General features: G+C 71.5%; 46 protein-coding genes and 1 pseudogene. 24 read left to right on the top strand and 23 right to left on the bottom strand.

All coding sequences use genetic code 11. The features are described 5' to 3' along the window. Nucleotides 1-52 precede the first annotated feature (52 nt). The 8 genes from ACNAW0_RS22300 to ACNAW0_RS22335 form a co-directional block, all read right to left on the bottom strand. The gene (locus tag ACNAW0_RS22300; RefSeq protein ID WP_416289897.1) at nt 53-421 is read right to left on the bottom strand and encodes a VOC family protein; all 369 of its coding nucleotides are present in this window, start codon (nt 419-421) and stop codon (nt 53-55) included. 36 nt (nt 422-457) lie between these two features. Continuing rightward, on the bottom strand, nt 458-1,462 hold the full coding sequence (locus ACNAW0_RS22305) for a methionine synthase (protein ID WP_416289898.1): 1,005 nt from the start codon (nt 1,460-1,462) through the stop codon (nt 458-460). 9 nt (nt 1,463-1,471) lie between these two features. Beyond that, the gene (gene mnmA / locus ACNAW0_RS22310; RefSeq protein WP_416289899.1) at nt 1,472-2,557 is read right to left on the bottom strand and encodes a tRNA 2-thiouridine(34) synthase MnmA; all 1,086 of its coding nucleotides are present in this window, start codon (nt 2,555-2,557) and stop codon (nt 1,472-1,474) included. 37 nt (nt 2,558-2,594) lie between these two features. Then, nucleotides 2,595-3,770: a cysteine desulfurase family protein gene (locus ACNAW0_RS22315; RefSeq protein ID WP_416289900.1), complete on the bottom strand. Its 1,176-nt coding sequence runs from the start codon at nt 3,768-3,770 to the stop codon at nt 2,595-2,597. Nucleotides 3,771-3,981: 211 nt separating this feature from the next. Beyond that, a complete protein-coding gene (locus ACNAW0_RS22320) occupies nt 3,982-4,941 on the bottom strand; it encodes an electron transfer flavoprotein subunit alpha/FixB family protein (RefSeq protein ID WP_416289901.1) in 960 nt (319 codons plus the stop codon). 11 nt (nt 4,942-4,952) lie between these two features. Next, on the bottom strand, nt 4,953-5,732 hold the full coding sequence (locus tag ACNAW0_RS22325; RefSeq protein ID WP_416289902.1) for an electron transfer flavoprotein subunit beta/FixA family protein: 780 nt from the start codon (nt 5,730-5,732) through the stop codon (nt 4,953-4,955). Nucleotides 5,733-5,908: 176 nt separating this feature from the next. Continuing rightward, nucleotides 5,909-6,313, bottom strand: coding sequence for a hypothetical protein (locus ACNAW0_RS22330; protein WP_416289903.1), 405 nt, complete (start codon nt 6,311-6,313; stop codon nt 5,909-5,911). 2 nt (nt 6,314-6,315) lie between these two features. Next, the gene (locus ACNAW0_RS22335; protein WP_416289904.1) at nt 6,316-7,113 is read right to left on the bottom strand and encodes a GNAT family N-acetyltransferase; all 798 of its coding nucleotides are present in this window, start codon (nt 7,111-7,113) and stop codon (nt 6,316-6,318) included. A gap of 41 nt (nt 7,114-7,154) precedes the next feature. Here ACNAW0_RS22335 and ACNAW0_RS22340 point away from each other — a divergent pair, with 41 nt between their 5' ends. From ACNAW0_RS22340 to ACNAW0_RS22350, 3 genes are read left to right on the top strand one after another with little or no spacing between them, the layout of a single operon-like run. After that, nucleotides 7,155-7,541: a YidH family protein gene (locus tag ACNAW0_RS22340; RefSeq protein ID WP_416289905.1), complete on the top strand. Its 387-nt coding sequence runs from the start codon at nt 7,155-7,157 to the stop codon at nt 7,539-7,541. Further along, complete coding sequence (locus tag ACNAW0_RS22345) at nt 7,538-7,837, top strand: DUF202 domain-containing protein (protein ID WP_416289906.1); 300 nt, start codon at nt 7,538-7,540, stop codon at nt 7,835-7,837. The genes ACNAW0_RS22340 and ACNAW0_RS22345 overlap by 4 nt, the downstream gene beginning before the upstream one ends. A 27-nt stretch (nt 7,838-7,864) precedes the next feature. Next, nucleotides 7,865-8,272 (top strand): PLD nuclease N-terminal domain-containing protein, encoded by a 408-nt coding sequence (locus ACNAW0_RS22350; RefSeq protein ID WP_416289907.1) that lies wholly within the window; start codon nt 7,865-7,867, stop codon nt 8,270-8,272. A gap of 3 nt (nt 8,273-8,275) precedes the next feature. On the opposite strand, the gene ACNAW0_RS22355 is transcribed toward ACNAW0_RS22350, so the two are convergent. Together ACNAW0_RS22355 and ACNAW0_RS22360 are read right to left on the bottom strand one after the other, a co-directional pair. Continuing rightward, the gene (locus tag ACNAW0_RS22355) at nt 8,276-9,898 is read right to left on the bottom strand and encodes an acetolactate synthase (protein WP_416289908.1); all 1,623 of its coding nucleotides are present in this window, start codon (nt 9,896-9,898) and stop codon (nt 8,276-8,278) included. 109 nt (nt 9,899-10,007) lie between these two features. Further along, nucleotides 10,008-10,781 carry an enoyl-CoA hydratase/isomerase family protein gene (locus ACNAW0_RS22360; RefSeq protein WP_416289909.1) on the bottom strand — a complete coding sequence of 258 codons (774 nt, stop codon included), beginning with the start codon at nt 10,779-10,781 and terminating at the stop codon, nt 10,008-10,010. 98 nt (nt 10,782-10,879) lie between these two features. On the opposite strand from ACNAW0_RS22360, the gene ACNAW0_RS22365 reads away from it, so the two are divergent. Beyond that, a complete protein-coding gene (locus ACNAW0_RS22365) occupies nt 10,880-11,398 on the top strand; it encodes a DUF6232 family protein (protein ID WP_416289910.1) in 519 nt (172 codons plus the stop codon). On the opposite strand, the gene ACNAW0_RS22370 is transcribed toward ACNAW0_RS22365, so the two are convergent. After that, nucleotides 11,344-11,775 (bottom strand): nuclear transport factor 2 family protein, encoded by a 432-nt coding sequence (locus ACNAW0_RS22370; RefSeq protein ID WP_416289911.1) that lies wholly within the window; start codon nt 11,773-11,775, stop codon nt 11,344-11,346. The two genes, ACNAW0_RS22365 and ACNAW0_RS22370, sit on opposite strands and share 55 nt — an antisense overlap. 346 nt (nt 11,776-12,121) lie before the next feature. Between ACNAW0_RS22370 and ACNAW0_RS22375 the strand changes: the two genes are divergently transcribed. Further along, a complete protein-coding gene (locus ACNAW0_RS22375; RefSeq protein ID WP_416289912.1) occupies nt 12,122-12,604 on the top strand; it encodes a DUF6232 family protein in 483 nt (160 codons plus the stop codon). Between the two features lie 39 nt (nt 12,605-12,643). Here ACNAW0_RS22375 and ACNAW0_RS22380 read toward each other — a convergent pair whose 3' ends face one another. Continuing rightward, nucleotides 12,644-13,495, bottom strand: a complete 852-nt coding sequence (locus ACNAW0_RS22380; protein WP_416289943.1) for an ABC transporter ATP-binding protein — start codon at nt 13,493-13,495, stop codon at nt 12,644-12,646. 78 nt (nt 13,496-13,573) lie between these two features. Between ACNAW0_RS22380 and ACNAW0_RS22385 the strand changes: the two genes are divergently transcribed. Both ACNAW0_RS22385 and ACNAW0_RS22390 read left to right on the top strand, forming a co-directional pair. Next, entirely contained in the window at nt 13,574-14,584 is a 1,011-nt protein-coding gene (locus ACNAW0_RS22385; RefSeq protein ID WP_416289944.1) for an ABC transporter ATP-binding protein, read from the top strand. Next, on the top strand, nt 14,581-15,591 hold the full coding sequence (locus ACNAW0_RS22390; protein WP_416289913.1) for an ABC transporter permease subunit: 1,011 nt from the start codon (nt 14,581-14,583) through the stop codon (nt 15,589-15,591). The genes ACNAW0_RS22385 and ACNAW0_RS22390 overlap by 4 nt, the downstream gene beginning before the upstream one ends. A gap of 114 nt (nt 15,592-15,705) precedes the next feature. Here the strand turns inward: ACNAW0_RS22390 and ACNAW0_RS22395 are convergent, their stop codons facing one another. After that, nucleotides 15,706-16,881: an ROK family transcriptional regulator gene (locus tag ACNAW0_RS22395; RefSeq protein WP_416289914.1), complete on the bottom strand. Its 1,176-nt coding sequence runs from the start codon at nt 16,879-16,881 to the stop codon at nt 15,706-15,708. A 126-nt stretch (nt 16,882-17,007) separates the two neighbouring features. On the opposite strand from ACNAW0_RS22395, the gene ACNAW0_RS22400 reads away from it, so the two are divergent. Further along, entirely contained in the window at nt 17,008-18,456 is a 1,449-nt protein-coding gene (locus ACNAW0_RS22400) for a glycoside hydrolase family 3 protein (RefSeq protein WP_416289915.1), read from the top strand. A gap of 141 nt (nt 18,457-18,597) precedes the next feature. Here the strand turns inward: ACNAW0_RS22400 and ACNAW0_RS22405 are convergent, their stop codons facing one another. The 3 genes from ACNAW0_RS22405 to ACNAW0_RS22415 are packed head-to-tail and all read right to left on the bottom strand — an operon-like array spanning nt 18,598 to nt 21,600. Next, nucleotides 18,598-20,016, bottom strand: a complete 1,419-nt coding sequence (locus ACNAW0_RS22405; protein WP_416289916.1) for an RNA-guided endonuclease TnpB family protein — start codon at nt 20,014-20,016, stop codon at nt 18,598-18,600. Continuing rightward, on the bottom strand, nt 20,013-20,711 hold the full coding sequence (locus ACNAW0_RS22410) for an IS607 family transposase (RefSeq protein ID WP_416289917.1): 699 nt from the start codon (nt 20,709-20,711) through the stop codon (nt 20,013-20,015). Before ACNAW0_RS22410 ends, ACNAW0_RS22405 begins: the two co-directional genes overlap by 4 nt. Then, nucleotides 20,701-21,600: an IS982 family transposase gene (locus ACNAW0_RS22415; RefSeq protein WP_416289918.1), complete on the bottom strand. Its 900-nt coding sequence runs from the start codon at nt 21,598-21,600 to the stop codon at nt 20,701-20,703. Before ACNAW0_RS22415 ends, ACNAW0_RS22410 begins: the two co-directional genes overlap by 11 nt. 195 nt (nt 21,601-21,795) lie before the next feature. Here ACNAW0_RS22415 and ACNAW0_RS22420 point away from each other — a divergent pair, with 195 nt between their 5' ends. From ACNAW0_RS22420 to ACNAW0_RS22430, 3 genes are read left to right on the top strand one after another with little or no spacing between them, the layout of a single operon-like run. Continuing rightward, on the top strand, nt 21,796-22,344 hold the full coding sequence (locus tag ACNAW0_RS22420) for a hypothetical protein (protein ID WP_416289919.1): 549 nt from the start codon (nt 21,796-21,798) through the stop codon (nt 22,342-22,344). After that, nucleotides 22,341-22,841 (top strand): thiol-disulfide oxidoreductase DCC family protein, encoded by a 501-nt coding sequence (locus tag ACNAW0_RS22425; RefSeq protein WP_416289920.1) that lies wholly within the window; start codon nt 22,341-22,343, stop codon nt 22,839-22,841. The genes ACNAW0_RS22420 and ACNAW0_RS22425 overlap by 4 nt, the downstream gene beginning before the upstream one ends. After that, nucleotides 22,774-23,481 carry a TetR family transcriptional regulator gene (locus ACNAW0_RS22430; protein ID WP_416289921.1) on the top strand — a complete coding sequence of 236 codons (708 nt, stop codon included), beginning with the start codon at nt 22,774-22,776 and terminating at the stop codon, nt 23,479-23,481. Before ACNAW0_RS22425 ends, ACNAW0_RS22430 begins: the two co-directional genes overlap by 68 nt. Nucleotides 23,482-23,666: 185 nt before the next feature. Here ACNAW0_RS22430 and ACNAW0_RS22435 read toward each other — a convergent pair whose 3' ends face one another. Further along, a complete protein-coding gene (locus ACNAW0_RS22435) occupies nt 23,667-24,332 on the bottom strand; it encodes a GNAT family N-acetyltransferase (RefSeq protein ID WP_416289922.1) in 666 nt (221 codons plus the stop codon). Between the two features lie 199 nt (nt 24,333-24,531). On the opposite strand from ACNAW0_RS22435, the gene ACNAW0_RS22440 reads away from it, so the two are divergent. Both ACNAW0_RS22440 and ACNAW0_RS22445 read left to right on the top strand, forming a co-directional pair. Then, entirely contained in the window at nt 24,532-24,717 is a 186-nt protein-coding gene (locus tag ACNAW0_RS22440) for a DNA repair protein (RefSeq protein WP_416289923.1), read from the top strand. Between the two features lie 130 nt (nt 24,718-24,847). Beyond that, a complete protein-coding gene (locus ACNAW0_RS22445; protein WP_416289924.1) occupies nt 24,848-25,366 on the top strand; it encodes a hypothetical protein in 519 nt (172 codons plus the stop codon). 168 nt (nt 25,367-25,534) lie between these two features. Here the strand turns inward: ACNAW0_RS22445 and ACNAW0_RS22450 are convergent, their stop codons facing one another. Genes ACNAW0_RS22450 through ACNAW0_RS22460 form a run of 3 tightly spaced genes read right to left on the bottom strand, consistent with a single transcriptional unit; the run spans nt 25,535 to nt 27,366 of the window. Beyond that, nucleotides 25,535-26,263 (bottom strand): Clp protease N-terminal domain-containing protein, encoded by a 729-nt coding sequence (locus tag ACNAW0_RS22450; RefSeq protein WP_416289925.1) that lies wholly within the window; start codon nt 26,261-26,263, stop codon nt 25,535-25,537. Nucleotides 26,264-26,323: 60 nt separating this feature from the next. Then, nucleotides 26,324-27,001, bottom strand: a complete 678-nt coding sequence (locus tag ACNAW0_RS22455) for a hypothetical protein (RefSeq protein WP_416289926.1) — start codon at nt 26,999-27,001, stop codon at nt 26,324-26,326. Beyond that, nucleotides 26,998-27,366 carry a hypothetical protein gene (locus ACNAW0_RS22460; RefSeq protein ID WP_416289927.1) on the bottom strand — a complete coding sequence of 123 codons (369 nt, stop codon included), beginning with the start codon at nt 27,364-27,366 and terminating at the stop codon, nt 26,998-27,000. Before ACNAW0_RS22460 ends, ACNAW0_RS22455 begins: the two co-directional genes overlap by 4 nt. 158 nt (nt 27,367-27,524) lie before the next feature. Here ACNAW0_RS22460 and ACNAW0_RS22465 point away from each other — a divergent pair, with 158 nt between their 5' ends. The 6 genes from ACNAW0_RS22465 to ACNAW0_RS22490 all read left to right on the top strand — a co-directional run bounded on the left by ACNAW0_RS22465 (nt 27,525) and on the right by ACNAW0_RS22490 (nt 34,727). Then, on the top strand, nt 27,525-29,507 hold the full coding sequence (locus ACNAW0_RS22465; RefSeq protein WP_416289928.1) for a sensor histidine kinase: 1,983 nt from the start codon (nt 27,525-27,527) through the stop codon (nt 29,505-29,507). After that, a complete protein-coding gene (locus tag ACNAW0_RS22470) occupies nt 29,495-30,145 on the top strand; it encodes a LuxR C-terminal-related transcriptional regulator (protein WP_416289929.1) in 651 nt (216 codons plus the stop codon). The genes ACNAW0_RS22465 and ACNAW0_RS22470 overlap by 13 nt, the downstream gene beginning before the upstream one ends. A gap of 236 nt (nt 30,146-30,381) precedes the next feature. Then, nucleotides 30,382-31,338, top strand: coding sequence for a DMT family transporter (locus ACNAW0_RS22475; protein ID WP_416289930.1), 957 nt, complete (start codon nt 30,382-30,384; stop codon nt 31,336-31,338). A gap of 248 nt (nt 31,339-31,586) precedes the next feature. After that, the gene (locus ACNAW0_RS22480) at nt 31,587-32,690 is read left to right on the top strand and encodes a hypothetical protein (protein WP_416289931.1); all 1,104 of its coding nucleotides are present in this window, start codon (nt 31,587-31,589) and stop codon (nt 32,688-32,690) included. A gap of 58 nt (nt 32,691-32,748) precedes the next feature. Continuing rightward, a complete protein-coding gene (locus ACNAW0_RS22485; RefSeq protein WP_416289933.1) occupies nt 32,749-33,573 on the top strand; it encodes a class I SAM-dependent methyltransferase in 825 nt (274 codons plus the stop codon). Then, the gene (locus ACNAW0_RS22490) at nt 33,570-34,727 is read left to right on the top strand and encodes a hypothetical protein (protein ID WP_416289934.1); all 1,158 of its coding nucleotides are present in this window, start codon (nt 33,570-33,572) and stop codon (nt 34,725-34,727) included. Before ACNAW0_RS22485 ends, ACNAW0_RS22490 begins: the two co-directional genes overlap by 4 nt. Here ACNAW0_RS22490 and ACNAW0_RS22495 read toward each other — a convergent pair. Next, nucleotides 34,712-34,870 (bottom strand): annotated as a pseudogene (locus ACNAW0_RS22495) (IS5/IS1182 family transposase); the annotation flags it as partial. The gene ACNAW0_RS22490 and the pseudogene ACNAW0_RS22495 sit on opposite strands and share 16 nt — an antisense overlap. Nucleotides 34,871-34,907: 37 nt before the next feature. Next, entirely contained in the window at nt 34,908-36,134 is a 1,227-nt protein-coding gene (locus tag ACNAW0_RS22500) for an MFS transporter (RefSeq protein ID WP_416289935.1), read from the bottom strand. 73 nt (nt 36,135-36,207) lie between these two features. Between ACNAW0_RS22500 and ACNAW0_RS22505 the strand changes: the two genes are divergently transcribed. The 4 genes from ACNAW0_RS22505 to ACNAW0_RS22520 all read left to right on the top strand — a co-directional run bounded on the left by ACNAW0_RS22505 (nt 36,208) and on the right by ACNAW0_RS22520 (nt 40,219). After that, nucleotides 36,208-37,080, top strand: a complete 873-nt coding sequence (locus ACNAW0_RS22505) for a LysR family transcriptional regulator (RefSeq protein WP_416289936.1) — start codon at nt 36,208-36,210, stop codon at nt 37,078-37,080. Between the two features lie 128 nt (nt 37,081-37,208). Next, complete coding sequence (locus tag ACNAW0_RS22510) at nt 37,209-37,808, top strand: winged helix-turn-helix domain-containing protein (protein ID WP_416289937.1); 600 nt, start codon at nt 37,209-37,211, stop codon at nt 37,806-37,808. A 1-nt stretch (nt 37,809) separates the two neighbouring features. Next, a complete protein-coding gene (locus tag ACNAW0_RS22515; RefSeq protein WP_416289939.1) occupies nt 37,810-39,099 on the top strand; it encodes an MFS transporter in 1,290 nt (429 codons plus the stop codon). Nucleotides 39,100-39,373: 274 nt separating this feature from the next. Beyond that, a complete protein-coding gene (locus ACNAW0_RS22520; protein ID WP_416289940.1) occupies nt 39,374-40,219 on the top strand; it encodes an aminopeptidase in 846 nt (281 codons plus the stop codon). Between the two features lie 92 nt (nt 40,220-40,311). On the opposite strand, the gene ACNAW0_RS22525 is transcribed toward ACNAW0_RS22520, so the two are convergent. Then, a complete protein-coding gene (locus ACNAW0_RS22525; RefSeq protein ID WP_416289941.1) occupies nt 40,312-40,959 on the bottom strand; it encodes an MOSC domain-containing protein in 648 nt (215 codons plus the stop codon). A gap of 345 nt (nt 40,960-41,304) precedes the next feature. Here ACNAW0_RS22525 and ACNAW0_RS22530 point away from each other — a divergent pair, with 345 nt between their 5' ends. Beyond that, nucleotides 41,305-42,543 (top strand): low temperature requirement protein A, encoded by a 1,239-nt coding sequence (locus ACNAW0_RS22530; RefSeq protein WP_416289942.1) that lies wholly within the window; start codon nt 41,305-41,307, stop codon nt 42,541-42,543. Nucleotides 42,544-42,720: the final 177 nt, after the last annotated feature.

The following is a 42,720-nucleotide window of genomic DNA, read 5'->3' on the forward strand; positions in this document are numbered from 1 at the left end:
CCTTCAGGGCCGAGAAGTTGACGCACCGCCGACGCAAGCCGCGCCGCCCGGGTCAGTCCCAGCAGAGGCAGAACGGGTGGCCGGCCGGGTCGGCGTAGACCCGGAAGCCCTCGCCCTCGCCGGGCAGCCGGCGCGCGCCCAAGGCCAGCGCCGCCTTCTCCGCGGCCTCGATGTCGTCCACCGTCACGTCGAGGTGGAACTGCTGCGGCCGATCCGGGGCGGGCCAGTCCGGCGCGCGCAGGCCGGGTGCCTGCTGGAAGGCGATCCGCGGCTGGTGCCCCGGCGGGCCGCCGAGCACCACCCATTCGTCACCGTCGGAGTTGTCCTCGATCAGCGGCAGGCCGAGCAGCTCGGCGTAGAAGCCGGCCAGGGCACGCGGGTCGGGGCAGTCGATCACCGTGGAACGCATTCGTCCAACCATGCCGGTCATCCTGCCCCGCCGGTACGACAGGAAACCTCACTCCTCGTGGAGCCGGCGGCCGGCGTCGCGGCAGGCGGTGAGGACCGCCCGGGCGTACGCCGGAGTGGCCCCGGCCAGGCCGCAGGCGGGGGTGACCACCACCTGCTCGGCGAGCCGGCCACGGGGGAAGCCGAGCCGGTCCCACAGCTGCCGTACCCGGTCGGCGACCTGGGCCGACATCGGCGCGCGACCGGTGGACGGGGGCAGCGCGGGCGCGGCGCCGGCCAGCAGCCCGAGCCCGGCGTCGATCGCCTCGCCCAGCGGATCCAGGTCGGTGACCAGGCCGAGATCGAGGGCGACGCCGACCGCCCCGGCGGTCCGAATCAGCTCCAGCGGCACGTCAGGCGCGCAGCAGTGCACCACGGTCGGCACCCCGGCCGCCTCGATCACGCCGCGCAGCAGCGTCCTGGCGACCTCCGGCTCCACCGCCCGGTGGGTGCCGAAGCCGCTCTCCGTGGGTACCCGGCCGGCCAGCACCGCCGGCAGGGACGGCTCGTCGAGCTGGAGCAGCACCGACGCGCGGGGCAGCCGCCGGGCGACCGCCTCGACGTGCCCGCGCAGCCCCTCGGCGAGCGAGCCGGCGAGGTCGCGAACCGCCCCCGGGTCGCGGAGCAGCCGGCCGCCGATCGGCAGCTCCAGCGAGGCGGCCAGGGTAAACGGGCCGGCCGCCTGCACCTTGACCGGGCCGGGATACTCCTCGGCCTGCTCGGCGAGCTGGTCGAGGTCGCGTTCCATCAGGTCACGGGCGCGGCGCAGGTCCTTGCCGGGCCGGAGGGCGATCCGCCAGCGGGCCGCGTACAGCTCGACCGGCAGTTCGACGAGGAGGCCGCCGGTCCGGCCGATGAGGTCCGCGCCGGGGCCCCGGGCGGGCAGCTCCGGCAGGTGCGGCAGGGCGGGCAGCTCGCCGAGCACGATGCGCTGCGCCTCGGCGATGTCGGTGCCGGGCAGCGAGCCGATGCCGGTCGCCGCCCCGGCGGGCCAGGGCCAGGGCTGATCAGTCACCGCCGCAGACTATCCGCTGCCCGACCCGGTGATGGTGGCGGAGCCGAGCACCACGTCCCCGGCCGGGTCCGGCCGGTACGCCACGATCGCCTGGCCGGCGGCGACCCCGCGCACCGGGCGGCGCAGCTCGGCATGCAGGCCCTCGGCGTCCAGTGACACGGTGGCCGGCACCACGTCCCCGTGCGCCCGCAACTGCACCTCGCACTCGACCGGCCCGGCGGGCCGCTCGCCGCCGGTCCAGACCGGGCGGGTGGCGCGGACCTGCCCGACCTCGAGCGCCTCGGCCGGGCCGACCACCACGGTGTTGGTCTTCGGGGTGATGGAGAGGACGTAGCGGGGGCGACCGTCCGGGGCGGGCCGGTCCAGGTGCAGGCCGCGGCGCTGCCCGACGGTGTACTGGTAGGCGCCGGTGTGGCTGCCGACAACCGCGCCGGTGTGCGCGTCGACCACCTCGCCCGGTGCCTCGCCGAGCCGCTGGGCGAGGAAGCCGCGGGTGTCGCCGTCGGCGATGAAGCAGATGTCGTGCGAGTCGGGCTTGTCGGCCACCGCGAGGCCACGCCGGGCGGCCTCCGCGCGTACCTCGACCTTGGTGGAGTCGCCGAGCGGGAAGATCGACCGGTCGAGCTGCTCGCGGGTCAGCACCGCGAGGACGTACGACTGGTCCTTGGCCACGTCGACGCTGCGGCGCAGCAGGCCGTCCGGGCCGAGCCGGGCGTGATGACCGGTGACCACGGCGTCGAAGCCGAGGGCCACCGCCCGGTCCAGCACCGCGGCGAACTTGATCTTCTCATTGCAGCGCAGGCACGGGTTCGGGGTACGACCGGCCGCGTACTCGGCCACGAAGTCGTCCACCACGTCCTCGTGGAACCGGTCGGCCATGTCCCAGACGTAGAACGGGATCCCGATCACGTCGGCGGCCCGGCGGGCGTCCCGGGAGTCCTCCAGCGTGCAGCAGCCCCGAGCGCCGGTGCGGTAGGTCTGCGGGTTGCGGGCCAACGCCAGGTGCACCCCGGTCACGTCGTGCCCGGCCTCCACCGCACGCGCCGCCGCCACGGCGGAGTCCACCCCGCCCGACATCGCCGCCAGAACCCTCACCGGCCCACTCCCCTCATCCTCACCGAGGGTATCCGGGTCAACGGGGGGTACGGGTGGCGGCCGCGCGCCGGGCCCGCTCCACGGCTGCCGGCAGCGCGGCGATGAGAGCCTCGACGTCCGCCCGGGTGCTGGTGTTCCCGAGGGTGAACCGCAACGACGACCGGGCTCGGTCGTCGTCGGCGCCCATCGCCAGCAGCACGTGCGAGGGCTGCGCCACCCCGGCCGAGCAGGCCGAGCCGGTCGAGCAGGCGATGCCCTGGGCGTCGAGGAGGAGCAGCAGCGCGTCCCCCTCGCAGCCGGGGAAGGAGAAGTGCGCGTTGCCGGGGAGCCGGTCGACCGGGTCGCCGTTGAAGATCACCTCGGGGACCGCCTGTCGGACCCGCTCCACCAGTTCGTCGCGGAGCGCGGCGACCCGGGTCGCGTACTCCTGCTGGCCCTTCACCGCGGCCTCGACGGCAACCGCGAAGGCGACGATGCCGGCGGTGTCGAGGGTGCCGGAGCGGACGTCGCGCTCCTGGCCGCCGCCGTGCAGCAGCGGGGTGGCGGCGACGTCCCGGGCGAGCAGCAGCGCACCCACGCCGGTCGGGCCGCCGAGCTTGTGCCCGGTGACGGTGAGCGCGGAGACGCCGCTGGCGGCGAAGTCGACCGGCACCTGGCCGACCGCCTGGACCGCGTCGGTGTGGAACGGTACGTCGTGCTCGGCGGCGACCTCGGCCAGCTCGGCCACCGGTTGCAGGGTGCCCACCTCGTTGTTCGCCCACATGGCGGTGATCAGGGCGACCCGGTCGCCGTGCGCGGTCAGCTCGGCGCGGAGCCGCTCCGGGTCGAGCCGGCCGGTGGCGTCGACCGGCAGCCAGCCGACCTCGGCGCCCTCGTGCCCGGCCAGCCAGTCCACCGTGTCCAGCACCGCGTGGTGTTCGACGGCGCTTGAGACCACCCGGGTGCGGTCGGCGCGGACGGCTCGGCGGGCCCAGAAGACGCCCTTCACGGCGAGGTTGTCGCTCTCCGTGCCGCCCCCGGTGAAGATCACCTCGGAGGGGCGGGCGCCGAGTGCGGCGGCCACCCGCTCGCGGGACTCCTCCACCCGACGCCGGGCGCGTCGGCCGGCCGCATGCAGCGACGAGGCGTTGCCCACCTCGCGGGCCGTGGCGACGTACGCCTCGAGTGCCTCGTCGAGCATCGGGGTGGTCGCCGCATGATCCAGGTATGCCATCGGTGTCCAGCCTACGGCCGGAACCCGTCGCGCCGGATGCCGGACCACCCCACACGGGTCGGGACCGGTTTGTCCATCCCGGCACGACGCGGATGTGCTTGCTCGGTACCCTGACCTGAGGGGCGCACTGACGGGCTGATCGGCGGGCCGGCTCAGCTCCCCGGCCCGCCGATCAGCTCCCTTTTCGCGTGTGCGGCGGAAAGGGACCGGCTCACTTGCGCTTGCGGATCTCCTCGGCGGCCTGCGGAACGACCTTGAACAGGTCACCGACCACGCCGAAGTCGGCCAGCTCGAAGATCGGCGCTTCGGCGTCCTTGTTCACCGCGATGATGGTCTTCGAAGTCTGCATGCCGGCCCGGTGCTGGATCGCGCCGGAGATGCCGAGCGCGATGTAGAGCTGCGGGGAGACTGTCTTGCCGGTCTGCCCGACCTGGAACTGGTGCGGGTAGAAGCCGGAGTCGACCGCCGCGCGGGACGCGCCGACCGCGCCGCCGAGCAGGTCGGCCAGCTCCTCGACCAGCTTGAAGTTGTCGGCGTTGCCGACACCGCGGCCGCCGGAGACGACGACGGAGGCCTCGGTGAGCTCGGGGCGGTTGCCCTTCTGCTCGGCGACCCGCTCGACCACCCGGGCCAACTTGTCCGCCTCGCCGACGGTCACGGTGAGCTGCTCGACGGCCGGGGTGGCCGGGGCCGGGGCCGGGGTGAGCGAGTTCGGCCGGACGGTGACCAGCGGCAGACCCTTGGTGACCTTGGACTTGACGATGGTGGAACCGGCGAACGCGACCTGGGTCGCGGTGCCGTCAGCGGCCAGGGCGACCACGTCGGTCAGGATGCCGTTGTCGAGCTTCACCGCCAGCCGGGCGGCGATCTCCTTGCCCTCCTGCGACGAGGCCAGCAGCACCGCTGCCGGCTGCACCCGCCCGACCAGGTCGGCCAGCACGGTGGCCTTCGGCGCCACCAGGTAGCCGTCGATCTCCTCACCCTCGGCGGCGTAGATCTTCTCCGCGCCGTACTCGCCCAGCTTGGCGCTCAGCGCCTGTGCGGCGCCGGCGCCGGCGAGCACGACCGCGCTCGGGGTGCCCAGCTCGCGGGCGAGGGTGAGCATCTCCAGGGTGACCTTCTTGACGCCGAACTCCCGGGTGGCTTCGACGACGACGAGAACCTCAGACATGTCCAGACCTCTCACACGAACTTCTCGGTGGCGAGGAACCCGACCAGCTTCGCGCCGCCCTCGCCCTCGTCGGTGATCTTCTCGCCGCCGGAGCGTGGCGGGCGCTTGGTGTGTTCGAGCACGGCGCTGGTCGCGCCGTCGAAGCCCACCTCGGTGGGGGCGATGCCGAGGTCAGCCAGGGAGAGCGTCTGCACCGGCTTCTTCTTGGCGGCCATGATGCCCTTGAAGGAGGGGTAGCGCGGTTCGTTGATGGTGTCCCAGACGGAGACCACGGCCGGGGTCGAGGCGGTGACCACCTCGTAGCCCTCCTCGGTCTGCCGCTCGACGGTCAGGGTCGCACCGTCGACGGTGAGCTTGCGCGCGCCGGTCAGGGCGGCGACGCCCAGCCGCTCGGCGATCATGTGCGGCATCACCTGAACCCGGCCGTCGGTGGACTCGGCGCCGCAGATCACCAGGTCCGCGCCGAGCTGGCCGAGAGCGGCGGCGAGCACCTTCGAGGTGGCCACGGCGCACGATCCGTGCAGCGCGTCGTCCACCACGTGTACGGCCTTGTCCGGCCCCATGGAGAGCGCCTTGCGGATCGACTCGGTCGCGCGATCCGGGCCCATGGTCAGGATGGTGACCTCACCGCCGTGCGCCTCCTTGATCTTCAGCGCCTCCTCGATGGCGTACTCGTCCATCTCGTTGATGACGTTGTTCGCCGAACCGCGGTCGACGGTGTTGTCGTCAGAACGCAGGCTGCGGTCCGCGCCCGAATCAGGCACCTGCTTGACGAGTACGACGATGTTCATCGCGCTTCGACGACCCTCCTGGTTGGTGTAGCGATCCCTCGCCCGGTCACGGGCGCAGCCTCCCGCGAAACTTAACGATCGGTCAACCGCGGGCTGCTGTGCAGTTGCCCACGGGCCATGTTACCCGCAAGTAGCATGCCCGCTCCGGGAGCCTCAGAGTGACACAAGCCACTCGGTCAGGCCGACTCGGCCAACGCGTCCCTGATCCGGTCCAGCACCGTCGCCTCGGCGGGGGTCACGCCCTGGTGGGCCCGCGCCACCCGGTCGGCGGCGGTGAGCACCACCGACCGGTACACGTCGACGTCCCTCGGCGACTTCTCCCGCAGGATCGCCAGCGACCGGCTCAGCGCGGGCAGCACGACCGCCTCGATCTCCAGCGCCGAGTCCCGGCGCAGCTCCGGCAGCGGGCCGCTGCTGAGCGCCTCCTTCACCACCCCGCTGGCCTCGTCGAACGCGCCGGACGCCGCGAAGCTCTCCCGCACCACGGCCAGCATCCCGGGCTCCGCGTTGGAGACCAGGAAGACGGCACCGAAGGCCCCGGTCTTGAGGGTCAGCCGCTCGTCCGCCGTCAACGGTTCCATGATCACGGAGTGTAGACGTACGGGGTGGTCGTGGTGACCGCAACGAGCCCGAGCCGCTCCAGGATCGGCCGGCTGTCCGGCGAGCAGTCCACCTGCACCAGCGTCTTGCCGCGCTGCTCGGCCAGCCGCGCCCGGTACGCCACCAGCGCCCGGTAGATGCCCTTCTTGCGCCACTCCGGCAGGGTGGAGCCGCCCCAGAGTGTGGCGAAGCCGGTGCCGCGCTGGTAGCGCACCCAGCCGGCGCTGACCATCGTGTCGCCCGCCTCGGCCACCACGATCGTGATCGACTGCGGGTCGGCCTCGATCTCCCTGGCCAGCCCGGTCACCAGGTGGCTCCGGTCCTCGTGCCAGACCGCCTCCTCCATCGCGGCGATCCGCTCAAGGTCCTCCCGGGCGGTCACCTCGCGCAGGCGTACCCCCTCGGGGAGGACCGGGACGGCGGCGGCCAGGGCCGCGACCGGGCCGACCACGACGGTCTCCTGCCCCTCCGGGACGAACCCGGCGGCGCGCAGCCGGTCGCCCAGGTCGGCCGGCTCGTCGTGGCCGTTGAGCTTCCACTCGACCTCCTCACCCCGGGCGCGGAAGATCTCCACCTGCCGGCCGATCAGCGCGTCCAACTCCGCGCCGGCCAGTCCGTCGAGGGTCCGGTAGGTGAGGAAGCCGCCGTGGTCCAGGCCGAGGATGCGGAACAGCGGGCCGTCCCGTTCCACGGTCACCCCGGCCGGCACCGGGTCCGGGATCTCCGGACGGATCTGGGCGTCGTAGGCGTCGCGGAGGCTCCGCGCATCAAGATCAGTCACCCACTCAGACTAGGCATCAGGTAAAGCGGATAATCGGCAATGTGTGGCAGGCGATCAGGCGCTGGTTCGACCCGCGCGAGCTGCGGTCAGTGGGCACCACCCCGGACTACCGCTTCTCGCTGGCCAACGAGCGGACCTTCCTGGCCTGGCTGCGTACCGGCCTGGCGCTGATCGCCGGCGGGCTGGCCGCGGCCCAGTTCCTGCCTCCGCTGCCGCTGGCCCACCTGCGCGAGGCGATCGCCATCGCGCTGCTGCTGCTCGGCGCCACCGTCGCGGTCCGGGCGGTCGACCACTGGGCGCGGACCGAGCGGGCGATCCGGCTGGGCGAGGAGCTGCCCACGTCCCGTTTCCCGGCGATCCTGGCCCTCGCCGTCGCCGTGGGCGCGCTGCTGCTGGTGATCGCGGTCCTCGCCCGGGTGATCCGATGACCGGCGACCCCGGTCTTCAGCCGGAGCGGACCCAGCTGGCCTGGCGACGTACGTTGCTGACGCTCACCGGGGTCACCGTGCTGCTGGTCCGCCTGGCCCTCGCCGGCGATCAGGCGGACGCGGCGCTGGCCGGGCTCGCCGTGCTGGGCTGGCTCGGCGCGCTCGCACTCACCTGGCGCCGAGCCACCGGCACCGGTCCCCGGCGGGCGCAACGCTGGTCGTTTCCGCTGATGGCGCTGATCGCCGCGGGTCTCGCGCTGCTCAGCGTCGTGCTGGTGGCACGCGGGCAGCGCTGAACCGCACCGATGGTCCATGATGTCCGCATGGCTCGCCTCTACGGGTTCCTCTTCCTGGCCCAGATCGTGCTCGCCGTCTTCGCGCTGATCAGCTGTCTCTCCGCCGAGGATGGTGAGATCCGGGCGCTGCCCCGCATCGCCTGGGTGCTGATCATCCTGTTCTTCCCGCTGGTCGGCTCGATCGCCTGGTTCGTGGCCGGCCGGGAACCGACCGCCCGGCGGTCGGGGACCCTCTGGCCGATGGGGAACGGGTTCTCCGAGCAGGAGCGCCCCCGGCCGGTGGCGCCGGACGACGACCCGGCGTTCCTGTCCTCCCTCGCCGAACGGACCCGGCGGGAGGACCAGGAACGCCTGCGCCGCTGGGAGGAGGACCTGCGCCGGCGCGAGGAGCAGCTGCGCCGCCAGGAGGACGAACGGGACCGCCCGGAGGTGTGAGGATCAGGCCAGGTTCGACGAGCGGGGGTACGCGTCGGCCGGATCGGTGAGCACGTTGACCAGGTACGGCACGCCGGCGTCGAAGGCGCGGGCCAGCGCCGGACCGAGGTCCGCGGCCTTCTCCACCGTCTCGCCCGCGCCGCCGAGCGCCTCGACCACCCGGTCGTAGCGCAGACCGGGCTGGAGGTCGGCGGCCACGTCGTAGCCGTACATGGCCCGCATCGGGTGCTTCTCCAGACCCCAGATGCCGTTGTTGCCGACCACGATGACCACCGGGAGCTGCTGGCGGACCAGGGACTCCGCGTCCATCAGCGAGAACCCGGCGGCGCCGTCGCCCATCAGCACGCAGATCTGCCGGTCCGGGTGGGTCACCCGGGCCCCCATCGCGTAGCCCATGCCGGTGCCGAGACAGCCGTACGGGCCGGGATCGAGCCAGGTGCCGGGCTGCGCCGGCTCCAGGTACTTCCCGGCGTACGAGACGAAGTCGCCACCGTCGCCGATGGTGATCGCGTCGGCGGCGAGCACCTTGCGCAGCTCGCCGTAGACCCGGGCGGGCCGGATCGGGTCGGTCTCGGCGGCCATCTCCTCGGCGTCGCGGGCCTTCGCGGCGTCCTCGGCGGTGCGTAGCTGGGCGACCCAGTCGGCGTGGTCGGCCCGATCACCGGGGTGCTCGGCGAAGGCGGTGAGGATGAGCCGCAGGTCGCCGACAGGGCTGGCGGCCGGCTGGACGTGGCCGGCGCGCTGGCTGGGCGCGTCGACGACGTGCACCACCTGCGCGTCACCGAAGTCGCCGAAGCCGAGCCGGAAGTCCAGCGGGGTGCCGACGACCACGACCACGTCGGCACCCCGGAGAGCGACCCGGCGGGCCTTGGCGAAGGCGAGCGGGTGCTCCGGCGGCAGGGCGCCGCGGCCCATGCCGTTGGTGAAGACCGGTACCTGGAGTGCCTCGGCGGCGGCGCGCAGGGCGTCGACCGCGGCGTACGCGTACACGTCGGAGCCGGCGACGATCACCGGCCGGGCGGCCCCGGCGATCAGGCCGGCCGCCCTGGCGATCTCGTCCGGGTCGGCCTCGATCGGGGCGATCGGGGTGACGGCCGGCAGGTCGGCGTCGCCGGTGGAGAAGACCGATTCGAGGGGGAAGTCGAGGAAGGCCGGGCCACGGTGCGGGGTGAGCGCCGCGGTGACCGCGGCGGTGACCGCGCGCGGGATGTCGTCGGCGCTGAACACCGTCTCGGCGTACTTGGTGACCGGGGCGACCAGCGGCAGGTGGTCCATCTCCTGGAGGCTGCCGGAGCCCCAGCGGAACTGCGGGGCCCGCCCGCCGAGCACCAGCACCGGGGAGGCGTTGAAGAAAGCGCTGGTCAGGCCGGAGACGCCATTGGTGACGCCAGGGCCGGCAGTGAGCACGGCCAGGCCGGGGCGGCGCTGGAGCTTCGCCACCGCCTCGGCGGCGAAGACGGCGGACTGTTCGTGCCGGACGTCGTAGATCGGGAAGCCGGTCTTGTGCGCGGCGTCGTAGAGCGGGAAGACGTGCCCGCCGGAGAGGGTGAACATCTCCCGTACGCCGTGCGCGCGCAGCGCCGCCAGCGCCAGCTCGCCGCCGTGCCCCTCGACCCGCTCCGTCATCGCGACTCCCCTCGTCCCGGGACCGGAGTCACACGTTACTGGCCGGTAGGCGGAATGGGAACCGCCCTCGGGGCCGGCGACGGGGTACGCCGCCGGCCCGGCCGGCGGATCAGCGGCCGGTGAAGCCCGGCTTGCGCTTCTCGACGAACGCGACCATGCCCTCGCGCCGGTCGTCGGTGGCGAACAGCGCCGCGAAGAGCTGACTCTCCCAGGCGAGGCCCGAGTTGAGGTCCATGTCCAGACCGCCGTCGACGGCCGCCTTGGCCGCCCGCAAGGCCTGCACCGGGCCGGCCAGAAACGGCTTCACGTAGGCGACCGCAGCGTCGTAGACCTCGGCGGCCGGGACCACCCGGTCGGCCAGCCCGATCCGCAGCGCCTCCTGCGCGTCGATCATCCGGCCGGTCATGATCAGATCCTTGGCACGCGCCGGACCGACCAGCCGGGCCAGCCGCTGGGTGCCGCCCGCACCAGGGATGATGCCGAGCTTGATCTCCGGCTGGCCGAGCTTGGCGTCCTCGGCCACGATCCGCCAGTCGCAGGCCAGGGCCAGCTCGCAGCCGCCGCCCAGGGCGTACCCGGTGATCGCGGCGACCACCGGCTTCGGGATCCGGGCGATGGCGCCCAGCGAGCTGGACAGGTCGGCCGCCCGCTCAGCCATGTCCACGTAGGACATGTCGGCCATCTCCTTGATGTCCGCACCGGCCGCGAAGACCTTCTCCCCGCCGTACACGATGACCGCGCGGACCTCGGCATCGACGGTGGCCACGGTCGCGGCAGCGCGCAACTCCTCCTGCACCTGGGTGTTGAGCGCGTTCATCGGCGGCCGCTCCAGTCGGATGGTACCGATGCCGTCCTTCACTTCCAGCCTGACGAACTCGCCCACGCTGCCCTCACTTCCTCGTCGAAGTCGCGTGCCAACCTTACGGCCCGGATCGTTGGGGTAGACAGTGCGGTGTCCGCCCCGACACCCGGAGTGAGGCCATGATCACCTATTTCGAGGACCGATCGGTACAGGTCACCTCCACCGCCGTACGGGTGGACGGACGGACCTACCCGCTGACCGAACTGAGCATGGTGTGGCACCGGCGAGGCAGCCGGTCCTGGCGGGTGCTGGCCGGCCGCGGTGCCATCGGGGCCGCCCTCGCCGGGCCGCTGGTGGCCGCCGCGCTCGGCGTCGTGATCGCGCTCCGGCTGCACCGCTCGTCCGTGGTCACCCTCGCCATCGTCGGCGCGTCCGTGCTGGTCGGCCTCGGGATCGGGCCGCTCGCCGACGTGCTCTTCGAGCACCTCGACCGGTCGTACACCAGGGGCAGCCGGGAGTTGGAGATGTGGGCACGCTGGCGGGGCCGGCCGGTGCGGCTGCTGGGTACGGGCGACGCGCTGCGCTTCGGCCAGATCTACCGGGCGGTCCAGCGGGCGATGGAGCACGACTCGGCGACGCCGCGTCAGAACGTGATCGGCTCGTCCGGCAGCAACCCGAGGCCGCGCAGCAGGCCGTAGGTGTCCTGCTCGCCCCAGAACTGGACGATCCGACCGCCGGCCAGCCGGTACATCTTGCAGGCGCTCTGCACCGTGGTGGCCCCCGTCGCGTCCCGCCGGTACGTCTGCGCCATCGAGACCACCACCCGGTCCTCGGCCGCGAAGATCTCCAGGATCTCCTGGTCGATCACGGTGAGCCCCGGCGAGGAAACGGCCCCCTCCGGATAGCGCCGGCCACGCACCGCCATGCCGGACCCGTAGATCTCCACGTCCTCGGCGACCACCTCGGCCAACTCGGCTAGGTCCTTGGTGACAAACGTCCGGAGGTATCGCCGGACCACCTCGACGTTGCGCTCCTGCTCGGTCATCGCCGTCTCGGCCCCGCTCCGGTCCGCCATGTCGGGGACGCTACCGGGACCGGCCCTTCCCGACTGCCCGCAGGGGTCGGGGCACGGGTCACCGCGCTGCCAATCCCCGGCGACCACAGCCACTCCTGTTCAACGCCTTTGGAACTGATTTCGCGAACGAATCGGAGTGCCCAGCCCGAGCGGTCCCAGCCCGGACGGTCCCAGCCCGAGCGGTCCGGCGGGGTGGAGCCTGCCGGGCCGGTGCGGGGCGGACAGTGGCGATAGCACAGACGATTCAGCTTTAAAGGCGGTGTCCACCTATCTCGGTGCACGCGGCATTCGCGCCACTGGATGCCGCGGCATAGTCCATCTTGAACCCGGATGGTTAGGCTAAATGATGACCCTCTATTACCGGGACGACGCGGTACAGGTCACCTCCGAGGCCATCCACGCCGGTGGGCACGTCGTCCGGCTCGCCGACATCGCGTACGTCTGGCACGCGCGCGGCGCGACCACCCTGGCCGTCCGGGGTCGGGTCCTCGGCCGGGGCGTGCTGGTCCTGCTCCTCTCACTGCCACCGCTGGTCGCGCTGGTCTGCGTGCTCTCCCTGGCCTGGGCCGCGCAGGACCGGGGCAACTGGAGGCTGGCGCTGGTCATCCTGGCCGCGTTCGTGGTCGCCGGGCTGGCGCTGACCCCGTTCCTGGAACTGCCGCTCGGCTGGCTGGACCGCTCCTACGAGCGTGGCAACCAGGTGCACGAGCTGTGGGTGCAGCATCGCGGGCAGGAGGTGATGCTGCTGCGCACGCCCGACGCGCTCCGGTTCGGGCAGATCTACCGGGCCGTGCAACGCGCGGTCGAGCAGCATGGAGAGCGCCGTTGAGCATCAGCGGGCGCAGGCGGCGCCGGTTTCCTCCTCGGCTCAGGCGGCGCGGGCGGTCCAACGGTCGCCGGAACGCTGGACGGCCAGGGGCAGGCCGAAGGTCTTGGACAGGTTGTCGGCGGTGAGCGTGTCGGCGAGCAGCCCCTTCGCCATCACGCCGCCGTCTCGCAGCAGCAGCGCGTGGGTGAAGCCGGGCGGGATCTCCTCGACGTGGTGGGTGACCAGCACCAGGGCCGGCGCGTCCGGGTCGTACGCCAGCTCGGCGAGCCGGGCGACCAGGTCCTCGCGCCCGCCCAGGTCGAGCCCGGCGGCGGGCTCGTCGAGGAGCATCAGCTCCGGGTCGGTCATCAGGGCCCGGGCGATCTGCACCCGCTTGCGCTCCCCCTCGGACAGGGTGCCGTACGCCCGGTCGGCGAGGTGGCCGACGCCGAGCTGGCCGAGCAGCGCGTGGGCGCGGGCCTCATCGGTGCGGTCGTAGCTCTCCCGCCAGCGGCCGACCACCGACCAGGCCGCGGTGACCACGACGTCGGCGACGCGCTCGTCGGTGGGGATCCGCTCGGCGAGCGTGGCGGTGGAGAGGCCGATCCGGGTCCGCAGCTCGTTGACGTCGGTGCGGCCGATCCGCTCGCCGAGGACATGCGCGGTGCCGGTGGTCGGGTGCAGCCGGCCGGCGGCCAGATTGAGCAGGGTGGTCTTGCCGGCGCCGTTCGGGCCCAGCACCACCCAGCGTTCGTCCAGCTCGACCTGCCAGTCGACGTCGTGCAGCAGCGCGGTGCCGGAGCGCTTGACGCCGACCCCGTCGAGGCTGACCACCAGATCCAGGTCAACAGTCACCGGTCCATCCAACCACGCAGCCCGCGAGCCGCCCCCCACGGGCGGCGCCGCCGCCATATGGTGGGGCGCCGTGTCGTTGGACACCACAACCCGAGGATGGTTCATGCCCGACTGCTGCTGCCCGGAGCCGCGCGAATGAGCGCGGTCATCGAGATCTCCGGTCTCCGTAAGGCGTTCCACACCCTGCGTCAGGGACGTCGCGTCGCCGTGGACGGCTTCGACCTGTTGGTCGAGGCCGGGCAGGTCCACGGCTTCCTCGGGCCGAACGGCTCGGGCAAGACCACCACGCTGCGCGCCCTGCTCGGGTTGGTCCGGGCCGACGGCGGCCGGATGAGCATGCTCGGGGCCGAATCACCCGAGCGCCTGCCCGAGGTGGCGGGGCGGGTCGGCGCGATCGTGGAGAGCCCGCAGTTCTTCGGCAACTTCACCGCCCGCCGCACCCTGCGGCTGCTGGCCGTGGCCGGGGGTGTGCCCACGAGCCGGGTCGACGAGGTGCTGGAGCAGGTCGGTCTGCTCGACCGCAGCGAGGAGCGGGTGAAGGGTTACTCGCTGGGCATGAAGCAGCGGCTGGCGGTGGCGTCGGCGCTGTTGAAGCGGCCGGAGCTGCTGATCCTCGACGAGCCGGCGAACGGCCTGGACCCGGCCGGCATCCGGGAGATGCGGGACCTGATGCGCTCGCTGTCCGAGGCCGGCGTGACGGTGCTGCTCTCCAGCCACATCCTGGCCGAGATCCAGCTCATCTGCGACCACGTGACGATCATCAGCCGGGGCCGGCGGGTGGCGCACGGCCGGGTGGACGAGGTGCTGGACGGCTTCGACCAGCACGAGTGGCAGGTCCGGGTGGCCGAGCCGGAGCGGGCCGTGGAGCTGCTCGGGCGGGCCGGCCTGTCGGTCACCGCCCACGCCGACCATTTGGTGGTCGCCGGGGTCGACGAGCCGGAGCTGATCAGCCGCACGCTGGGCGAGCAGGGCCTGTGGGTACGCGAGCTGGTGCCGCTCCGCCCGGACCTGGAGAGCGTCTTCCTGGAGCTGACCGGCACCACCCCGCACCCGACCGTGCCCCGCCAGCTGGACGGGCCGGTGGCCGGCCCGGACGACGTGGTGATCGACCTCGACGTGCGCGAGAACCGGGAGGTGGACGCGTGAACCTGGTCCGAGCCGAGCTGGAGCGGCTGACCGCCCGCCGCTTCGTGCAACTGATGGTGGTGCTGCTGCTGGTCGCCTTCGCGGTGACCGCGGCGACCACGCTGGCCGGGTCGCACCAGCCCACCCCAGCCGAGGTGAGCCGGGCCCAGGCGCAGGCCGCGGAGCAGATACGCGAGCTGGAGGCGGCGCACGACCGCTGCCTCCGGATCAAGGCGGGGCAGGCGACGCCGACCGAGACCGACTACGTTCCGGTGAACTGCGCCGAGGTGGACCCGGGCCGGATGGAGCGGCTGCCCATGACGTCGGACTACCTCGAAGGGGTGTTCACCTTCGCCACCGACGCCGAGCCGCTGCTCTACTTCCTCGTCGCGTTCCTGATCCTCTTCGGATTCCTGGTCGGCGCCTCCTACATCGGCGCCGACCTGAACTCGGGCGGGGTGGTCAACCTGCTGCTGTGGCGGCCGCGCCGTTGGGCGGTGCTCGGCGCCAAGCTGGGCACGCTGCTCGGCGCGCTGCTGGTGCTCTCCGCGGTGGCGTCGGCGGCGTACCTGGGGGCGTTCTGGTTGATCGGTCAGACGGCGGGGTACCCCGGGCATCTGGACGGGGCGTTCTGGGGATCGCTGGGGGCCATGTGGGGCCGGGGGCTCGTGCTGGTGTTGCTCGCCGGGGCGGTCGGTTTCGCCGTCGCCACGCTGGGCCGGCACACTGCGGCGGCGCTGGGTACGGTGGCCGCGTACCTGGTGGTGTGGGAGCTGGGCGCGCGGCTGGTGATGCACATCCTCGACGTGGCCCGGCCGGACCAGTGGATGCTCTCCAGCTACCTGGGCGCCTGGCTCACCGGCGAGGTCACCTTCTGGGACAGGCATGCCTGCCGGAGTGGTTCCAGCGACTTCTGCGACCCCTCCTACATCCTGAGCTGGCGGCCGGGTCTGGCGGTGCTGCTCGGGTTGGCGGTCCTGCTGGTGGGGTCCGGCTTCGCCGCGTTCCGCCGCCGCGACCTGATCTGAGTGCGAACCGGTACGGCCCCGACCCGCGGGGCCGTACCGGCAACTCCTTGCAGCGCTACGGCGATTCGTGAAGAATTCCTTCACATGACGGCGCGGGCGGTGGGTGGCGGACGGTCAGCCGACCGTCGAGCCGAACACCTCGTCGCGGACCGCGTCCAGCGCGGTGCGCAGCGCGCCCCGCAGGATCGGTTCCTCGGTCAGCCCGGTGGTGACCACCCGCGGCCGGACCAGCGTGATCGCGGCGACCTCGTGCTGCACCCGCTCGGCCAGCGCCGCCCCGCCCGCCTGGCCCACCTCGCCGGCGAGCACCACCAGCGGCGGGTCGAGCACCACGCAGGTGCTCGCCACGCCGAGGGCCAGCCGGCGGGCCAGCTCGTCCAGCATCGGCACACCGGCCGTGCCGGCGGCGACCGCGGCGTGCACCGCCTCGGCGGCGCTGGCCTCGGCGAACCCGTGCTCGGCGGCCACCGCGCGGACCGCGTCCGCGCCCGCGAGCTGCTGAAACGCCGGCTTGGCCCGCTTCGAGACGTCCCGCGGGATGGGTGCGCCGGGCACCGGCAGGTAGCCGATCTCGCCGGCCGCCCCGCTGCTGCCGTGGTGCAGCCGGTTGCCGAGCACGATGGCCAGACCGACGCCCGCGCCCACCCAGACCAGCACGAAGTCCGACACGCCCTGAGCCGCGCCGGACTGGGCCTCGGCGACGGCGGCCAGGTTGACGTCGTTCTCGAAGACCACCGGGGTGTGCAGGTCATCCCGGAGCGCGGCGAGCAGGCCGCGGTGCCAGCGCGGCAGGTTGAACGCGAACGTGATGTCGTTGGTGCCCGGATCCACCAGGCCCGGGGTGCCCAGCACGATGCGCCGTACGCTCGACAGCTCCGCGCCGGCGCTGCTCGCCGCCTGTACCACCGCGTTGTGCACCACGCCCACCGGGTCGTCGGTGTCCCGGGTGGACTGTTCGACCCGGCCGATGACCGCGCCGGTGATGTCCGCGCAGGCCGCCACCACGCGCTCGGCGCCGACGTCCACGCCGACCACGTACGCGCTGCTCGGACGCACCGCGTAGAGCTGGGCGTTCGGGCCCCGCCCGCCGGCCTGCTCGCCGACCCGGGTGACCAGGCCGCGCTCCTCCAGCCGCTCCACCAGCTGCGACGCGGTGACCTTGGAGAGCCCGGTCAGTTCGCCGAGCCGGGCCCGGGTGAGCGGCCCACGTTCGAGGAGCAGCTCCAGCGCCGCACGGTCGTTGAGCGCGCGTAACAGGCGGGGGGTGCCGGGCAGCCGGGTCGCACTCATGCCACGTCCTCAATTTTCAGTAAAGTTTACTTAACAACAGAAATGCCTGTACAGGGGTGTCCGCTAGCGTATCGGCCACCCCGATCCGGAGTCGTCGGACGACCGTGGCAGGGAAAGGGGAGACTCGTGGGGCAGGATCCAGGACTCCGCCGGCTGGCTCTGAGCACGTTGCTGGCCGCGTACCCGGGCCCGATCCCGCCCGACTGGGCGGTGGACCTGCTCGGCGAGGGGCTCGCCGGGCACACCCTGTTCGGCACCAACATCCACGATCCGGCCCAGGTGGCGGCGACCACCGCCGAGCTGCGCGCCGGTCGCCCGGACGTGATCATCGCGATCGACGAGGAGGGCGGCGACGTCACCCGGCTGGCGCACGCCACCGGCAGCCCGTACCCGGGCAACGCGGCGCTCGGCGCGGTGGACGACGTGACGCTGACCCGCCAGGTGTACGCGGCGATCGGGGCGGAACTCGGGGCGCTCGGCATCACCGTCGACCTGGCCCCCACCGTCGACGTGAACAGCGCGGACGAGAACCCGGTCATCGGCACCCGCTCGTTCGGCGCCGACCCGGCCCGGGTGGCCACCCACTCGGCCGCCGCGGTCACCGGTCTCCAGTCGGCCGGGGTGGCCGCCTGCGCCAAGCACTTCCCCGGGCACGGCGCGACCGTCGCCGACTCCCACTACGAGCTGCCCACCGTCGACGTACCCCCGGCGGTGCTGCGTGAGCGCGACCTGCCGCCGTTCGCCGCGGTGATCGACGCCGGGGTACGCGCGATCATGACCGCGCACATCCGGGTCCCGGCGCTGACCGGCGAAGGCCCGGCCACGTTCAGCCGGCCGATCCTGGTCGACCTGCTGCGCGGCGAGTACGGCTTCACCGGCACGGTGATCACCGACGCGCTGGAGATGAAGGGCGCCGCGCTGGCCGCGGGCGGGGTGGGCCCAGCCGCCGTACGCGCGCTGGCCGCCGGGGCAGACCTGCTCTGCATCGGCGCGAAGGTCGACCCCGACCTGGTGGAACTGGTGGTCGAGGAGATCGTCGGCGCGCTCGGCGACGGCCGGCTGGACCGGGCCCGGGTCGAGGAGGCGGCCGGGCGGGCCGCCGAGCTGGCCGCCTGGACCGGCGCCGCCGGCACCCCGGGCACCCCCGACGGCCTCGGGTACGCCGCGGCGCTGCGCGCGGTACGCGTCGAGGGCGACGTCACCGGCCTGACCGCGCCGCTGGTGGTGCAGGTGCACGCCGCCTCCACCATCGCCGAGGGGCGGGTGCCGTGGGGGCTGGGACCGCACCTCGCCCGGGCCGAGGAGGTCCGGGTGGTGGCCGGGGATACCGACCCCGACGAGCTACGCCGACGAGCCGGCGACCGACCGATCGTGTTGGTCGGCCGCCACCTGCACCGGCTGCCCGGGGCGCGGGAGTTGGTCGAGGCGCTGGCCGCGGCGCATCCGGTGGCCGTGGTGGAGATGGGTTGGCCGGGTGTCTGGCGTCCGGCCGGAGCCCGCGCCTTCGTCACCACCTACGGCGCGAGCCACGCCAACGGTCGCGCGGCGGCGCAGGTCCTCGGCCTGGCCAGCTGAGCCCCACTCCCCCGGCCGCCATGCCGTAGCCGCCGTCTGCCGTAGCCGCCACCTGCCGTGGGCCGCCGCTCCGCGTCGTCACAGCTGCCAGCCCGGTGCGCATTCGTGGGCGACAGACTGGGTTCCTTTCGCTGCTTCCTACTAGTTGCTCATGGTTGAGCGGTTCGGATGTTTCGCTCTCCGCCTGGCCGTGGTGGTCGGGCTGGAGTCCTGGACCGGCAGTCTGGTCCGGTGGCGATCGGCCCGGTCCTGCAGGATCTGCTTCACCACACGGTGTGGGGTGTGCAGGGCGATGTCGGGGTCGCCTAATCGGTGCAGGATGTTGATCGCGGCGTTCACGTCGGCCTGCCACACCACCCCGCACCGAGTGCAGTAAAACCGGTCCCCGCTGCGGCGGCCGAAGGCGCCGCAGCGGTGACAGGTTTGTGAGGTGTAGGCGGCGTTGACGGGAACGTGCGCAGAACCTCTGCGCTCCGACACGTTCTTCAGCGCCTCGGCGGTGACCCCTTTGGTCCACGCGGCGAGACGCCGATTCATGTTCTTGCCGAGCTTCTTGCGCGCGGCGAAGCGTTTGGTGAGGTCTTCGGCCACTATCGTGGCGGCCTTGTCGATGACCTCGTGCACGGCGGTGAAGATCTCCGTCCGCACCCGGGCCCGGTGGCGGGCGGCCTGCCGGTCCCGTTTCACGGTGCCGAGATTGTTGGCCTTGATCCGCTGCGCCTTCGCGTGGTTACCACGGGCGGCGGCGGTGTTGGCTATCGAGCGCAGCTTCGCCCTGCGTCGGTTGCGTTCCTTGATCCGGTCCGACTCGCTGGTGAGCAGCTCGCCGAGGCGGGTGCCGTGGGGCTGGCCGTCGGAGTCGGTGAGGGCTTCGGTGTAGCCCTTGTCCACGCCCAGGGTCTGGTCACCGCGGGGCCGCTGCGACGAGCGCATGTGTGCTGCGTCGATCTGGTAGTGCACCTCCACCCGACCGCCGCGAATAATCAGCCGCAGCGTGCCCGTCGGCGCGACGGTCGTGGACAGCGGGATCTTGACCATCTTGCGGGGCTCAAGACCAGGAACAACCAGCCATAACCGGCCGCGCCCGTCGACGGCGTTATTGTAGTTGTCGGCGCGTACGACGATCTGATCGTGCGTGCGGTTGCGGCCCCGCTGCCAGTGCCGGCGCATCTGCCGAGCCAGGAACGGATCGTCCGCCCACCGGTCGGCCTTCAACACGTCGAACATCCGCTTCCGCTGTACCGGATCGGCGGTGTGCCGGGCGATCGCCCGCCGGACCTTGACCTTGGCCGCCTCCCGGTTCGCGGTGATGTCGCCGATCGCGTCACGGACGGTTTCCTTCCACGCGTTGGCCAACACACCAAACGACACGTGCGTGCCGTCAGCCAACCACCGGTCCCGCACCTGCCGATCCCGCAGTCCGGACCCGACACCGCTGATCGACCCGTACCGCTGCCACACCTCACTGCGCACCTGGCCCAGCCGACGAGCCTGCTCCTGCAGGGCGGCGTACTTGCCCGGATTCAGGGCGGCTGAATACGCGATACGCGTGACCTTCATTGGCCATCCCCCGCGGTCAGGACCGCCCCTCTGAGTTCCTTCTCGTAGCGCCGCAGCCCGTACAGCCGACAGGAGAAGGCGTGCACAATGGCCAGGAGGTCCTCGACCAGCTCCTGCTGGGGGGACAGGGCCTCCTGATTGGCCACGATGATCTCGCAGCCGCCGCGGACGGCCAGGTGCTCCAGGAAGTCGAAGCCGAAACGGGCCAGCCGGTCCTTGTGGGCCACCACCAGCGTGGCAACCTCACCCCGGTCGAAGGCGTCCATCAACGCCAGAAGCTTCTTACGGCGCAGGTTCATCCCGCCGCCGATCTCGCTGACCCACTCGTCCACCGCCAGGCCGCGAACCAGACAGAACTGCTGCATCGCCGCCACCTGCGAGGCCAGGTCAGCCTTCCGCCCCAGCGAGGAGACCCGGCAGTACACCACAACCCTCCGTCGGGCGGCGTCGAAGCCGGGCTGCAGCACCTCACGCACATCGGAGTCGTCGAAGTACCGCTGACCCGACGGCAGACGGCGGGCCGTGATCCGGCCTTCCGCCTCCCACCGACGCACCGTGCTCACCGAACGACCAATCCGCGTAGCGAACCCGCCGATCCGATAAACACTACCCACGATGGTCGACAATAGACAGTCCTGGCCGAAAAAGCGATCACTAGATGATTGAGTCCGAAGTTCGGGCTGCTCAGTGGTCATACGCGATAAGCGATCGCTTTCTGGGCGCTCCGATCATGGTGTTGTGCCAGATGCAGGTCGCCATCGCGAGGAGGCGCTGGCCGACCCGCGCGTAGATGCCGCCGCGGGTACGCGAGCCGTGCTGTTCGAGGCTGAGCTGGCCCTTGAGAGTGTCGAAGATCGCCTCGATCCACTGACGCATGTGCAGCAGGGCCCGTTCGGCGGGGCTGGGGGCAGGGTCGGAGGTGTTCTTCCTGGCCGGGCGGACCAGGTGGGCGCCCAGGTCGTCGCGGAGGAACTTCTCGAAGTCCGCTCCGGCGAAGCCCTTGTCGGCGAGGATCACCTGCCCGGACTGCACGAGGTGGTGGTCGACTTCCAGCAGGGCGGCCGTCACGTCGCGTTCGTCGAGTTTCGGGTTTGCCAGGCACCAGGTGACCGGCATGCCCTCGACGGTGGTGACCAGGTACAGGCGCATGCCCCAGAAGTAGCGGGAGTGGGAGGCGCAGTAGCCGTAGCCGGCGTCGCCTGCCAGGTCCGAGCGTTTCGCGGTCTCACGGGAGGCTCCGCAGGGCACCGGGGTGGAGTCGATCAGCCGCAGGATCGGCGCACCGGTGGGGGTGTTGGCGGCCAGGTGCCGGATCACCGTGGCGATCAGCGGGCCGGCAGCTCGTAGCCGCTTGCCGTATCCGGACTGGTCCGGGATGTAGGGGAACAGGTGGCGTAGATGCTTGCGGGCGCAGCGGATCCAGTGCCGTTCCCGGGGGAAGTCGAGCAGGACCTGCGCGATGGCCAGGCACAGCAGCTCGGCGTCGGACAGCAGCGGCGGGCGACCGATCCGGCGGCGCCCGATGACGTGGTCATCGAGGAACACGTAGAGTGCAGTCAGAAGGGTATCGAGGTCTGTCTTCACAAACTGACATCGATACCCTTCGTCATGCCCCAGTCAAGCCCGCGCTGCCGTACAGCCCAGACTTCGGACTCAATCATCTAGTCGCTCCTCCCTACAGACGCAGACGGACGGATCCGTCCGCGCCGGTCACCGGCATCGCGCCGACCAGCTCTTGAACGCGTTCAAATCCTGCCGTACGCTGAGCGCAACCTCAGTTTGAACGCGTTCAAGAAGGGCGACGAGATGGACGTGAAGGTCTGGATGTACCTGGCCTACCTCGCGGTCAGCATCGGTCTGACCGTCTGGGTGGCCCGGGCGCTGTCCCGCAACGGGCTGGTCTTCCTGGAGGACGTCTTCGCCGACAAGCGGCTGGCGGACGCGGTCAACAGCCTGCTCGTGGTCGGCTTCTACCTGCTCAACCTCGGCTACGTGACGGTGGCGATGAAGGAGGCCGACGCGGTGGGCACCACCAGCCAGGCGCTGGAGGAGCTGTCCATGAAGGTGGGCTTGGTGCTGCTGGTCCTCGGCGCGCTGCACTTCTTCAACGTCTTCGCGCTCGGCCGGTACCGACGCGGCCGGCTCCGCCAGCAGCAGGCGCCCCTCCACCCGCCGCTCGCCCCGGTGGGCTACCTGCCCGCGCAGCCCGGCGCCCGGCCGGTCAACCCCGCCCGCCCGATGCCCCAGACCAGCGCGATGCCCCAGGCCGGCACAACGCCGCCCGCCGGACCCACGTCGCAGGCCGACCCGACGCCACCGGCGCAATGACGCTGGTACCGGGCGGGCAGCTGGCGGATCCCACCGGGCACGGGGCCGGTGGGATCCGCTGGTTCACCGTCCTCTACGACGCGCACTGCCCGCTGTGCCGGGCCGCCCGGCAGTGGCTCGCGTCGCGCGCCCAGCTCGTACCCCTGGAGTTCGTGCCGGCCGGCTCGGTTGAGGCCCGGCGGCGCTTCCCCGGGCTGGACCACGACGCGACCCTGCGGGACCTGACCGTGGTGGCCGACACGGGCGCGGTGTACGCGGGCGACGGAGCCTGGTTCGCCTGCCTCTGGGCGCTGGCCGACCACCGCCGGACCGCGGAACGACTGGCCCGCCGCGACCTGCTGCCGCTGGCCCGGCGGGTGGTGGTGGCCGCTTCCTCGGTACGCGAACTGGTCCGCCAGCCCTGGCCGGACCCGGGATACGGTGACCACGATGACCGAGCAGACTGCGTCAACGACCGGTGCGGATGGCCCGACCACCGGGGCGACGGCCCGGGGTGAGCAGACCCGGCAGCTGATCCTGGACACCGCGATGCGGCTGTTCCGCGAGCGGGGCTACGCCCGCACCACGATGCGGGCGATCGCCCAGGAGGCCGGGGTGGCGGTAGGCAACGCCTATTACTACTTCGGCTCCAAGGATCACCTGATCCAGGAGTTCTACGCGGACACTCAGCACGAGCACCGTGCGGCGGCCGCGCCGGTGCTCGGCCGGGAGCGGGACTTCGCGCCTCGGCTGGCCGGGGTGCTACACGCCGGCGTGGACGTGCTGTCGCCGTATCACTCGTTCGCCGCCACCTTCTTCAAGACGGCGGCGGAGCCGACCTCGCCGCTCAGCCCGTTCTCGTCGGAGTCGTCGGAGCCACGGGAGGCGTCGATCGCGCTCTTCCGCGAGGTGCTGGAGGGCTCCACCGCCCGGGTCGACGCCGAACTGCGGCCGGCGCTGCCGGAGTTGCTCTGGCTGGCGTACATGGGTGTGGTGCTCTACTGGGTGCACGACCGCTCACCGGAGCAGGTGAAGACGCGGCAGCTGATCGACGGGGCGGTGCCGCTGGTGGACCGGTTGGTGGGGCTGTCTCGGCTGCGGGTACTGCGACCGGTGGCTCGCCAGGCGCTCACCCTCATCCACACGCTGCGTCACTGATCGGCGAGCCGGCCCGCTTCTGACCAAACCGCAGGTCAAGTCCATTACTGGATAGTGTCGGACCGCCGATCACCCCTTGCTCCGGCACCTAGCCGACACTTAGCGTTACTTATGACGGGGCCTGGGAGGAGAGGTTGCGGACCGTGGATCCGGCCCGGGATCCACGGTCCGCGCCCACCCGGACCTCATCGGGGGAAGACGCCGTACGAGATCCAGCCCCGGTCCGGGAAGCCGGCCGCCTCGGCCACCCGCGCCGAGGAGCGGTTGCCGAAGGTGTGCAGGTAGGTGGGGATGGCTCCCTCGTCGAGCACCCGCCGGGCGGCCTGCGCGACCAGCCGCCGGGCTAGGCCCCGGCCCCGGGCGGCGGGCACCGTGTCGACGGCCAGCTCGTGCCCGTACGCGTCGTGCCGCTTGATCCCGGCGCCGGCCAGGTAGCGCCCGTCGGCGTCGCGCACCACCAGCACCTCGCGGTCGAAGAGCCGCAACCAGGGCGGCAGCCCGGACGTGGCCGGCGGGACCCACTCGCCGACGTCGGGCAGCGGCGCCGGCGAGGTGCTCCACCGGAACAGTCCGGCGTGGGTGGTGAACTGCGGCGCCCCGACCGCCGCCGGCAGCATCGGCAGCAGTTCCTCGGCCGACCGCCCGTGGGCGAGGGCCCGGACCGCGTCGACCCGCTCGGGTGGCACGGAGAGGATCGCGCACTCGGGCGACGCGACCGCGATGGCCGGCCGCTGCCGGCCGTCCCAGGCCGGTTGGGCACGGCGTCGCGAGCGGACCACGTGCAGCCCGGGACCGGCCGGCCACTGCCCGAGCCAGGTCGCCAGATGCAGGAACAACCGCCGGTCCAGCACCGGTCTACGCCTCCTCGCCCGCCTGGCCGCCACGCCTTGTCGTGATCACGGTACGCTCGGCCGGCCCCTCCGTGACCAGCTCGCAACAGATCGACCACCCGGCCGTCGATCCGGCTGCCGGTGGCGGGAACCAGGGGCCGGCAGTCCGCGTCATACCCATTTCCATACATGTACAACTTTCTCTGGGACGGTAATGGGCATGCCGAATCAGCCGAGTGACCGCTACCAGCAGGACATCGAGCGCAGCTGGCCGGCCGCGACCGCCGGGCCGTGCCCGGTTCAGCCGCCGCACCGGGAGGTCCGGAACGGCCGGCCGCTCTCGTGGGCCGAGCTGAACGCACTGCCGGCCGGCACCTCGACGCAGCACGGCCTCAACACCCGCTGACACACCACGTCCCTGCGGACGCCACAGAAAGCCGCGACACACGCGGGCGCTCCACCCCGACCTTTCGCACAGGTGTCGGGTAGCGTCGTCTGGTCCGAAAATCCGGCCTACGACAGGAGAAACTCCGCGCATGGGCAAGAAGACGATCCACGTCTCCGACTTCAGCGGCCAGGTGCTGCGCCCCGACGACGAGGTGGTCAAGGTCGTCGTACTGGAGCACCCTGACCTGGTCGCCGGGCCCGTGCAGCTGGATGCCACACCCCTCGAGGTGGAGAGCATCGACGACGCGGCGCTGGACGTGGCCGTGGTGGAGATCCACGACCGGCACGGCGGGGGCGAACCGCGCCGGGTGGTGCTGACCGCCAGCGAGTTCGACGCCATGGCCACCGACACGCCGATGGCGCGGCTGCTGCGTACCGCCGAGCGGGTCAAGCTGCCGAAGGCACGGCGGAGCACGGAGAAGGTCGACTACGGCACCGTCGAGCACGCCGGGAAGCCGCATCGCGGCCGGGTGACCGAGGAGGAGGCGCGGCTGGTACGCGAGCACCTCGACGAGGTCAACAAGCGCCTCGCCGACGCCGGAATCCGGCAGGTCGACCCCGCCGACCCGGAGCACGCGGCCCGCTACGGCTTCCCCGCCGTCGACTGACGTCCCACCCCGCCGGGTACGCGCCCCCGTGCCGCGTACCCGGCCGGCGGTGCCGGGGTCGTCGCCGGCGCCCGTGGCGTGGGCACCACCGCTGCACCCCGATCCTGCCGGCCGGGTGCCGTCGCGGGGCTCCCCAGCGCGGGGGATCCCGGTCCCCCGCGAGTGGGGTCAGCGCCCCCGCGCGATCTCGGCGAGGGCGCCGCTGACGGCCGTCTCCATGGTGTCCTTCGCCAGGCCCAGGCCGGTGAGGACGCCGTCGCCGCCCTCCTCCTCGATCAGGGCGAGCAGGATGTGTTCGGTGCCGACGTAGTTGTGGCCGAGGCGCAGCGCCTCCCGGAAAGTGAGCTCCAGGACCTTCTTGCCCCGAGCGTCGTAGGGGATCAGGTCCGGGACCTGCTCGGCCTTCGCCGGAAGCGCCGCGGTGACGACCTCCCGCAGCCGCTCCAGGGGTACGCCCTGCGCCACGATCACCTGGGCGGCGAGCCCCTCCGGCTCGGCGAGCAGGCCGAGGGCCAGGTGCTCCGGGCCGATCTCGGCGTTGCCGGCGGTGCGTGCCTCCTGCTGCGAGGCCATCACCACGTTGCGCGCCCGCAGGGTGAAGCGGCCGAACCCGGCGTTGGGGTCGAGCGCCGCGGCCGTTTCCGCCTTTGCGGCGGACCGCTTCTGGGCGGCCTGCTTGCTGACGCCCATGCTGCGGCCGATCTCCGTCCAGGAGGCACCCGAGCGCCGGGCCTGGTCGACGAAGTGTCCGATCAGGTGGTCGGCGACGTCGCCCAGGTGGTCGGCGACCAGGACGGCGTCGGCGAGTTGGTCCAGCGCGTCGGTGTGCGCCTTCTTGATGCCATCGATCAGCTCGTCGAGGCGTACGGGGTGGGTCATCTTCAGCGGGTCGGTCATGCGTCAACCATAAGTTGACGCATGACCTTCGTCAACCTGCGGTTGACGCTTCTCGCGCCGTCAACTCGTGCGGGCCAGCCGAAGGGCGAGAACGGCGAAGCCGACGGCCTGCAGCGTGGCACCAGCGACCTCGAACCATTCGGTACCGGCGATCAGGCCGGCCACGTGCAACACCGGCCAGCCGCAGATCGCGGCCGCGGCCCAGGACGGTACGGTCCGGGCGCGCAGGAGGGCGATGCCGAGCAGCAGGGTGCCGAGGATGTTCCCGACCACGAAGAGCAGCAGCCACGGGATCGCGGCCTCGCTCGCGGCGTCCAGCACCGCGGCGTAGTCGCCGGTGGGGCCACCGCGCTCGGCCATGGCCAGGTCGACGAAGCCCCTCGTCACGGCGCCGAAGTACGCCACGTACCCGCCGATCATGAGTGATCCGCCGACGAGGCCGAGCCGGTTCGCCCGGGACCGGGTGAACCCGATGGCGCCGAGCGTGGCCGGGATGATGAGCAGGCAGCCGAGCAGGGCCGCGATGGCCGACGCCCGGAGCAGCGCCGGATGCGCGGCGGAGAGCGCGAGGCTGTCCGCGCCGGTCTCGTCGCTGCCGCCGTCGCGGGTGGCCCAGGCGTAGCAGGCGTTGGCGACCAGGAATCCCCAGGGGGCGAGCAGCATCGCGAGGGCGGTGCCGATGCGGCGCGTCGCGTCGGCGGGGGCGAGGGTGGTCTCGCGGTCGAGGGTCGCGGTCATGGCGTGGCCACCACCGGCCGCCGGAGGCCCGGCCAGATCAGCACCAGGGCGACGACGGTGACCGCGAGACCGACGCCGATGAGCACCTCGTTCGCGCTGGAGATGCTATCGTCGCCGAACGCCGGCAGCACGGCGAGCCCGGACAGGATCCGGGTGACGAACACCGTGACCAGGCCGCCGCGCCGTCCGCGCCAGGCGAACCAGGAACCGGCGAGGGTGAGCGCGCCGAGCAGGGTGATGACCACGGCTGCGGCGACCGGCGGCTGGCCCTCGCCGCCCACGCCGAAGAGCCCGGTGGCGAGGTCGCCGAGACCGAGCAGGCCGGCGAGTACGAGGCCGACGGTGAAGGTACGGGTATGTCTCACGGTTGCCCTCCTTGAGCGGATGTACCTGACCAGCAGTCTTGGGCCGATGCCCGGTCGAGGGCATGGCGGGCTCGGGACTCGGGGTGCGGGGAGGCACGGAGGACATCTCCGTGCTGGCACGTACCCGTTGGTGCCGTGGTGGACTTACCGTGAACGCCATGACCCTGTCGCGGCTGGTCGCGTACGCGATGACGGCGCTCGCCGTCGTGCTCGTCGGCGCGGGAAGCTGGCTGCTGACCGTCGGCGGCGACGCCGGTCAGGTGGTCTACTTCGCCAGCGCCTGCCTGCTCGCCGCCGCCTCCGTGGTCCTGGGCACGCTGATCGCGTCGAAGCGCCCGACCAATGTGATCGGTCCGCTGCTCACCTTCTTCGGGCTGCTCGCGATCTGGGTCGCCCTGACCGACGTCTACGCGTACGTCGTCGAGCACCACCCGGGGCGGCTGCCGGTCTCGTCACTCCTGGTCACCACCGGCCAGGGCTTCTGGATGCTCAACTACGTGCCGGCGGCACTGCTCATGCTCCTCTTCCCCGACGGGCGGCTGCTGCCCGGCCGGCGATGGCGGCTGGTGGCCGCCGGCCTCGTGGTCGTGCCGGGAGCGTTCATCGTGCTCGCCGGCCTCGACCCCGCCCCGTTCCCGCCGCCATTCGCGGACGTCGAGCACGCGTTCGGCACCCCGCCTCCGGCGCTGGCGCGGGTCCTGATACCGATCGCGATCGCCCTGCTGCCCGGACTGCTCGTCCTGCTCGTCGCATCCGCGTCGGCGATGGTGACGCGATTCCGGCGAGCCACCGACCCGGTCCGCCGGGCGCAGGTGAAATGGTTCGCGCTCGGCGCGTTCTTCCTGCCCGCGACGCTGCTGCTGTGCTGGCTGAGCTACCTGCTGCTCGACGGGCCGGACCTGGCCGTGGTCGGGCTCGCCGCGACGCTGGTCGCGATCCCGGCGGCAACCACGATCGGCATCCTCCGCCACGACCTGTACGACGTGGACAAGGCGCTCAGCGCCACGGTCACCTACGGGCTGGTCACCGCCGCGCTGCTGGCGTTCTACACGGTCGCCATGTTCGTGGCCGGCGTGGCGGCGGGGCGTTCCTCCCCGGTGGCCGCAGCCGGCGCCACCGCGGTCTGCGCGCTCGCCCTGTCCCCGTTGCGCGTCCGGTTGCAGCGTCGGGTGGACCGCCGGTTCTATCCGGCCCGCCAGGCCGCGCTCGCGGCGATCGATGACCTCCGTGATCGGATGCACGCCGGTGTGGCGGCGCCGGAGCGGCTCGAAGAGGCACTGCGACAGGCGTTGCGCGATCCGGAGATACGGGTCGGGTATCGGATGCCAGGCACGAACGAGCTGGTCACCGCGACCGGGGCAGGCTTCGAGGCAGCCGGGGACGCGGCCGTGATCCGGCTGGGTGGCCAGCAGATCGGCGTCCTCGTACGCGGCGGGACCACCACGCGCGAGCTGATGCGCGAGCTCGCCGACGCCTGTGCGCTACTCGTCGAGGTGGTCCGGCTGCGGTTACAGCTACGCCGAGCGCTGCTCGACGTGGAGGCCAGCCGGTCCCGGCTGCTACGCGCCGGTTACGCCGAACGGCTACGGCTGGAACGTGACCTGCACGACGGCGCCCAACAGCGACTCGTCTCACTCGGCATGGCGCTGCGCCTCGCCCAGCGACACCTTCCCGAAACCGACGTGGCCGGCCTGCTCGACCAGGCCGTCGCCGAACTCGGCACCGCGGTCGCCGAGCTGCGGCAGATCGCGCACGGGCTGCGCCCGCCCAGCCTCGACGAGGGGCTGGCCAACGCGCTGACGATGCTGGTCCGCAGCGTGCCGCTGTCGGTCACGCTCGACGTCTGCCCCGAGCCGGTACCCGAGGACCTCGCCGCCACCGCCTACTACGTGGCCAGCGAGGCACTCGCGAATGTGGTCAAGCACTCCCGCGCCACCGCCGTACACCTGCGGGTGTCCCGAACGGGCGGCGACCTGACCGTGCTGGTCCGCGACGACGGCGTCGGCGGTGCCCGCGTCCGGCCCGGCGGCGGGCTGGCGGGCCTCGGCGACCGGGTCGCCGCCGCCGGAGGCTCGCTCAGGGTGGCCGACCAGCCGGACAACGGGACACTCGTCGAGGCGGTGCTGCCGTGCGGATCGTGATCGGCGAGGACTCGGCGCTGTTCCGGGAAGGGCTGGCGCGGTTGCTCGCGGACGCCGGCCACGAGGTGGTCGGCAAGGCGGTCGACGCGCCGAGCCTGCTGGCCGCCACCGAGGAGGCCGAACCCGACCTGGCCATCATCGACGTCCGGATGCCGCCCGACCACACCGACGACGGCGCCCGGGCGGCCCGGCAGATCCGCGCGCGGCACCCGAAGCTCGGCATCGTGCTGCTCTCCCAGCACATCGAGACCCGGCATTCGGTGGACCTGGTCACCGGCGGACGGTTCGGGTACCTGCTCAAGGACCGTGTCCTCGACGTCGACGACTTCCTCGACACGCTGCGGCGGGTGGCCGCCGGCGGGTCGGCGCTCGACCCGGAGGTGGTCACCCGGCTCATCGGCCACCGACCGCCGGACGACCCGCTCAGCACCCTCACCGCCCGGGAGCGGGAGGTCCTCGCCCTGATGGCGCAGGGGCGCACGAACGTCGGGATCGCCCGCCGACTGTGGCTCACCGAACGAACCGTCGAGGCGCACGTCAGCTCGATCATGGCCAAGCTCGGCCTGGCCTCCTCCGACGAGGACCACCGGCGGGTGCTCGCGGTGCTCGTCCACCTCCGCCGGCCGCATCACCGATGAGCGTTGCCGAGGCCCCGGGCCAACCTGGGCGGCGCGCGCGAGGCGTCGCCCGGACAGCCGGTACCATCGGCGCGTGAACCGCTACTGGCACGTCGTGCTGCCGCCGCTGTGCGCCTGACCGGGCGTACGCGCTGATGGCTTGATCCACGGCCCCGGCCGGGCGGCCGGGACGCCGGGTCGTGCGCCCGTTTCGAATCCAGACCCCAAGACGGTATTCGACGACGGAGTTCACGACTGTGCCCAGCCGCACCTCTTCCCCTGCTGCCACCCGCTCGGCTTCCGGCGAGCCGCAGGCCCACCACGCCAACCCGGTCACCGGGGCCGTTCCGATCCTGACCGCCGCGGTGCTGTGGGGCACCACCGGAACGGCCAGTTCCCTCGCGCCGGCCGGAGCACCGGCGGCGGCCGTCGGCTCCGCCGGTCTGACCCTCGGCGGCCTGCTGCTGTTCGTCTCCACCCGAGGTGCCCACTCGCTCCCCAAGCGGTATACGAGCGGCGAACGGTGGCTGCTCCTGCTGGGTGCGGTTACGGTGGCCGGCTATCCGATCAGCTTCTACCCGGCCGTGGCACGCTCGGGAGTGGCCGTGACCACCGTGATCGCGCTGGGCAGCGCACCGGTCTTCGCCGGCCTGCTGGCCTGGATCACCCGGCAGGCCCGGCCGACCGCGCGCTGGGCGTACGCCACGACGGCAGCGGTCATCGGCTGCACGGTCCTGGTCCTTGCCCCCGATCTCGCCGACGCCACCGCAGCCGTCGACCTCACCGGCGTGGCGCTGGCCGCCCTGGCCGGGCTGTCCTACGCCGCCTACTCGCTCATCGGCGGGCAGCTCATCGCACGGGGACATCCCTCCGGCGCGGTGATGGGGGCGATGTTCGGTGGCGCGGCGCTGCTGGTCCTCCCGGTGCTGCTGCGCGGCGACGCGCAGTGGCTGGTCACCTCTCGCGGCGCGGCGGTGGTCGGACACCTCGCGGTGGTCACCACCTTCCTCGCCTATCGGCTCTTCGGGTACGGCCTGCGGCACACCACCGCGCAGGTGGCCACCACCCTGACGCTGGCCGAGCCCGCCGTCGCGGCGGTGCTGGGCGTCGCGGTCCTGGATGAACGCCTGCCCGTCCTCTCCTGGTGCGGGCTGGCGGTCGTCGGCGTGAGCCTGGCCTTCCTCACCGGTAGCCGGCGTCGCGAGCAGAGCTGAGCTACGTGGGGTGACCACCGACGATCTCAGTCTTCTGCCTGACCGAGGGGGTCACCGAACAGATCCGGGGCCGGTCTCGATGACCGGCCCCTGATCGGGTTACCGCTGTGCGCCGCCAGGGACTCGAACCCCGAACCCGCGGATTAAGACTCGCCCTCGGAGCCGACTCCCGATGCCCGTATGTCACCCTGGGAGCCCACGACTGGCCGCCGCGGATCAGGTGCGCGAGTCCCGCTCCGGGAGGCAGCATGGCCAGACGCGTCTACCTGCACATCGGTGCCCCGAAAACGGGCAGCACCTACGTGCAGAATGTGCTCTGGAGCAACAGAAGTGGCTTGAAGCGGGCCGGGATCTTGCTGCCGGGGACCGCAGCAGCTCACGATCAGGCGATGGCCGACCTTCGCCAAGCGTACTGGCGGGACGCCAGCGCGCGCTGGACGTGGGACCGGCTGGCCGCGAAGTCCCGCAAGTGGGCCGGTGATGTGATCATCAGCAACGAAGGGCTGGGTGCGGCCAGCCAGGAGCAGGCTGCCCGCGCGGTGGAAAGCCTGCAACCGGCCGAGATCCACATCATCGTGGCGGGACGCGATCTGTGGCGTACCTTTCCGTCGACCTGGCAGCAGAGCATCCGGGCCCGCAGCGCCTGGCGCTTCCAGGACTTCATACAAGCCGTCGAACTCGGCAAGTTTGAGGTCTTCTGGGAGAACTACACGGCGACCCGGATGCTACATCGGTGGGGCGACCTAGTTCCCGCGCAGCAGCGGCACCTGGTGACCATCCCTCCTCCGGGGGCTCCGCACGACACCCTGTGGCACCGCTTCGCCGGCATCATGAACATCCCGGACGGCCTGTGCGAGCTCGAAGGCCCCACCTCGAACCCCTCGCTCGGTGCCGCCGAGGCCGAGGTGCTCCGCCGCGTCAATCAGGCGTTGGGGGACAACTACCCGCTGCGTACGCCGTATCAGAAGGTCGTCCAGCGCCACCTGGTCGACGCGGTGCTGAGACAGCGCGAGAACGGACTGAAGTTCGGCGTCGGCCTGGACAAGGCCGAGTGGGTGATGGATCTCGCGGAACGGCAGATCAAGGAACTCCAGGACTACCCGTGCAACATCGTTGGCGATCTCGACGAACTCAGGCCGACCAACATGAAGCAGACCCGCACTCCCGACGAGCTCGACGACGGGCAGGTCCTTCAGACGGCGATCGAGACGATCGTCGGCATGCTGGCGCACGTCGATTCCCTCAGCCAGCGGGCCGACCGCCGGTACGAGGAGGTCTTGTCTCGGCTCGAGGCCCGAGCAATCAGAGGCGTCAAGCGCAGACTGCGAAGCACCAGCCGGCCGAACCCCTAGCCCTGCTCTTTCACGAGTGCGGGGGGTCGTCCTCCACGTTGCCGCATCATGGTTCTATGTGGACGTGCACAACGATGTCGGACTTACCGCCTACCTGGTAAACGAATCACGAGCGCGACGGGAGGATCTCGCGGGCGATCCGCTGGCGAGGGAGTGGATCTCGGACGAGGACCGCGGCGCGGTTCGGGACCTGTGGGACGAGTTCGGCGGGCATGTGTACCCCCACGACGATCTGGTCGTGTCACTGCGTGGCCGCATCATTCTGGACACCCTGGCCGAGGCTTTGGCGAAGCGCAGCGACATGGTGCTGGTGGTGTGCGGCGCCGGCTTCTCCTCGTATCCATGGCTGCTGCCGTTCGCCGCGGCGATGGAGGTCGACCTGCCCGAGCTTGTGGCCGCCAAGCGGCGACGAGCCGCCGAGCTGCGGGCAGCCGGAGTGCTTGATCAACGAGAGGTCGAGCACATCGCGGCGGATCTGAACGGCCCGGAGGCACGTCGCCGTCTCCTCGACCAGATCCGGCAGTTCGCCGCCGGGCGGCCCATCGCGTATGTCGCCGAGGGGCTGGTCTTCTATCTTCCCCCGGAGCATGCCCGGGCGGTCGTCGGGCTGGGGGCCGCGGCGGGGCCACAGACCCTGACGGTGGTCAGCTACTGGCCGCTCGCCGCGGCGGACCATTCGGTGCTGGCAGCGCAACGCCGGTGGTTCCGGAAGCGGTCGATTCCCGAGGACGCCAGCTACCTGACCACCAGTGATCTCTCGGCGGTCGTGGGTGCTCCCGTGGAGAACCACAGCACCGAGGACCTCCAGCGCCGGTACCTCGGCGAGGTCGTCGTACCCGAGACCGAGCTGATCCCGGAGCACGTGGCGGTAGCCGGGTCATGACCGACGTACTGCACGTCCAGACCAGGGCATACCCCCTGCACTACGCCTCGATCGACCGCATGTTGGAGACCGTGGTGGTGCCGGGACGGGGCGAGATCGACCTCGTCCCGGGAACGCTCGGTTCGGTGGCGTACAACTTCGAGGAGACGATCGAGGTCGATTTCACGGAACTCGCCCGGGCCGCGATCAGCCTGCCCGACGTTACGATCGTCAGTTGCCGGATCCGGGTCCTCGCCGCCGGTGCCGTACTCGTGGCGTATGCCCTGCGCCACCGGGCGGATCTTCGCGAACTCGACGTGCACACCCTGGTCGCGCTGGACGCGACGACCAACCGCAGGCTTCGGGAGGCCGACCAGGACCTGCTGGGAGACATCATGGCCGCCGCGCAGCGGTCCGGACTCCTCGGGCACGTGATGGTGCCGCCGGGCGGCACCGAGGCCGCCGACTGGACGGAAATCGACCCCCGCGCCGTCCGGTACAACTGCCACTTCATCACGCGAGACCCCGCCTGGGAGCCGGACGGCCGGGTGCCTGGTCTGGCGCTGGGCCCCCACTGTCAGATTCTGCTGCCCTACACCTACGCCTGGGACGGTGATCCATCCCAGGACGCTGTCGAGAACATCCTCACGATGCTGGAACCAGCCGATATTGCCGTCGCTCAGCAGTCGGTGCTGGTCGGCGCGAGCGTCGGCGGGATCCGGATCCTGACCAAACTGGCCCGCGCGACCCCCGGTCGGCTCGAGGGTCCGGAGTTCCGTCGGTTCCTCGACGGCGTCTGGGCCGACTATCACCATCTCGACGCGTACCGGGTGGAGTCGGGTCAGGACCACCGGGCCACGTACCTCGCGGCCCGCGAGACCATCGGGCTCGACGGCACCCACGAGCGCGCGGAGAGGCTGCTCAGCCACGTGCACGCCTCGCTGCTTGCCGAGGCCTCGCTGCGCAGCGAGGGGTTGGACAGGCGACTCAACCGGGCCGCCGCCGCACTGACCGTGGTCGCGTCCGCGTCGTTTCTGCTCGACATCGCGGCCTTCCTGTTGCCGGACGTGAGCGGGCAGACGAAGGTGGTGACCGTCTCCGGAGTGACTCTCTTGGCCGCCGGTGTGCTGGGCGCGATCATCTCTTGGTCCGGAGAACGGACCGCCGCGCGGTAGCGCACGGCGAGCTTGTCGAACCGGGTCGCCATTGCGCGGTTGCGCTTGAACCGATTGATGCCGCACTCGACCGCGTGGCGCTGCTTGTACCTGTGCGGGTAGAACGCCGGCGGCCGGCCGCCTTTCGAACCGAGTTTTCGTCGAGTACCGGGACGAGCTGCGGGCTGTCCCCGCCCTGGATCACCGAGGGGCCGGACCGACGATCCGCTGGCTGCGGAGCTGCGCGGGATCCGCGACCGGGAGCAGCCAGGGGCCAGCGAGGAGTCCGACGGCTACCTGGGTGGCGCCCGCGACGACGAGCGTGGGACCGGCGCCGGCCAGGTCGATGACCGCCCCGCCGGCGAGCAGGCCGATCGAGACGGCGCCGTCGTGCACCAGGCTCTCCGCGGCGAAGGCGGCCCGTCGTTCCGCACCCTCGGTGCGGGTGGCGATCAGGCGGTTGAGGGCGGCGATGCCCAGCGGCATGGCGAACCCGCCGACCGCGGCCAGCGTGGCGATCAGCGCGAGCGAGGAGGTGACGGCGGGCAGCGCGGCGAAGGTCGCGCCGAGCAGGATCCAACCGGCCGCCATCGTGCCCAGCGGCGGCAGCCGGGGTACGAGCATCGGCGCGAGCAGCGCGCCTGCGAGCGAGCCCGCACCGTAGCCGGTCATGCCGGCCGAGACGAGCAGCCCGGGCCGGCCGGTCTCGGCGCCGAGGATCGCCAGCCCGAGGGTGAAGGCGAACCAGGTGAGACCACCGACGCCGGCCATGGTCACCGCGCGGCGTACCTCGGGGTGACGGGCCAGCACGTGCCGGAGCGTGGGAGTGCTGGCGGCACTCTCGGCGCGGGGCACGGCGGTGCCGCGTACGGTCAGCAGCAGGACGGCGCCGAGAGCGACGGCGGCTGCCTCCGCCCAGAGCAGCTGGAACAGCCCACCGACGGTGATCGCCCACCCGGCCAGCGGCGGCGCCAGGATCATGGTGCTGCGGTGCGCGAAGTCCTGCCAGGCCAGCATCCGGGCGGCGACACCGGGGCCGGCGTCGTCGCAGATGTCGGCGAGCAGCGCCCGCTGCCCCGGCCCGCTCAGCGCGGTGGCGGCCCCGGTGACCAGCCCGGCGGTGGCCAGGTGGAGCGGGCCGACGGTGCCGACCGCCGCGCCGACCGGGACGACGAGCAGCCCCAGCACCTGCACCGCGAGCACCCCGGCGAGGGACGGTCCGGTGGTCAGCCGCTGCCGCACGCCCCGCGCCCACCAGGCCGAGGTGAGCATCGGCAGCCCGACCGCGCCGCCGACCAGTCCGGTGGTCCAGGCCGACCCGGTCTCGGCGAGCGCGACCAACGGCAGCGCGACGGCGGTGGCACGCTGCCCCAGCCAGGTCACGAAGGTGGTGGTCAGCATGGCGGCGAGGGCGCGGCGAGGGTTCACGATTTCGATCATGTGGTTCCGGCGGCTCACCCGGTAGCTGGCGAATCGACGCGGTGGCTCATAACCTGCGCCTATGAGCTCCCTACCCACGGTCGATGAGCTGCGGCTCGTCGAGGCGCTGGCCCGGCACGGTTCCCTGGGCGCGGCGGGCCGCGAGATGCGGATCAGCCAGCCGGCCGCGAGCAACCGGCTGGCGGCGCTGGAGAGGCGGATCGGCGAGCGGCTCTTCGAGCGGGACACCACCGGGGCGCGACCGACCCCGGCGGGGCGTACGCTGGCGGCGGAGGCGGCCCACGTGCTCGGCCACCTGCAGGCGATCTTCGACCGGACCCGGGCGGCCGCGCGTGGCGAGGTGCTGAGCGTGGGCACCTTTCCGAGCCTGGCCGCGTTGCTGTTCCCCGCCCTGGTCGACCTGCTCGGCGACGTGACCGTGCAGCAGGTCACCGACCACGGCGACCGGCTGGTCGAGTGGGTCGGCGAGGGCTCGCTGGACGCCGCTTTCGTCACCATCGCCAATCAGTTGCGGCTGCCGGCCACGACAACCGCGGCACCTGTTGCCGGCGACCAGCTCGCCGTGCTCACCCCGCCCGGGGTACGGCTCGGCACCGGACGCCGGCCGTTCGCCGGCCTCGACGTGGTAGCCCACACGTACGACCCGTCCGCCGACGCACTGCACCGGCGGATCTCCGCGCTGGGCGCTCGACCCAGGCCGGCGGCCACAGGCGAGACCGCGGTACGGATGGGCCGGCTGCTCGACTGCCCGGTCGTCCTGCCGCGCGGGCTCGCCCTCGCCTACGCGGCCCCGAACGAGCAGGTCTCGACAGCGCCAGTGCCGGGTCGCTTCACCCTTTTCCTGGTCACCCGCCGACCCACGCCGTCCGCCCTGGCGGCCGTGGTGGACGAGCTGGCCGACCGGCTCGGCCTGGAACGGGCGAGACGGACCTAGATGTTCGTCTGAAGGACGCCGATGCCGGTCACGGTAATGCCTCCTCGCCCTGGGTGATCCCGATCGTCCTGCCTGGTAGGAGAAGCAGTTGCTTGACAAGCTGCCACTGTCGAGTTGAGATTCCAAGCATGTCCTTGGAATCGGATCCCCGGCAACGGGTCGTCACTGATCCGCTCACGCTCCGGGCGCTGGCGCATCCCGTACGGCTCAAGCTGCTTCTTCTTGTCGGTCGTGAGGGGTCCATTACGGCCGCGGATGCCGGCCGACAGCTCGCCATCAGTCAGGCGCTCGCCTCACACCATTTGCGCCAGCTCGCCAAGTACGGCTTCGTCGAACACGCCGACGCAGGTGACAACCGTGAGCGGCCGTGGCGGGTCACCGCTGTCTCGTACCGGTTCGAGGCGGCAGACGGATCGCTGGAGTCCTGGGAATCCGTCGACCTGCTCGACCGCTACCTGGTCGAACAGGCTGCCGCTGAGCTAGCGGACTGGCAGCAGCGCCGCGCCGATGAGGATCCTCGCTGGGGCGAGCACGTCCCGGTCTCGCAGAGCCTGCTTTACCTCACGGTCGAGGAGTTCGCCGAGCTGAAGGCGCGATGGGACGAGCTGGTAGCGCCGCTGGCTCTGCGGCGGCCGCTCGGCGATGCGGACAAACGGCCCGCGGAAGCCGTACCGGTGAACCTCACGCTCGTGGCCACGCCGTTGCGCGCAACCCCGTCGGGGGGATGACGTGCGCCGACTGTGGCGGATCCTTGCCGGCAGCAGGGACCTGCGGCTGCTGCTCGCAGCGAACCTGATCTCGCTGGCTGGTGACTGGATCCTGCGGACCGGGCTCGCCTACCAGGTCTATGTGCTGACCGGCTCCACTCTCGCATCTGCTGGATCGGTCCTGGCCTCGCTGCTGCCGCAGATGGCACTCGGATCGGTCGCCGGCGTTTACGCCGACCGGTGGGACCGCCGCCTGACCATGGTCGTCACCAACCTGCTGATGGTCGTGGCCCTACTCCCACTGCTCGCAGTGCGGCATCAGCACCAGGTTTGGGTGGTTTACCTGGTGATCGCGGTGCAAAGCTGCCTCGCGCCGTTCTTCACCTCCGCCGAGGCTGCGCTCGTGCCGTCCCTGGTGGCGACCGACCACCTCGTCACAGTCAATTCGCTCAACGCCCAGACCCGCGAGGTCGCCCGCCTGGGCGGTGCCGCTCTGGGCGGAGTGATCGCGGCCATTGGCGGCATCGCCCTGCTGAGCCTCGTAGACATGGTGACGTTCGCGCTCGCGGCCGGGCTGCTCCGGCTGATCCGCACCCGGCGCCGCTCCGGCTCGGCGACGCGCCAGCACCTGATGCGGGAATGGGCCGAAGGCATTCGCATCGCGCTCTCCAGTCGGGTCCTGCGGGTCTTCCTGGCCTTCACCGTCACCAGCGGCGTCGGCGAAGCGATCATGGGCACGCTGATGGCACCGTTCGTGCGTGACGTGCTGGGGGGCGACGCCCGCGCATACGGTGTGATCATGTCGGCTCAGGCGGTCGGCGGCATGGTGGGCGGCGCTACGGTGACGCTGATCGGGCACCATTTCGCGCCGCGAAAAATGTTCGGCTGGGGAGCGCTCGTATTCGGCGCACTGGACGTGGTGCTGTTCCTGTATCCGCTGGCCACGCACGCGCTCTGGCCCGCTCCGGTGCTCATCGCGCTCGTCGGGCTGCCGGCCGCGTTTCTGACAGCGGGCGGCATGACGGTCTTTCAGAGCGCGACAACTGACAAGTACCGCGGGCGGGTGTTCGGGGCAATCGCCGCCGTGAATGGCGCCGCCATGCTGCTCGGCACCATCGCGGCCGGCGCCCTCGGTGACCGAATCGGGATCCAGCCGGTCATCGTCACTCAAGGCGCGGCCTACGGCCTGGCCGGCGTGGTCCTGCTGCTCGCCCTCCCCAAGCCGTCACCGGTACGGGATCAGCCGGCACCACCAGTGACGCCGCGAACGGCAACTGCCGAGGGCCACGAAATGAGGTCAGGGTCGGTCTGAACGACCGGCCCTGAGGATGCTACTGCTGGTGCGCCGCCAGGGACTCGAACCCCGAACCCGCGGATTAAGAGCGTCTTCCCTTCTCGCCATGGTCCTGCCTGGCCTGGTGTGGCCCCTCCTGACACCGCGTTGTGGCCCGTGAATGGCCCGACAGTCCGCCCAGGGCGACAGCGGCCATCTCGCCATTCGGCTATCAGACGAATTGGTGCTGGTCACGGTCCGCTCCACATTTGGGGCTACGCGCACTTCCGGATCATGTGTCACGATCTTGGCCATGCGTCTTTCGTTCGGCCTGCTCGTTGCATCCGTCGCGGCTGGTCTGCTCTCGGTTGGGGCGGCGCTGCTCGCCATGACAGGCGCGTCGCTGCAGTTCGGCCTGGTCATGCTGCTCGCACTGCTCGGCTACGTGTTGGCGAGTCGGGGTGTGCGCCGCGTCAGGTGGGCCGTCGCCGCCGGTATCGGGCTACTTGCCGTGGTGGCGGCGATGAGACTGTTCTGGTATCAGGAGCAGGTCGATGAAGCAGACTGGCTGACACACGGCCAAGGAGTAGCGATGACGGCCATGTTGGCGCATTGGCAGGAGATGATCGAACGGGAAAGGCTCGCCGCGCTGGGTCTGGCACTTGGCGTTCTCTGTCTCGCGGCCGGTGCGTTGGCGCTACCTTCACATGGCAGGCGGCGGGGGGTCGCGACGACAGTCCTCGCGCTGCTGCTACTCGCCTGGTTCGGGCTGACCTCCGCGCGGGAGTTCGGCCGCTATCCGCTGTTCGACCTGCTCGGGACGGTGTGGCCGGCGCTGCTCGCTGCCCTCGTGGCCATGTGGGCACTCGCACTGTCAGGGTGGCGGGCCGACCGGCGTTGGCTGCTTCCGGTGGGGTTGTTCCTGCTGTCACTGGGAGCGGCTCGCGCTTACTCGGATCTCGCCGCCCAGTGGTCAGGCTGGTGGCTTATGACCAAGCCTCCCGGCGGCGGCTTCTTGAAGCCAGGAGTGATGGTGAGCACGTCAACGGAAGGCTTCCCTCAGGTGTCGTGGGCCATAGAGGCGGCAATCGCGCTCGCCGGTGCGGGACTGGTGGCCGTCGGCGCATTGCGCAGCTCCCGCGAGGCTGATGCATCATAGGCTGAGGCTGGTAGCCCTTGTGGTGCCCGGCGAGGTGATCCGCGGGCGGCATCCGCCATGGCAGGCGGGCCAGCCCGGAAACTTGGCTCTGCTCAGGGACACCGCCTGCGGGCCAGTTCCCTTTCTTCCTGGGGCAGTGCCTCGGCGGCCAACAGTTGCGGCAACAGTTCCTGTTCGAGTGTCATCGCGCGGAAGACGAGCTCGACGGTCACGTGGTGGGCGGGTCGGTACATGCTCTCGATCGGGTCGGCGGCGCGGACATGGCCTGGCTCGATTACGCGCAGATACGCGCCCGGCAACGCGGCTTGCGTGAACCGCTTGATCCAGCCGTGCTGTTGCAGCCAGCCCTGGAATGTCGCACACGGGATCCGTGCGCATGACACCTCCAAGACGACATCCGGCCCGATCCGCCAGCGTTCGCCGATCAACGCCCGATTGACATCGAGGCCAATGGTCGTCAGGTTCTCCCCAAAGCCACCGTTCGTGATCGGCCTGTCCAACTCGGCTTCCCAGCGGTCGAGATCCTCGCGGGCGTAGGCGTAGACAGCCTGGTCGGGACCGCCGTGGTGCTTCACGTCGTAGACACGGTCGCCCACGAGACCGACTTCGCCGGTGCCCTTGGGGCCGGGGGCGATGACAGCGACCGGACCGGGACCAGGTCGCTTGTCAATTCCTGTCGCGCTGAGCTTCTTCCACGGATTGGGTCGAGGCTTGCCCACATTGACGGAGAGAAGCCTCATGGCAGCGAAGGTAGGGCCGGTTGCCCGCCGAAGCGACCCATTTCCCGGCCGCTACCGGCGGGGCATCCACCCGCCGGTGGCGCGGCAACTCACGGGTCAAGCTGCACGAGAGGCCATGCGGACCGCCCCCGCCCGCGGCATCGACGTCGGCTAGCGATCTTTGGTCGCTAGGCCCGCTGTGAAGCAGGTGCTGGGACGGATTCGTCAAGCATGTGGCCTCACCCGATGCCTTCATCGTGGGAGCGCGATCCACGTTGTATGGGTGGGATCGGCGCGAGTGCACATGCGTCGACAGGGCGGCGTGGCAGGGTAACGGCGTGACGGGTCAGCAAAGTGAGGCCGGCGATGATGGCGGCAGGGCGGTCCGACCTGCTGCGCAAACGTGGGAGCCCGCAGCAGGCGACGTTCCTGGAATTGTTCTTCGACCTGGCGTTCGTCTTCGTCATCCAGCGGATCGCCCTGCGGGTGACCGAACATCTGGCCCGTCCCGGGCTCGCCGAGTCGTGGCTTGCTCTCCCGGACGCGGGCAGGACGCTGCTGCTGCTCCTGCCGCTGACCTGGGTATGGACCATGACCACGTGGACCACGGCCAGACTAGACCCACGCCGGCTACCCGTGCAGGTCATCGTCATCATGACCATGTTCGGTGTGCTGATCATGTCGGCTGGGCTAACGACCGCGTTCCGCGGCGGCGGCCCGGCCTTCGCTGTGCCGTACGTTGTCATCCAGGTCGGCCGGGTCGTCGTCCTCAAGGTCATGCTGCGAGGGCACGATCTGGAGGACACGGTCACCCGTGACCTCGTCTGGTTCACGCTGACGGGCATCCTGTGGATCGCCGGCGCGTTCACCCACGACGGGACCCGGGTGGTGCTGTGGGTTGCCGCAGCGGCCGGGGACTACCTGGCGGCCCGCCTCGGGTGGCCCGTGCCGAAGCTCGGCCGGGCCCGTGCCATCCCCTGGGCGGCGGCCGGCGAACATTTGGCCGACCGTTATCAACAGTTCCTCCTGATCGCTCTCGGTGAATCGGTCCTGGCCCTCGCCGCCGCATACACCATGGGCTTGTATGACGTCGAGTCGACGGCGGCGTTCGTGATCGGCTTCGCCACCACCGTGCTGCTGTGGCGGATCTACTTCTACCGGGCCGGGCAGATCCTCGCCGACGCCATCGCCGCGTCGAAGGACCCCGCCCGCCTCGGCCGGGTGGCCGCCTTCACCCACTGGATCATGATCCTCGGCATCATCATCACCGCCATCGGATACGAACTGACCATCTCCCACCCGCTCGAAGCTGCCCGCGGTCAACTTGCTGTCGGCCACACCAAGCTGGCCTGGTTGATCTTCATCCTCGGTGGCCCCGCCCTGTACGTCGCCGGCCGCGCCCACTTCGAATACGTGGTCTTCGCCCGGGTGTCCCGACCACGGATCATCGGAGTCATCATCCTCGTCCTCGCAGCCCCGCTGGTGCACCTCCTACCACCGGTGTTGGCCTCCCTCACCGCCGCACTGGTCCTGGCCGGGATCGCCATCACCGACGCCGCACGAGCCCGCGGGAAACCACTCGAAGCCCCATCACCACCCGAATGAAGGATCCGAAGCCGACGAAAGGGCGTCGATGTCCACCTCCGGCCGTCTCTGGTGCCCTACCTCTGTTCGATGCCTGACGTAGGGGTCACCAAAAGAGGTCAGGGCCGATCCGAACGACCGGCCCTGAGGGTGTTACTGCTGGTGCGCCGCCAGGGACTCGAACCCCGAACCCGCGGA

Origin of the sequence: Micromonospora sp. SL1-18 (assembly GCF_047921505.1) — a bacterium.
GTDB lineage: Bacteria > Actinomycetota > Actinomycetes > Mycobacteriales > Micromonosporaceae > Micromonospora.

Excerpts from the sequence above, each read along its gene's own strand:
- ACNAW0_RS22300 (WP_416289897.1), bottom strand. The coding sequence starts at position 421 with ATGGTTGGACGAATGCGTTCCACGGTGATCGACTGCCCCGACCCGCGT.
- ACNAW0_RS22315 (WP_416289900.1), bottom strand. The coding sequence starts at position 3,770 with ATGGCATACCTGGATCATGCGGCGACCACCCCGATGCTCGACGAGGCA.
- ACNAW0_RS22320 (WP_416289901.1), bottom strand. The coding sequence starts at position 4,941 with ATGTCTGAGGTTCTCGTCGTCGTCGAAGCCACCCGGGAGTTCGGCGTC.
- ACNAW0_RS22325 (WP_416289902.1), bottom strand. The coding sequence starts at position 5,732 with ATGAACATCGTCGTACTCGTCAAGCAGGTGCCTGATTCGGGCGCGGAC.
- ACNAW0_RS22330 (WP_416289903.1), bottom strand. The coding sequence starts at position 6,313 with ATGGAACCGTTGACGGCGGACGAGCGGCTGACCCTCAAGACCGGGGCC.
- ACNAW0_RS22345 (WP_416289906.1), top strand. The coding sequence starts at position 7,538 with ATGACCGGCGACCCCGGTCTTCAGCCGGAGCGGACCCAGCTGGCCTGG.
- ACNAW0_RS22350 (WP_416289907.1), top strand. The coding sequence starts at position 7,865 with ATGGCTCGCCTCTACGGGTTCCTCTTCCTGGCCCAGATCGTGCTCGCC.
- ACNAW0_RS22355 (WP_416289908.1), bottom strand. The coding sequence starts at position 9,898 with ATGACGGAGCGGGTCGAGGGGCACGGCGGCGAGCTGGCGCTGGCGGCG.
- ACNAW0_RS22365 (WP_416289910.1), top strand. The coding sequence starts at position 10,880 with ATGATCACCTATTTCGAGGACCGATCGGTACAGGTCACCTCCACCGCC.
- ACNAW0_RS22370 (WP_416289911.1), bottom strand. The coding sequence starts at position 11,775 with ATGGCGGACCGGAGCGGGGCCGAGACGGCGATGACCGAGCAGGAGCGC.
- ACNAW0_RS22375 (WP_416289912.1), top strand. The coding sequence starts at position 12,122 with ATGACCCTCTATTACCGGGACGACGCGGTACAGGTCACCTCCGAGGCC.
- ACNAW0_RS22380 (WP_416289943.1), bottom strand. The coding sequence starts at position 13,495 with ATGGCGGCGGCGCCGCCCGTGGGGGGCGGCTCGCGGGCTGCGTGGTTG.
- ACNAW0_RS22385 (WP_416289944.1), top strand. The coding sequence starts at position 13,574 with ATGAGCGCGGTCATCGAGATCTCCGGTCTCCGTAAGGCGTTCCACACC.
- ACNAW0_RS22395 (WP_416289914.1), bottom strand. The coding sequence starts at position 16,881 with ATGAGTGCGACCCGGCTGCCCGGCACCCCCCGCCTGTTACGCGCGCTC.
- ACNAW0_RS22405 (WP_416289916.1), bottom strand. The coding sequence starts at position 20,016 with ATGAAGGTCACGCGTATCGCGTATTCAGCCGCCCTGAATCCGGGCAAG.
- ACNAW0_RS22410 (WP_416289917.1), bottom strand. The coding sequence starts at position 20,711 with ATGACCACTGAGCAGCCCGAACTTCGGACTCAATCATCTAGTGATCGC.
- ACNAW0_RS22425 (WP_416289920.1), top strand. The coding sequence starts at position 22,341 with ATGACGCTGGTACCGGGCGGGCAGCTGGCGGATCCCACCGGGCACGGG.
- ACNAW0_RS22430 (WP_416289921.1), top strand. The coding sequence starts at position 22,774 with ATGACCGAGCAGACTGCGTCAACGACCGGTGCGGATGGCCCGACCACC.
- ACNAW0_RS22440 (WP_416289923.1), top strand. The coding sequence starts at position 24,532 with ATGCCGAATCAGCCGAGTGACCGCTACCAGCAGGACATCGAGCGCAGC.
- ACNAW0_RS22445 (WP_416289924.1), top strand. The coding sequence starts at position 24,848 with ATGGGCAAGAAGACGATCCACGTCTCCGACTTCAGCGGCCAGGTGCTG.
- ACNAW0_RS22450 (WP_416289925.1), bottom strand. The coding sequence starts at position 26,263 with ATGACCGACCCGCTGAAGATGACCCACCCCGTACGCCTCGACGAGCTG.
- ACNAW0_RS22455 (WP_416289926.1), bottom strand. The coding sequence starts at position 27,001 with ATGACCGCGACCCTCGACCGCGAGACCACCCTCGCCCCCGCCGACGCG.
- ACNAW0_RS22465 (WP_416289928.1), top strand. The coding sequence starts at position 27,525 with ATGACCCTGTCGCGGCTGGTCGCGTACGCGATGACGGCGCTCGCCGTC.
- ACNAW0_RS22480 (WP_416289931.1), top strand. The coding sequence starts at position 31,587 with ATGGCCAGACGCGTCTACCTGCACATCGGTGCCCCGAAAACGGGCAGC.
- ACNAW0_RS22490 (WP_416289934.1), top strand. The coding sequence starts at position 33,570 with ATGACCGACGTACTGCACGTCCAGACCAGGGCATACCCCCTGCACTAC.
- ACNAW0_RS22505 (WP_416289936.1), top strand. The coding sequence starts at position 36,208 with ATGAGCTCCCTACCCACGGTCGATGAGCTGCGGCTCGTCGAGGCGCTG.
- ACNAW0_RS22510 (WP_416289937.1), top strand. The coding sequence starts at position 37,209 with ATGTCCTTGGAATCGGATCCCCGGCAACGGGTCGTCACTGATCCGCTC.
- ACNAW0_RS22520 (WP_416289940.1), top strand. The coding sequence starts at position 39,374 with ATGCGTCTTTCGTTCGGCCTGCTCGTTGCATCCGTCGCGGCTGGTCTG.
- ACNAW0_RS22525 (WP_416289941.1), bottom strand. The coding sequence starts at position 40,959 with ATGAGGCTTCTCTCCGTCAATGTGGGCAAGCCTCGACCCAATCCGTGG.
- ACNAW0_RS22530 (WP_416289942.1), top strand. The coding sequence starts at position 41,305 with ATGATGGCGGCAGGGCGGTCCGACCTGCTGCGCAAACGTGGGAGCCCG.